The sequence below is a fragment of the Rhizobium sp. WYCCWR 11146 genome, assembly GCF_013591995.1.
GTDB lineage: Bacteria > Pseudomonadota > Alphaproteobacteria > Rhizobiales > Rhizobiaceae > Rhizobium > Rhizobium indicum.
Genome location: NZ_JACCEY010000009.1, coordinates 289,564 through 346,846, shown reverse-complemented (window position 1 = coordinate 346,846; position 57,283 = coordinate 289,564). Strand labels below are relative to the sequence as shown.

The following is a 57,283-nucleotide window of genomic DNA, read 5'->3' as shown; positions in this document are numbered from 1 at the left end:
GGCGCGGCGAAAGCCGCGCCGTTTTCCTTGCAGGTCACAGCTTCCTCATCAAAGCGCGTCGCTGCCCACAGCGCCGCGCAGTCTTTACAGCCTGCTCCGTCTTGGAGCTGCGCGCCGATTCCATTGCCGCCTCGAAAAAGCTAAGCTGCGAAAGCATGCCGGGAGACCAACCGCGATCCCGGCCACTCAGCGACGAGGCAGGGCACGACCATGGCCGATTACCATCTGGAAGCAAGCTGGAGCCCGATCGAGGGCAATTTCGGGCGCCTCACCTTCACGCTTTTCAACCTTTCGACCGAACCGCTGTCCGGCTTCTCGCTCGCCTATACATCAGAGACGCGGATTGCCGACAAACATGTCTGCGACGGCGGCAGCCTCAAGCGGCGGGTCGCGCATTTCCATGAATTCCTGCCGCCCGAGGGGCTGAGCGTGCCGCCCGGCGGGCGCTGGCGGTTCACGGTCGAGGGGCTGACCAGGGCGCCGAAACATATGACATCAGGCGTCAAGTCGGCCTATCTGACACTTGGCGACGGGCGCCACGTTCCGGTTGGTTTCGGCGATCTGATGCTCGAAGGCCGGGATGGTGGCGTGGCGCCGCCCATTCTGCCGCCGGGCCGGGCCGAGGAACCCTATTCGCTGCTGCCCTGGCCGCTGGCGCTCGGGCTGAAGGCTGGAGAGCTGCCGGTCGTCCTTTATCCGGCCGCGCGGACGCGGGCCGATGCGGTCAAGGCACTCTCGCTGGTTCTCGCGCTTTACCAGCGGCTCTATCCGGCCGACAACGTGCCGTTTTCCCTCAGTGCCGTCGAAGGCGGGCGGGCCATTCGTTTCGTCACCGAATCGTCGATCGCTGCCTTCGCTTACGAATTGCGTTTTACCGCGCATGAGATCGTGCTTTCGAGTGCGGATGATGCCGGGCGGCATTACGGGCTGATCAGCCTGGCGCAATTGCTGCACGGCGCCCGCGCCGATCGCGAGCACTTCAAATTCCCCAGTTTCGGCACGATCGCCGACCAGCCGCGTTATGACTGGCGCGGCTGCCATCTCGATGTGTCCAGGCAGTTCTATCCGGTGGCGGACGTCGCGCGGCTGATCGATATTCTCGCCTGGAACAAGCTCAACATCTTCCACTGGCATCTGACCGATGACGAAGCGTGGCGGCTGGAGATCAAAGCCTACCCCGCGCTGACGGAGATCGGCGCCCGGCGCGGCCCGGACGAAGTGCTCGTGCCGCAGCTCGGCGACGGGGCGCAAACGCGCGCCGGCCATTACACACAGGAGGGCGCTAGGCGGATCGTTGCGCATGCAGCCTCGCTGCATATCGAGGTGGTGCCGGAAATCGATATTCCAGGCCACAGCATGGCGACGCTGTTCTCACTGCCCGAGCTCGTCGACGGGCAGGAGGCGCCGGACAGTTACCGCTCGGTGCAGGGTTATCCGAACAACGCTCTCAATCCGGCTGTAGAATTCACCTACGAATTTCTCGGCAAGGTGTTCGACGAAATGGTGACGCTGTTTCCCGGCGAATATCTCCATATCGGCGGCGACGAAGTGGCGCATGGCGCCTGGCTTTCCTCGCCGCTTTGCAAGGTGCTGATGGAGCGGGAGAAACTTGCCGGCACCGCCGAGCTGCAATCCTATTTCCTGAAACGTATCAAAGCCATGCTGTCGGAGCGCGGCAAGAAACTCGTCGGCTGGAACGAGGTCTCGCATGGCGGCGGGGTCGATCGTGACGGCACGCTGCTGATGGCCTGGGAAAAGTCCGAGGTCGGCATCGAGCTCGCACAGCAAGGTTACGACGTGGTGATGACACCGGGGCAAGCCTATTATCTCGACATGGCGCAGGCAGAGGCCTGGGCCGAGCCCGGCGCCAGCTGGGCGGGCTACGCACCGCCGGAACATACCTATGCTTACGAGGCTGAGGGCGAGCTGCCGGAGGCGCTGCAGGAGAAGATGCGCGGCATCCAGGCCTGCATCTGGACCGAGAACTTCCTCTCGCGCGCCTATTTCAACCGGCTGGTTTTTCCGCGGCTCCCGGCAATCGCCGAGGCTGCCTGGACGCCTTCGGCGCGCAAGGACTGGGATCGATTCGCAGCGGTCGTTCGGATGTGGCCGATGCTTTAAGGAATCGCAATTCCGGACGGAAAATCGCTTCGCACTTTTCGTGGAACTGCTTCAGGCCGCCTCGGCCTTCAGTCCCAAAAGTGCCGCGCCGATCAGGCCGGGTTCGATGCGGCATTCGCTGCGCACCACCAGCGGGCGCTCGAACTTGCGCAGGATGCGGACGCGCACGGCGTGGTCGAGCTCGGCAAGCAGCGGCTCGACATTGGAAAGCCCGCCACCGACCGGTACGATGGTCGCGCCGGTGATGTTGATCGTCAGTGCTAAGGGCGAGGCGACGAGATCGACATAGACGTCGATCGTCCGTGTCGCCTTCTCCTCTCCATGGCGCCACTGAGCGATGATCTCCTCGCTGGCAAGGTCGAGATCGTGCAGCGTCTTATGCAGGCGCTCCAGGCCGCGGGCGCCGCCGACAGTGTCGACGCAACCCTTCTGGCCGCAGCCGCAGGTATAGGCGGGAATGGCGACGGGCGGATTGCCGGCTGCGGATGCGATGATCGGCCCGTGACCCCATTCGCCGGCAAAGCCGCCGGCCTCGTTGACGAGGCGTCCGTCGGCAACCAGGCCGCCGCCGACGCCGGTACCGAGGATGGCGCCGAAGACGATGCGGTGGCCGCGGCCGGCGCCGAGACCGGCTTCGGCCATCGCGAAACAGTCGGCGTCGTTGGCGATCAGCACCGGCAGGCCGAGCTCGGCTTCGAGGTCGGCTGCGAGCGTGCGGCCGTGGATGCAGGGAATGTTGGCGCAGATCAGGCGCTGTGTATCGGGATCGACGACGCCGGCGATGGAAAGGACGATGCGGCTCGGCTGCTCACCGGTTTCGGCGATGATGCCGCGCAGGGTCTCGACGAAAGCGGCAAAATCATCCCTGGGCGTCGGGCGGCGGCCGAGGGGAACGATGTCTGTCTCGGAGCGTGCGATGCCGCCCTTGATGGCGGAGCCGCCGATGTCGAATGAAATGATCATTGCCACTCTGCCGTTTCTCTGGTCTCCCAGCGTCTGCTTGCATTGTTGGCGGGGAATTTCAAGCGCTCATTCGGCGGTGGTGCCGCCGGCTTTAGGGTCGTGCCGTGTGGCATCCCCTCTGTTCTGCTTGATATCTCTGCCACCGGCGGGAGATGGGACAGGCGGGACGGGTTTCCGTCTTCCATCCGTGATGGCACGTTAGAGAAGTCCGGTGAGCCCACGCCCATCGGCTCCGATCGCAGCCGCAATTTCTAACCCCGCAAGTCATTCAATTGGCATATTGCATCGCCAAAATCCGGCCCTACACTTTCATCAACTGCCGGACCCACGACCATCGATACGAGAGAAAACAGTACCATCCGAAGAGCACGTCCCAAAGGCCGCCGCCTCTCATCCATTTTGCGGCAGATGGCCGCCGATCAGAGCCGCGAACGGATCTCGATCGGCGATCTGTTCAACACGATGGGCGACAGGGCGATCAGCGCGTTGATGCTGATCTTCGCGCTGCCGAACGCCTTTCCCACTCCGCCGGGCACCTCGGCCGTGCTCGGTGCGCCATTGGTCTTCCTGGCAGCACAGCTGACCTTCGGGCTGAAGCCCTGGCTACCGAAGGTGATTGCCAACCGTTCGATGCGCCGGGAGGATTTCGAGACCATTGTCGGCCGCATCCATCGCTGGCTCGCCTGGGCCGAGCGCATGTTGAAGCCGAGGCTTGCGATCTTCGCCGAACCGCCGGCGGAATATCTTGCCGGGGCGGCATGCCTGCTGCTGTCGATCGTACTGCTGCTGCCGGTCCCGCTCGGCAATATCCTGCCGGCCGTCACGATCTCCGTCTTCGCGTTCGGGATCTTGGGCCGTGACGGGCTCTTCGCGCTCATCGGCTTCGTGATGACGGCCGTGTCGCTCGTCGTCGCCGGCGGGGTGATTTACGGTCTCGTGAAGGCGGCGATCTATCTCGTCGTGCAATGGTTTGCCTAAACGGAGTTTGCTTGAGTGATGGCGGTTATTTGGCCGACCTCTTTGCAACAGGCTCGACATTTGCCGGAATTTTGTTTTGATCTGGCGCGATACAGACTCAAATCATGTTCGGCGGCGGCACGCCGGCTCATTTTGCGCGGTAGGCGATAGATGGTGAAAAGATCCGAGACCCCTGCACGGCTCGACGACGCGGCGCGTGCCGGCTGGCTCTATTACGTCGCCGGGCGTACGCAGGATGAAATCGCCGCTGCGATGGGCATCTCGCGGCAATCGGCGCAGCGGCTGGTGTCGCTGGCGGTCGCCGAGCGCCTGATCAAGGTGCGGCTCGATCATCCGATCGCCGCCTGCCTGGAGCTCGGCAGTCAGCTGCGGCGGAAATTCGGGCTGAAACATGTGGAGGTGGTGCCGAGCGATCCCGCGTCGTCGTCGACGACGGTCGGTATCGCCGAGGCGGCTGCGGCCGAGATCGAGCGGTGGCTGAAACGGCCAGAGCCGATCGTCCTCGCCATTGGGACCGGCCGCACGCTGAAGGCGGCCGTCGACCAGCTTCCGGCGATCGAATGTCCCAATCACCGCATCGTTTCGTTGACCGGCAATATCGCCCCGGACGGATCGGCGGCCTACTACAACGTCATCTTCAGCATGGCCGATGCCGTGAAGGCGCGACACTATCCGATGCCGTTGCCGGTGCTCGTCACCTCGGCGGAGGAGCGGGAGCTGCTGCATGGCCAACAGCTGGTGCGCTCGACGCTGAATATGAGCGCGCAAGCCGATGTCACCTTCGTCGGCATCGGCGAGCTCGGCATCGATGGGCCGCTCTGCGTCGACGGTTTTCTGGAGAAGGACGAGATGATGGAGCTGATGCGCGGGGGGGCCGTCGGCGAGATCTGCGGCTGGATCTTCGATGTCGACGGCAGGTTGATCGACAACCCGATCAACGAGCGCGTTGCATCGGCGCCGATCCCGTCCCGCGACGCATCGATGGTCATTGGGCTCGCCAAGGGCAAGCGCAAGTTCAAGGCGATCAGGGCTGCCGTTGTCGGCCATCAAATCAATGCTTTGATCACCGATGAAGAGACTGCTGAGTTTTTGCTCAGGAATTGAGCAAAAAATATCCTAGTTAAATCAATTGGATGAATACCCTCTTCGGCATCGCAGCAACGATTGCCGATTGACATTCGTTATCGTTTGTTGAGTAATTGCCCATGAGCGAAGCGAATGCTCACACCCCATCTTCTGGGAGGAAGATTATGACATTGAAAACTTTTATGCTGGGCGCCTGCTCAGCACTGGCGTTTGCCGGCATGGCTTCGGCCGAGACGCTGACAATCGCAACCGTGAACAACGGCGACATGATCCTGATGCAGAAGCTGACGGATGATTTCAAGGCGAAGAATCCCGGCATCGACCTTGAATGGGTAACCCTCGAAGAGAACGTGCTGCGCCAGAAGGTCACGACCGACATCGCGACCAAGGGCGGCCAGTACGATGTTCTGACGATCGGCACCTATGAAGTTCCGATCTGGGCAAAGCAGGGCTGGCTGGTGCCGCTCGACAATCTCGGCGCCAATTACGACGTCGACGACCTGCTGCCGGCGATCCGCAGCGGCCTGACCATGGACGGCAAGCTCTATGCGGCGCCGTTTTACGGCGAAAGCTCGATGGTCATGTACCGCAAGGACCTGTTCGACGCTGCCGGCCTGAAGATGCCGGACGCCCCGACCTGGGACTTCATTGCCGACGCTGCCCGCAAGATCACCAACAAGGACAAGGAAGTCTACGGCATCTGCCTGCGCGGCAAGGCCGGCTGGGGCGAGAACATGGCCTTCCTGACGGCGATGTCCAACTCCTTCGGCGCCCGCTGGTTCGATGAAAACTGGAAGCCGCAGTTCGACCAGCCCGAATGGAAGGACACGCTCGACTTCTACGTCAAGCTGATGAAGGATGCCGGCCCTCCGGGCGCTTCCTCCAACGGCTTCAACGAGAACCTGGCGCTCTTCCAGACCGGCAAGTGCGGCATGTGGATCGATGCCACCGTTGCCGCATCCTTCGTCAGCAATCCGAAGGACTCGACCGTCGCCGACAAGGTCGGCTTCGCGCTCGCTCCCGACAAGGGTCTCGGCAAACGCGGCAACTGGCTGTGGGCCTGGAGCCTCGCCATCCCAGCAGGTTCGCAGAAGGCCGAAGCGGCCGAGAAGTTCGTCGCCTGGGCCACGAGCAAGGACTACACCAAGCTTGTCGCCGAGAAGGAAGGCTGGCTGAACGCACCTCCGGGCACCCGCACCTCGCTCTATGCGAATGCGGAATACCAGAAGGCGGCTCCCTTCGCCAAAATGACGATCGACTCGATCAACGCGGCCGATCCAAGCAAGCCGACCGTCAAGCCGGTTCCCTATGTCGGCGTCCAGTTCGTGGCGATCCCGGAATTCCAGGGCATCGGCACGGCGGTGGGCCAGCAGTTCTCCGCAGCTCTTGCCGGCCAGCTCTCGGTCGACCAGGCCCTGCAGGCAGCACAGCAGTTGGCCACCCGCGAAATGACCAAGGCCGGCTACATTAAGTAAAACCTCCTGAGCAAGAGGCGGATCCTTGACAATCCGCCCCTCTGGGCCGCCGATTGCCCGAACTGCATCGGCGGCCGCTTTTTTCCAGACAAAGCTGCCTTGCGGCCGCTCCCCGCTTCAGTCCAGATCGGTGATTGCCATGGCAACGTTACATACCCGCTCCTCCGCGCGCCTGATGATTGCGCCCTCCGTGCTGCTCCTCTTTGCATGGATGATCGTCCCGCTGGCGATGACCATCTACTTCTCGCTGCTGAACTACAATCTGCTCAACCCCGGCATGGAAAGCTTCGTCGGTTTTCTGAACTATCAGTACTTCCTGACGGATCCGGCCTTCTTCGCGGCGCTGATCAACACGCTGCTGCTTGTCGCCGGCGTGTTGTTGATCACCGTCATCGGCGGCATCGCCTTTGCGCTGCTGCTCGACCAGCCGATGTACGGCCAGGGCATCGTGCGCATCCTGGTGATTGCGCCGTTCTTCGTCATGCCGACGGTGGCCGCACTGGTCTGGAAGAACATGTTCATGAACCCGGTCAACGGGTTGTTTGCCCATCTTGCCAAGGCGCTCGGCCTGCAGCCGATCGACTGGCTGGCGAATGCGCCGCTGTTTTCCGTCATTCTGATCGTCGCCTGGCAATGGCTGCCGTTTGCCACCCTCATCATGCTGACGGCGCTGCAGTCGCTCGACGAGGAGCAGAAGGAAGCCTCCGAAATGGACGGCGCCGGGCCGATCTCGAAGTTCATCTACATCATCCTGCCGCATATGGCGCGCGCCATCACCGTGGTGATCCTGATCCAGACGATCTTCCTGCTTTCGGTCTTTGCCGAAATCCTCGTCACCACCAATGGCGGGCCGGGCACCGACAGTACCAACCTCACCTATCTCGTCTACGTGCAGGCGCTTCTCCAGTTCGATATTGGCGGCGCATCGGCCGGCGGCATCGTGGCTGTTATCCTCGCCAATATCGTCGCGATCTTCCTCGTCCGCCTCGTCGGCAAGAATCTGGAGGCTTGAGATGGCCAGAAAAGTCACAACGCAGCGCAAGCTCATCGTCACCGCGATCGCCTGGACGCTCGGTATCCTGATCTTCTTCCCGATTCTCTGGACGTTTCTCACCAGCTTCAAGTCGGAGGCCGATGCCATTGCCTCGCCGCCGCAGTTCCTGTTCTTCCACTGGACGACGGAGAACTACGCCGAGGTGCAGAGCCGGTCGAACTATCTCGGCCACTTCATGAACTCGGTAATCATCTCCTTCGGCTCGACGCTGATCGGCCTGATCATTGCCATTCCGGCCGCCTGGGCCATGGCGTTTTCGCCGACCAAGCGGACCAAGGACGTGCTGATGTGGATGCTGTCGACCAAGATGATGCCGCCGGTCGGCGCACTGATCCCGATCTATCTGATGTTCCGCAATTTTGGCCTGCTCGACACGCGCACCGGCCTGGTGATCGTGTTGACGCTGATCAACCTGCCGATCATCGTCTGGATGCTCTACACCTACTTCAAGGAAATCCCCGGCGAGATCCTCGAGGCGGCGCGCATGGATGGGGCGTCGCTGATGAAGGAGATCGTCTACGTGCTGACGCCGATGGCGGTGCCCGGCATTGCCTCGACGCTGCTCTTGAACATCATCCTTGCCTGGAACGAGGCGTTCTGGACGCTTAACCTCACCGCCTCGAAGGCGGCGCCGCTGACGGCCTTCATCGCCTCCTATTCCAGCCCCGAGGGTCTGTTTTACGCCAAGCTCTCGGCGGCATCGACGATGGCCATCGCGCCGATCCTGATCCTTGGCTGGTTCAGCCAGAAACAACTCGTCCGCGGCCTGACCTTCGGCGCTGTGAAATAACATAAAAGGGAGAGAAACATGGGCAGCATTACCCTTCAGAAGGTTTCCAAGGTCTTCGGCGAAGCCAAGGTCATCCCTTCGATCGATCTCGACATCAAGGACGGCGAGTTCGTCGTCTTCGTCGGCCCGTCGGGCTGCGGCAAGTCCACGCTGCTTAGGCTGATCGCCGGGCTCGAGGACGTCTCCGGCGGCAAGATCGTCATCGACGGCAGGGACGCCACCGAAAAGGCGCCGTCCGAGCGCGGCCTTGCCATGGTGTTCCAGTCCTATGCGCTTTATCCGCATATGAGCGTGCGCAACAACATCGCCTTCCCGCTGAAGATGGCCGGCATCGACAAGGCGGAGATCGATCGCAAGGTGAGCGATGCCGCCCGGGTGCTTAATCTCACCGACTATCTCGAGCGCAAGCCGCGCCAGCTGTCCGGTGGCCAGCGCCAGCGCGTGGCGATCGGCCGCGCCATCGTGCGTCAGCCTTCGGCCTTCCTGTTCGACGAACCGCTGTCTAACCTCGATGCGGCGCTACGCGTCAACATGCGCCTCGAAATCAGCGAGTTGCACCAGCAGCTGAAGACGACGATGGTCTACGTCACCCACGACCAGGTCGAGGCGATGACCATGGCCGACAAGATCGTCGTCCTGAACAGGGGCAATATCGAGCAGGTCGGATCGCCGCTCGAACTCTACAGTCGCCCCCGCAACCTGTTCGTCGCCGGCTTCATCGGATCGCCGAAAATGAACTTCATCACCGGCCAAAACGCCGCCGCGCTCAACGCTCATACCATCGGCGTCCGGCCCGAACATGTGCTGCTGTCGATGGAAAGCGGCGACTGGAAGGGCAGGGTCGTGGTCGCCGAACATCTCGGTTCCGACACCTTCCTGCATATCGATGCCGATGGCATCGGCATGCTGACGGCGCGCGGCAGCGGCGATTTCGCCGCCAAAGCGGGCGATACGGTCTTCCTGACGCCGGACCGTTCGCGTATTCATAAATTCAACGAAGGCGGTCTTGCCATCTGAGGCAGGCGGCCGGGCCGGGGGCAGGCATGCGAGCCGGACGATGGCGCCCGGCCGTCTCGGCAAGAAGACCTTCAAGAGGACTGAAACATGACGTGCAAACTATCGCTGGCAACGCTATCGGATGTGGCGCGCACTGCTGCCATCCCTGGATATGACAGGGCGTCGCTGAAAGCCGGCATCGTGCACTTCGGCGTCGGCAATTTTCACCGGGCCCATCAGGCGATCTATCTCGACGATCTCTTCAACGCGGGCACGGATCACGACTGGGCGATCGTCGGCGCTGGCGTGCTGCCGTCGGATGCCGCTATGCGCGAAAAGCTTGCGGCGCAGGATTTCCTGACGACGGTGGTCGAACAGGACAACAACAAGACGGCGGCGCGCGTCACTGCACCGATGATCGACATCCTGCCGGTCGGCGATGCCGCTGCGATCATCGGCAGGCTTGCCGATCCCGAAATCCGCATCGTTTCGATGACGATCACCGAGGGCGGTTATTTCATCGATGCATCAGGCACGTTCAATCCGGCCCATCCGGCGATCGCCGCAGACGGCGAGAACCCCGATGCGCCGAAGACGGTGTTCGGCCTGATCGTTGCCGGCCTGAAGGCGCGCAAGGACAAAGGCATCGGACCCTTCACCGTCATGTCCTGCGACAACATTCCCCATAATGGCATCGTCACCGCCAATGCCGTCGTGGGCACGGCGGCACTTTCGGATCCTGCCTTTGCCGACTGGATCCGCGCGAATGTCGCCTTCCCGAACGCCATGGTCGACCGAATCACGCCGGCGACCAGCCAGCGCGAGATCGATTTCCTCAGGGACAATTTCCAGATCGAGGACAGTTGGCCGGTCTATTGCGAGGAATTCAAGCAATGGGTGCTCGAGGATAAGTTCACCGCCGGCCGGCCGGCGCTGGAAAAGGTCGGCGTGACCTTCGTTGCCGATGTCACGCCTTACGAGCATATGAAGATCCGCATCCTCAACGGCGGGCATGCCGCGATCGCCTATCCGGCGGCGCTGATGGACATTCATTTCGTGCATGATTCCATGGAAGACCCGCTGATCCGCGCCTTCCTCGCCAAGCTCGAGAAAGACGAGATCATTCCGATCGTACCGCCGGTACCGAACACGTCGCTGACGGATTATTTCGCGCTGATCGAACATCGCCTGCTCAATCCGAAGATTGCCGACACCATTCCGCGGCTGGCGCAGGACGGCTCGAACCGTCAACCGAAATTCATCCTGCCGTCGACGCTCGACAATCTGAGTCAGGGCAGGGATGTCGTCGGTCTGGCGCTGGTTTCAGCACTCTGGTGCCGTTATTTCGCCGGCAAGACCGACAGCGGCAAGGATATCGTCTTCAACGACGCGAGCGCAGAGCGCCTGCATGCGGCAGCGCTGAAAGCCAAGGACGATCCGTCGGCCTTCCTCGCCTTCGACGATATTTTCGGCGAAGTGGCGAAATCCGAACTTTTCCGCAAGCGTTTTGCCCATGCTCTCAAAACCCTGTGGGAAAAGGGCACGCGGGAGACGCTGCAGCTCTATCTCGACGGCAAGCTCGCAGTGTAAGAAATTCGGTGGCGGTCTCTACTGCCGCCATTCATCCGGCCTTGCGAGTGAAGCGGGACGGTAACGCGTTCGAATTGAACTCAGGTTGGGTCTTGCATGGCTGATGCTGAAACACGGCTGGTGATCTTCGATTGCGATGGCGTACTCGTCGACAGCGAGCCGATCTCGATCAGCGTGCTCGTCGGGGCGATGAACGATCTCGGCGTCTCGATCACCGAGGACCAGGCCTATGAGCGTTTTCTCGGCCGCAGCCTGTCGACCCTCATCGATACGCTGGAAACCGAATTCAACGTCCATGCCGACGAGGAATTCCTCGAGCGTATCCGCATCGAACTCTACGCCCGTTTCCGCACGGAACTGAAGCCGCTCGACGGTATCGCCGCGGCGATCGACGGGCTAGGCGTTCGCTGTTGCGTTGCCTCCTCCAGCCAGATGGAACGAATCCGGTTGTCGCTATCGGTGACTGGGCTTCTCGACAGGCTGCCCGACATCTTCAGCGCAACGATGGTCAAGCGCGGCAAGCCGGCGCCCGATCTCTTCCTGCATGCGGCGCGTGAAATGCAGGTTGAGCCGGCTCATTGCCTTGTCGTCGAAGACAGCCCGGCCGGCATTGCCGCCGCCAAGGCGGCAGGTATGACGGTCTTTGCCTTTACCGGCGGATCACACGCCAATTTCACCGGATATCGTGCCGAACTCGACCGCCTTTCGCCTGATGTGGTGTTTGACGCCATGCCGGATTTGATACACCTTGTCCGCAACCATAAGCTGGACGGGACCAAGACTTGATGCGTGATCATGTGGTTGCGGTGGATATCGGCACGGGCAGCGCGCGCGCCGGCGTCTTCGATGCACGCGGCCGTCTGCTCGCCAAGGCCGAGCATCCGATCGTGATGAACCGGTCGCGCGAAAACCATGCCGAGCATGATTCCGAAGACATCTGGTCGGCCGCCTGCACGTCAGTGCGCAGGGCGATGGAGCAATCCGGCATCGCCGCCGCCTCGGTCGGAGCGATCGGCTTCGACGCCACCTGTTCGCTCGTCGTCCGTGACCTCGAGGGTCGGCAGCTCAGCGTTTCCACAGGCGGCGAGAGGCGTTTCGACACGATCGTCTGGCTCGATCACCGGGCGCTGAAGGAAGCCGATTTCTGCACGGCGACGGAGCACAGGGTGCTCGAACATTCCGGCCACGTGATGTCGCCGGAAATGGAAATGCCGAAGCTGATGTGGCTGAAGAAGAAGCTGCCCGCCACATGGGAAAAGGCCGGCTACTTCTTCGATCTCGCCGATTTCATGACGTGGAAATCGACCGGATCGGCCGCCCGTTCGCGCTGCACGCTGACGGCGAAATGGAACTATCTCGCCCATCTCGAAAAGGGCTGGCAGCAGGATTTCCTGGAACGAATCGGCCTTGAGGACCTTCAGGCGCGCGGCCACCTGCCGGATGAGACCACGCCTGTCGGAGACAGCGTCGGTCGGCTGACTGAGGAAGCGGCGGAAGCGCTGGGGCTGACTGTGGACTGCCGTGTCGCCGCCGGGATGATCGACGCCTATGCCGGCGCACTCGGCGCGCTCGGCGGCTATGCCGCTGATCCTGTCAAACGCGAGCACCAACTGGCGCTGATTGCCGGCACATCGAGCTGCATCGTTACCTTCTCGCGGGAGCGCAAGCCAAGCCATGGCATGTGGGGTCCCTATTACGAGGCTGTCTTCCCGCAATCCTGGCTGGTGGAGGCCGGGCAATCGGCGACCGGCGCGCTACTCGACCACATCGTGCGCATGCATGCGGCCGGCGGCGAGCCGACGGCGGCGCTGCATCAGAGGATCGTCGCGCGTATCGCCGAATTGCGGGCCGAGGAGGGCGATGCCTTCGGTGCGCGGATCTTCGTGCTGCCGGATTTCCATGGCAACCGTTCGCCGCTCGCCGATCCGCATGCGGTCGGCGTCGTCAGCGGACTGACGCTCGATACGTCCTTCGACGGGCTCTGCGCGCTTTATTGGCGCTCTGCGGTGGGGATTGCGCTCGGCATCCGCCATATTCTGGAAATGATGAAGGAATACGGCTACATGACCGATACGCTCCATATCGCCGGCGGACACGTGAAAAACCCGGTGCTGATGGAGCTTTATAGCGATGCGACCGGCTGCAAGGTCGTGGTGCCAAAGATGAACGAAGCGGTGCTGCTCGGCACGGCGATCGCGGCCTCCGTCGCCTGCGGCCTGTACAAGGATCTGGCGGCGGCCGGCGAGGCGATGTATCCGGGCGCCGACGAACGGCTTCCCGACAAGGCGAAGCAGGCGCTCTACGACCGCGACTACCGCCGTCTTCTCGCCATGCACCGGCACCGCGCCGAATTGGAAACGATGCAATAGAGCAGCGCGTGTCTTTCAGACGCGCTAAAGGAACTCTATCACTCTGAACCTGCGCATAGTCCCTTTAAATTAGTGGTTCGCCGTCTCGCCGAGCACGGTCGCGAACTCCATCATGCGGCGGCGGCGAAGTGCCGCCTCCTCTCCGACTTGGAGGATGACGGATTCCGACAGGCAGTCGAGCAGCGCGATCAGCGGCGGAAGATTGTCGAGATCGGGGGCACGAGCGGGCGGCAGAGGCAGCATGACGTTCGACTGGTCCGCCATCCAGTCCGCTTGCTGCGGCGAAATGAGCACGACCTTATAGCCGTAGCGCCGCGCCGTTCTGGCAAGCAGCCGCGCCTTGGCGAAGCGGCGACAATCGATGATGACGAGCAGTGCGTCGTCGACCGCCAGCCGGGCGAAGAGTTCCGCAAAACGATTGTCGGCGGCGTCGAGCGTGCGCACGCCGTCGCGGGCTTGTGTCAGCCGCTGGCAGAAATGATTGGCCAGGCTTGCGAGCCGCGCATGCGTGGCGATCGACACTTCGCGGGCAGTGCTGATCAAGCCGACGGCTTCCGACCAGTGCGGCTGCGCCGTCAGATGATAGATATGATGGAGGGCCTGGATCTGTTCGGCAACCAGCACGGCCAGCGGTTTGCCCTCCGCGGCGTCGGCATGCAGCTCGCTCATGGCGCTCTGTAATTGCGCCGGCGATGTCGTCACGGTCTCGCGAATCTCCACCTTGACGCTGTCCAATCCCTGATAACCGAGCGAGCGCAGGAAGCGCCCGACGGTCATCGGCGAGAGATCCAGCCTGTCGGCAACGGACGCAGCCGTCTCGAACGGCAGGTCGTTCAGATGTTCGGTGAAATATTTCGCGATACGGCGCTCGGCCGGTGTGCCGGTTTTTGCGTATTGCCTGAGTTTTTGCACAAAGTCTTCCACGGCAGCCTCCCCATCTTCCTCAGAGGCGTTCCGTGGATGCGCTGTTGCGACCCCTTGTCTTTGCAACTATTTCGGAAGCTGCTTCTCAGGCCCGTGCGTATTTCATGTATGTCACAATATTATATTAGTATTTAGTTTTCGACAAGTTTTCTATTACTGAATGCAATTTTATTCTCTCTTGTCGGTGGCCCGCATCTTCCCTACATCTTCGGCGCAACCGGAGACGCCTGAGACATGATTCTTGACGCCGCTCGACTTTCGCTCGCCAATCTGTTCGCAACGGAAACACGCTCTGTCTTCTGGAAGGTGCTCGGCCTGACGGTTCTCGTGCTTGTCGGCCTCTGGTTCGCGCTGCGCGGGGCCTTCATGGCCTTTCTCTTTCCCTGGCTCACGAGCTTCTTTCCCGATATGCCGGATTGGGCGGGGTGGTTCGCTCTCATCTTCGCAATTTTTGCCGGTATCGGCCTTGCTCTCATGCTGGCGTTGCTGCTGTCGCCGGTGACGGCGCTGATTGCCGGTCTGTTTCTCGACGACGTCGCCGAGGTCATCGAAAAGCGCGACTATCCCAAGGACACGCCGGGCACCGCCATGCCGCTCGGTCCGGCGATGGCAAGCTCGATCAAGTTCCTCGGCGTGGTGATCCTCGGCAATATCGTGGCATTGCTGCTGCTGTTCATACCCGGCGTCAATCTGGTCGCGTTCTTTCTGGTGAACGGCTATCTGCTCGGACGGGAATTCTTCGAATTCGCCGCCATGCGCTTCCGTTCGCCGGATGAGGCGCGGCTCTTCCGCGCCAAGCATGCCTCCACCGTCTTTCTCGGCGGGCTGATGATCGCCCTTTTCCTGGCGATCCCGATCGTCAATCTTCTGACGCCGCTTTTTGCCGCCGGCATGATGGTGCATCTGCACAAGCTGGTTTCCGCACGAGACACCGGGTTGCGAGCCTGAGGCTCAAGCGGGCAGGGCGGAGGCGTCGTACATCGCCGCGAATTCGGCGCTCGGCGGGATCGGCTTGATGATGTCGATCAGCACGCCGTTCGGATCGGCGGTGATGAAATGCCGCTGGCCGAAATCCTCGTCGCGGATTTCTCTGAGAATTGGCAGGCCGGCGTTCCGGCAGGCTGTATAGATCGCATCGACATCGGCGACCTCGAAATTGAGGAGCAGGCCGGACACCCTGCCGCGGGCTATGGCCGGGATGGTCTCGTGGCTGCCGTCAAGGATGGCAAGCGCGATATGCTCCTCCTCTGCCGATTGCAGGTGAACATACCAGTCGCTTTCGAACAGAGCTTTGAAGCCGAAATGCGTGCAATAGAAGCTGGCGGTGCCGGCAACGTCGTCGGTCATGATGACAGGGTAATAGCTCGTCGATTTCATCTCGTTTTCCTCCTTTTTTGTTTACATACAATGTGTATGTTTTTGACTATTTATATACATTCTGTTTGTATGTAAATAGGCGTGCATGAGCCGCAGCAATCGCGAAAGAACGGAGCAGACGAGGCAGGCACTGATCGATGCCGGTCGACGTCTCTTCGTCGAGAAAGGTTATGCCGAAACCGCGACGCCGGAGATCGTCACGGCGGCGGGAGTGACGCGGGGCGCGCTCTACCACCATTTTGAAGACAAGAAGGCGCTTTTTCGGGCGGTTATCGAATGCGAGGCGCGCGCGGTGGCCGCGGCGATCGAGGCGCGCTCGGCGTCCTACGGCGCGCCGCGTGCCATGCTGATCGCCGGTGCCTCGGCCTATTTCGATGCGATGATGGCGCAAGGGCGCACGCGGCTGCTGTTGATCGAGGCACCTGCCGTTCTCGGCCCGCTGGCGAGTGCGACAATCGATGCAGAGAATGCGGAAGCGACGCTGCGGGCAGGGCTTGCAGCGATGCTTCCAGAGGCCGGCGCTATGCTCGAACCGCTGACGTCGCTGCTATCGGCGGCCTTCGATCGCGCGGCGATCGCGATCGAAGTGGGCGCTGAAAGGCGGCATTACGAGCAGGCGATCGCTGTCCTACTCGACGGCCTCGCCGATCACCTGCGGCGGTAGCTCGACCAGCGGCGCCGGCACATCCCAACTCTTCTCCGGCGATTTGCAGAGATCGGCGATGATACAGCGCTCGCATTCGGGCCGGCGCGCCTTGCAGGTGTAGCGACCGTGCAGGATCAGCCAGTGATGGGCGTGATAGAGGTAATGGTTCGGGATCACCTTCATCAGCCGCGCCTCGACCTCGTCGGGCGTCTTGCCGGGGGCAAGCCTGATGCGATTGGCGATGCGGAAGATGTGCGTGTCGACGGCCATCGTCGCCTGGCCGAAAGCCATGGAAAGCACGACATTGGCGGTCTTGCGGCCGACGCCCGGCAACCTCACCAGTTCGTCGCGGGTCTCCGGCACCTTGGCGCCGAATTGGTCGACCAGCATCTGCGAGAGCGCGATGACGTTTTTCGCCTTGTTGCGGTAGAGGCCGATCGTCCTGATGTGGTCGCGCAGCCGCTCTTCACCGAGATCGAGCATCTTTTCCGGCGTATCGGCAATCTTGAAGAGCGCGCGCGTCGCCTTGTTGACGCCAACATCGGTTGCTTGCGCCGAAAGCGCGACGGCGACGACGAGCGTGAAGGGGTTGGTGTGCTCGAGCTCGCCTCTCGGTTCCGGCCGCTGCACCGAGAAGCGGCGGAAGATCTCCTCGCGCTCGGCCAGCGAATAGGCCGTGCGCACCGCGGCCGCCGGCTTGCGGCGGGCGATCACATTCGCGTCCTGCGGCGTCTTGGTAACGGATTTGAGTTTCGGATTCGCCATGGAAACTCTATAATCAGCAGCCATGACGGAAAGCAACGCCGACAGCTTCAATGAGCAGCCTGTTTTCGCTGCCGAGCTCTTTCCCCACCGGTCGCTCGGCCGCCGGGGCTTCAAGGTGCTGCTTGCCCTATCCGGCGCCGTCTGCTTGCTTTACGGCACGTTCTTCATCGCGACGGGGGCCTGGCCGATCGGCTTGTTCTTCGGAGTGGATTTTCTGCTTCTCTACGGCGCCTTCTGGCTGAATTACCGCTCCGGGAAAGCGCGCGAACAGGTGACGGTATCGCGTACGGACGTGTCGGTGCGCAAGTTTGCGCCATCGGGACGGATGGTGGAGCATCATTTCAATCCGTTCTGGACGCGCTTCCTCGTTCGCCGGCACCACGAGATCGGCATCCTTTCCATGCATATCTTCGGCGAAGGCCGGCGCACGGATATCGGCTCCTTCCTCAATCCCGATGATCGCGAAAGCTTCGCCAAGGCCTTCAAGGGAGCGCTGGCGACGGTCAAGCAGCGGATCTGAGCTAGAGCGGTTCAGCTTTTCACGGAAGCGCAGAACCGCTCTAGCTTTTGTTTTTACGCAATTCCGGACGGAAAACCGCTTCGCACTTTTCCTGGCATTGCTCTATCCAGCGGCTACGCAAGAATCGGGTGGTTTGCTCACGCCCTATTGACTATCTCCTTGTTACAAGGAGAAAGACGATGAATATGATTGCCAACCTGCAGACAGACATCACGCCTGACGGCCCTGATTATGACATTGTCCGTCGGGTGATCGAACTCATCACCGAGGATTACCGCGACCAGCCTTCACTGGAGGCGATCGCGGCGCGGCTCAACCAGTCGCCGACCCAGCTGCAGAAGACCTTCACCCGCTGGGCCGGGCTGTCGCCCAAAGGCTTCCTGCAGGCGGTGACGCTCGACCACGCCAAGCGGCTGCTGCGCAAGGAAGACATGCCGCTGCTCGAGACCTCGATTGAGGTCGGCCTCTCCGGGCCGAGCCGCCTGCACGATCTTTTCGTCACCCATGAGGCGATGTCGCCCGGCGAATGGAAGGCCAAGGGCGGTGGTCTCATCATCCGCTACGGCTTCCACATCTGCCCCTTCGGCGTGGCGCTGATCATGGTGACCGACCGCGGCCTTGCCGGCCTTGCCTTCAGCGATTCCGGCGACGAGCGGGCCTGCCTCGAGGATATGACCTGCCGCTGGCCGAACGCCGAATATGTCGAAGACCTGCAGGCGACGGTTCCCTATGCCGCCCGCATCTTCGAGCCCGGCAAATGGTCCTCCGATCAACCGCTGCGTGTCGTGCTGATCGGCACGGATTTCCAGGTGCGCGTCTGGCAGAGCCTGCTGAAAATCCCGTTCGGCAAGGCCGTCACCTATTCCGATATCGCCAACGATATCGGTCGGCCGACGGCGCAGCGCGCCGTGGGTGCGGCGGTCGGGGCAAACCCGATCTCCTTCGTGGTGCCTTGCCACCGGGCGCTTGGCAAGAACGGCGCGCTGACGGGCTACCATTGGGGCCTCACTCGCAAACGGGCGATGCTCGGCTGGGAATCGGCGCACGCCTGAATGAGGTTTCCTGGGCGGAGCGGCGGGTCGTTCGCCGCTTATCGCTCTGCCACTTCTCCCTGCTGTGGAGAAATGACAGACGGTGACGTCTCGGCCAGTTCCAATAACGCCCGTGCCGCACTTTCATCGGTGATCAGCGTGTTGCAGCCGATGCGCTTGATCGTCGCACGGATCGCCACGGCCCGATGGGCGCCACCGGAGGAGAGCACGATATGCTTCGCCTCTTTCAGCGTATCGAGATCGACGGACATCACGCGCCGATTGATCGAGTGGTCGACCGAATTGCCGTCCTTGTCGAGGAAGTTGAACATCGTGTCGCAGACGCAGCCGGCATCGATCAGTTCCTGCAGCTCGGCCTTTGAGATCCAGCCCTCCGACAGCGAGGTCGAATGCGGACCGATATCGCCGCAGCTGACGATCGCCAGATCGAGGTTTTCGGCGAGACGATAAATCGTGTCCAGCCCGCATTTCTCGATCAGATTGCGCTTGGTCTCGATGGAATCGACGAGGAGCGGCGCCAGGAACATGTAGCATTCGGCGCCGAGCTGGTTTGCCAGCCGCCATGTGTAATCGATCGGGTTCGTCTGATGCACGGCGACGATGCCGCCCAAGAGCGAGACGACTTTGCAATTGGCGCGGCGCGGCGGCCGGAAGCTCGACAGCGAAGCGGTCATGGTGCGGCCCCAGCCGACGCCGATGGTATAGTCGTCGGGGATGGCTTCCGAGAGGAACTGGCCGAGCGCCAGGCCGACATTTTTAGCCAGCGAATTGACGTCACCATTGACCGGCGCAGGGACGACGATCGCCTCGTCGAGGCCATAGGCAAGCTCCAGCTTCACCGAAAGTTCAACGCAGTCGCCGATCGAATCGTTGATCCAGATCTGGACTTCGCTGCGTTTCATCGCCTCGTCGAGCAGGCGGATCACCGTGGTGCGGCTGATGCCGAGCTGTTCGGCGACGTCCTTCTGGGTCAGACCCTCGTTGTAATAGAGCCATGCCGCCCTGAGCCGCAGCGAGGATGCCTCCGAATAGGCCGTGTGCGTGCCGCGTTTGAGCTTGACCACATCTCCTCCGCACGATTTCCTGCCCTAGATCCCTGATGGGATGAAAGGCCTTAGCGACGCTTTTGTTGCCGGGGATAATGACGGGTGTGACACTTATGTCAATTGAAATGCACAAATGTCCTTGACTTTTCGCAAGGCGAATGGCGATAGTCCGGGTGACACACGTCGTTCTTGTCCGTCCGAGGAGGACATAGTGCGGGCATGCCGAAAGTCACGACCGGCCTTCCAGCCGCAGGCGGCATCGCTTGCGTGCGAGCAGCCGTTCGTTCGCGGCCGGAACACGGCCACTGTCCTTCACGTTTATGAATCATCCGTGACGGATGCGCGCATTTTCGCCTGCAGCATGCAAACAACCTGTCGGTAGATCACCTTTGCCCGGCGGAACTCGCGCCGGTCGCAGCCCAAGTTCAACAAGGATTATTGACCATGACATCCAAGCTTGACCAACTTCGCGAGATTACCACCGTGGTCGCCGATACCGGCGACATCGAAGCCGTCGCCCGCCTGAAGCCGGTCGATTGCACGACGAACCCGAGCATCGTGCTCAAGGCTCTCGGCACGCCGATGTTTGCCGACGCCATCAAGGAAGCCGTCGCCTGGGGCAAGAAGCAGGGCGGTAATCCGGAAACCGTTTCTTCCGCCGTCGCCGATCGTCTGGCCATCTCCGTCGGTGCAGCCCTGGTGAAGCTCGTTCCGGGCCGCGTCTCGACCGAAGTCGACGCCGATCTTTCCTTCGATACCGAGGCTTCGCTTGCCAAGGCGCGCGCCATCATCGCCGCCTACAAGGATCGCGGCATCGGCCAGGACCGCATCCTCATCAAGCTCGCTTCCACCTGGGAAGGCATCCGCGCCGCGGAAGTGCTGCAGAAGGAAGGCATCGACTGCAACCTGACGCTTCTTTTCAGCAAGGCCCAGGCGATCGCCTGCGCCGACGCCAAGGTGTTCCTGATCTCGCCCTTCGTCGGCCGCATCCTCGACTGGTACAAGAAGTCGACCGGCAAGGAGTTCACCCCTGAGGAAGATCCGGGCGTCATCTCCGTCCGTGAAATCTACAACTACTACAAGACGAACGACATCAAGACGATCGTCATGGGCGCCTCCTTCCGCAGCGCCGGCGAAATCGAAGCCCTTGCCGGCTGCGACCGCCTGACCATCAGCCCGAACCTGCTCGACGAACTCGCCAAGGATAACGGCAAGCTGGAGCGCAAGCTCTCGCCGGAGAGCCGCAAGCCGGATCCGAAGGTCTCCGTCGACGAGAAGACCTTCCGCTGGATGATGAACGAAGACGCGATGGCAACGGAAAAACTCGCCGAAGGCATCCGCGCCTTCGCCAAGGATCTCGGAACGTTGCGCACCATGGTGCAGAAGGAACTGCAGCTCGCCGCCGCCTGATAAGGCTCGGCATACAATTAGAGCCTTTCCGGGTTAGATTGCAGCATTCTGTTGGCTCAAACGGAGTCGGATGGTCGACCGGCCGGCGCGTGTCGTAGCCCGGCTCTACGGCCAAGCCGGCCGGTCGATCAGCCGGCCCGTTTCAGCCAACCCGAAGGGCCGGGCATCTTTCCGCCAGGATCAAAGGCGATCGGCTCGGACTTATCTTGGGGTATGCCCTTCGCCAATCGCCTTTGCCCTGACGAAAACCTGCTCCGGCAGAATGCTGCAATCTAACCCGGAAAGGCTCTAAAGGCGCGGCTGCCGGCTGGCAGGCGCGCCTTTTTCATGCTGTTATCCAGGGCATATGCTGTCGGAGACCGATATGGCGGATGAGGAACGGGCAAATTCGCTTGCGGCATTTGCCTACAAGCATGCGAGCTTCATCATCGCCGTTGTCGCCGGACTGGTGGTCTTCTTGGCGCTCACCTCGCGCGAAGTCAGCGCCGGCAATATCCTGTTCGGCTGGAATGTCAGCGCCGGCGTTTTTGTCGCGCTCAGTTGGCGCAAGATGCTGCGGGCGACGGTTGAAAGCATCCGGAAACGCTCGGCGGATCTCGACTTCTCCGACACCGTCCTGCTGGCTCTGTCGATCGGTGCCGCACTTGCCAGCATTGCCGGGATCGGCCTCGAGCTTCATTCGATCAAGGAGGCGGCACCTGATGTCGCGCTGGCGCGGGCAGGTGTTGCGGTTCTGACGATCCTGATCTCCTGGATCTTCCTGCATACGCTCTTCACCATCCACTATGCCCATTATTTCTATGGCGGGGCGGACGAGGAGGGTGGCCTCAAGTTTCCCGACGAGATCGAAGAACCCGGCTACTGGGATTTCCTCTATTTCTCCTTCACCATCGGTGTTGCCGCACAGACGGCGGATGTCGCGGTCAGTTCGACCAGCATGCGCAAGCTGACGCTGCTGCATGCCGTGCTGTCGTTTCTGTTCAATACGACGATCCTGGCGCTTGCGATCAATGTCGGGGCGAGCCTGCTATAATGCATCTTGCCGAAGCGGGCTAACCACCTGCTCTTCAAACCGGAGGATATGATGGAAAGCGCCTCAAACCGGCCCCGATTGGCCGATCTCATTCTTCTCATCGGCAGGCTTCTGCTGTCGCTGATCTTCCTGCACGAAGCTTGGTCGCTCGCTGCAGATATCACGGCGACTTTCGACATTTTCGCAAAACTGGGGCTGTCGGCGCCGCTGGCGCTTGCCACCATTGCCCTTCAGATCGGCGCCGGCCTTTCGGTTGCGACAGGCTTTCTCAGCCGGCTTGGTGCATTGGCGCTGGCGCTCTTCTGCCTGGCGACCGCCTTGCTCTTTCACACGAATTTAGCGAGCCAGAACGAACTGCTGCATTTCGAGAAGGACCTGGCGATTGCCGGCGGCATGTTCGTGCTGGCGGTTTCGGGTGCGGGATCGATATCGATCGACAAGCTGCTGAGAAAGCGAACGAGCAAAATGCCTCCCTGGCTCAGGGCGGTGTTGTCGTGAATGCCCCCGAAATTCGAAGGTCTTCGGCGCTGAATTTGATGAATTTCGCGGACGCTCCGTGGCGCAATAAAACCGAATAAAACCGAACAAACAGAAGCGTCGATGCGGGCTACACTTTTGGCGACAGGTCAGGAGTGTGCCAGTGATGTCTTCCGCGCAAAGCAATCAGCAAAAGCCAATTCTCGTCTTTCTCGGAGAAGACGCTGCCTGCGATATCGTCTCGAAATTGAATGAGAACGGATATGTCGCGGCGGCTGTGTCCTCGGTGCCGGAACTTTTCGACGCCTTGCGTTCGGACCGATATTTTCTGGCCGTAACGATGCGATCGGATATCGACATGGTCCGAAACATCAAGCCGATACTGGTCATCAATCTGGAGGTGTTCTTCCATACTGTCCAGTCGGCCACGAAGTCCGTCCGCTCCTCGAAGGAGTTCGACAGCGACGCATTTCTGAGAAGGATCGCGGCCCTCACGGAGTCAAGGACAGGCAGGATTAGTGCAGTCCGAAAAGATCCGGCCGCAAACGAGACAGTGATTGCAAGCACGGCGAAGGCATCCCGGTGGCGGGCCGCCACATCTCTTCTGTTAAGTCGCCGCGCCGCGCCTGGCGCAGAACGGGCCGATTAGACGTGGGCGCATTCTCATCCCCGACGGACCGGTCTTCACCCGGCTCAGATCCCCATGACCGCGCCCCGTCTCTCCGGCTGTCCACGCTGCGCAACGTTCTGGACGGATCCTATGGGCATCTTTCTGCCGGGTTTCTTCAGCTTGAAACCGTCGTTCCGAAACCAGAACTTCTTACTTGGTGCGGGTGTCTTTTGATCTTTCAGTTGCTCGGGGCAGCGTCAGCAAGCGGATATATCATCACGGCGTTATTCTTGCTCGTGGCGCTCGGTCGGTTCACCAGAAACATCCTCGATAGACTGACCGCACGGCTGCCGAAGCGCTCGGCATTGAAGCATTACACGACTGCGATCGTCTCTCTGGTGTTCTTTTGCCTGCTCGTCGTTCGGATGTGTTTCATCGCCACCGTCATCATCGACAGCGCCATCCAAGGTGACCATGTGGAAGTCAGCGGTGACCTCGAAAGGCAGTTTTGACGGCGGACTCCGTGTCTGAAATCCCGCAACATATCTCAACATTATCGAATATAGCATTGCACGATACTTGATATCCTGAAGGCGGAGCCGTGTCGGTGCGGCGACAGATCGTGTGGTGGTGACAGGGGCCGAGGCCGCCTGACCGAGACACGGTGAAACGTGGTAATTTCGCGCCGAGAGACATCTTCCCGCTAGAGAACGAATGACGATGGCATATGAAATGGCAGTTCCGAATCAGGCTCATCTCCTCATCGTCGAAGACGATCCCGCCATCGCGGATATGCTGGTGGATCTTGTCCGAAGCAGCGGCTTCGAGGCCTCGTCGGTGGAAAGCGGCGCGGCTATGGATCGAATGATGGCGCGACAGCAATTCGATCTCATCGTCCTCGATGCGATGTTGCAGGGCGAGGACGGTTTTAGCATCTGCAGGCGGCTTCGTGCGTCGTGCTCGGTGCCAATCCTGATGCTGACGGCGCTCCAGGAGGATATCGACCGCATTCTCGGCCTGGAGCTCGGAGCCGATGACTATGTCACGAAACCATTCAACTCCCGCGAGCTGCTAGCCCGGATCAAGAGTATTCTCCGCAGAGCTTCATATGCGCATCATCAGGAGGAAGCACTTGGACCCATGTTGTTTTCGGGATGGCGCATCGATCCAAAAAGCCGCCAGCTCCACGACGCGGATGGAGCGCAGGTTTCCATGACAACCGCGGAGTTCGATATCCTCCTGGCCTTCTGCTGCAATCCCAACAAGGTTTTGACGCGCGAACAGCTCTTGTCGATGACACATGCCGGATCGGCGGGGCCGGTCGAGCGCAGCATCGACGCCCACATCAGCCGGGTTAGGCAAAAGATCGAACCAAATCTGAAAGATCCGACCTTCATAAAGACGGTGCGGCTGGGCGGTTATCTCTTCGCATCCAAGGTAGAGCGTCTCTCTTGAGAAATTTTCGGCAAGCTTCGATCCAAAACCAGATCCTCATATTGGCGACCTTCCTTGTCGTGCTCGTTTCCGTGGTGGCGACCGCCATGGAGCCCTATATCTACGGCCGTCATGATCGCGGGTTTCAAAACGGCCTGTTTGCTGCCAGAGCGGCGATGGTCGCGGAGCAATTTGCCCAGGCAGGTTCAGCGCAAGACGAAGTCACCGTTCTCAAGAGAGCAGCGGCACTCGGTGTTGGGGTCGAGAAATTGTCGCTGGAGCAGCCGTTTGCCGGCAAACAGCAGATGGTATCTCCCAGCGAATTGGTGGCGCGTATCAACACAATGCTCGCCGACAATATTTTTGCGGCATTTCATCGCTTCGTCATCGGTCAATCGCACCCGGATGTCCTGACTGTCAGAATTGACGACAAGCGTGCCCTCGTCTTTCAACTGCCGGTTTTTCCAAGCTATGTCTGGTTTGTTCCGGCAGCCGCGAGCGGGTTTTTGAAAATCGTCATCCCATTGGTGCTGCTTGCATATTTCAGCAGCTGGCTTATCACCGAACCTCTGAGGCACTTTGCCGTCGCTGCAAAGCGAGCGAGCATGGAAGGCAGTTGGGAAAAGCCTTTCGAACCGGACGGCGCAGCCGAGATTCGAAGTCTGGCGGAATCGCTGAACGTCATGAGCGATCGAATTCAGAGCATGGCGGAGGATCGAACAAGAATGCTGAGTGGCGTGGGTCATGATCTCAGGACGCCGCTGACGAGATTGCGGATGCGTGCCGAGCGTTCCGGCGAGCCCGAGCTTCGCAGCCTGATGCTGGCCGATATCGCCACCTTGAGTTTCATGATCGACGAGTGCCTGGCCTTTTTCAAAGACGCATCCACTGCGGAGACGGATCGAAAGGTCGATATCTCAAGCCTGCTGCAGACGATTGCGACAGACTTCTCCGACATGGGCGTCGATGCGAGTTTCACCGGTCCGCGGCGACTGGCCTTTGTCTGCAAACCTCAGGCCCTGACGCGGGCAATTACCAATCTGGTCGACAATGCGTCTCGTTATGCAAAGCAAGTCGAAATCGATCTGCAAGAGAGCGACGACGGCGGGATCAAAATATCGGTGGGCGACAACGGCCCTGGTTTGACCGACGAGGCCAAGGCGAAAGTTCTGGAGCCGTTCTTCAAGGTGGACAAATCCCGCCAAATCGGTGCCAAAGGCGGTTCCGGGCTTGGGCTTGGTCTTCCGATCGCTAAAGGAATTGTCACCAAAGCGCACAACGGACAATTGACGTTACTGGACAGGAAGCCAACCGGCTTGGTCGTCGTAATCGATCTTCCCGCGCCTCACGGGATCCAGCCCGGAGGCTCGCCGTCAATCCCTTCGTCACATTGACTTACTGCCCGTCGTGGCGTCGTCACGCATCGCGCTGCCTTCGCAGCAAAAGATGGTTCGCGAACATTTCCGCATATCATAGCAAACACAGCAACATTCGAATTCCATAAAACCGGTGCCAGCAGATCCTATGCCATTCGGCATTTCCAAAGCTGGAGCCAAGTCCTTGATAAAAAATTTGAAAATCGGCGCCGCACTGATGCTCGCCTGTTCGAGCCTTGCCGCATGCACGACCCCTGACCCCACGGTTTATTCCGGACTTGCTTCGGCATCGCAGCTCCAGCCGAACACTGAGGATAGAACCGGCCGCGTGCCGTATCGCTATCAGACGAAAGTCAACTGGAGCCAGTACAACCGGATCATTGTCGATCCCGTTACCGTCTATAACGGTCCTGACAGTCAGTTTGGCAAGGTCTCCGAAAAAGACAAAGCATTTCTTGCCAATTACATGCAGGGTCAATTCACGGAAAAATTGAAGACGCGCTTTGCTGTCGTCAGCACAACCGCTCCGGCAACTCTCAGATTGCATCTGACGCTGACGGGCGCCAAGGCAACGACTGCGGTCCTCGGAACGGTCACGCGCATCGACGTCGCAGGCGGATTGTACAACACCGTCCAGGCCGCTCGCGGCAGAGAAGGTTCGATGACCGGTTCGGTGAATTATGCCGTGGAGATCTATGATGCTGCGAGCAATCGTCTCCTGTCTTCCTATGTCACCAAGCAATATCCCAATGCGATGAATATCGGCGCCAGCTTCACGGCGATGGATGCCTCCATGGTGGGCGTCCGTAAAGGTGCCGATGCTCTGCTAGCCGAGTTGAAATAGGCGATAGGAGCAAAGGGGCTGTGGCGACCACAGACGGAGAGGGTCGCAAGCGCAAGGCACAGCGGCCCCCGCGACCGCTCACAGGATCGCCTGGCCGGCCATCAGCGCAAGGACAAGGAAGATCAGGAAGATCACCAGCGCGATGCCGAAGAGAACGCGTGCAATCGTCGCAGTCGCTGCGGAGACGCCTGAGAAACCGAAGAAGCCGGCGATGATTGAAATCACGAAAAATATCAGAGCCCATTTCAGCATGACATCATCCTTTGCGTTTGCTTGGGAAAGACGCGGTAACCGGGAAAATGTTCCAGGTCGTTTGAATGGAATGGCGATCCGTGTGGAGCACCCTCCCGGTCCTACTGATGGGCATTGCGTTGAATTTCCTAGCCTTGCCTTTCCCGACGATCAGCCGTGATTGATCATCACGTGGCGTACGGCGGTGTAGTCCTCCAGCGCGTAGACCGACATGTCCTTGCCGTAGCCCGACTGTTTGAGGCCGCCATGCGGCATCTCGTTGACCAGCATGAAATGTGTGTTGATCCAGGTGCAGCCATATTGCAGGCGGGCGGCTGTCTTCATGCCGCGGCCGATATCTTTGGTCCAGACAGAGGAGGCCAGGCCGTAGTCGCTATCGTTTGCCCAGGCAACGGCTTCGTCGGCATCGGTAAAGCGGGTGACCGAGACGACCGGGCCGAAGACCTCGCGGCGGACGATCTCGTCGTCTTGCAGGGCGCCCGCGATGACAGTCGGCGTGAAGAAGAAGCCCTTGTCGCCGGAGACCTCGCCGCCGGCGGTGATCTCCATGTGCTTGTGTTCGGAAGCGCGGGCGACGAAGCTTTCGACGCGGTCGCGCTGGCGCTTGGAGATCAACGGGCCGATCTCGTTTTCGGTATCGTCGGCCTGGTTGAAGCGGATGCTCGAGACGGCCGAGGAGAGATCGGCGACGAAATTGTCGTAGACCCTGGCATCGGCATAGATGCGGCAGGCGGCCGTGCAGTCCTGGCCGGCATTGTAATAGCCGAAGGTGCGGATGCCTGCGACGACCGCATCAATATAGGCATCATCGAAGACGATGACCGGGGCCTTGCCGCCGAGTTCCAAGTGGGTGCGCTTGACCGTCTTGGCAGCGGCCTGCAGCACCTTCTTGCCGGTGGCGATATCGCCGGTGATCGAGACCATCCCGACCTTGGCATTGTTGATCAGGGCGTTGCCGACACTTTCACCACGGCCGAGGATGACGTTGACGACGCCTTCGGGGAGGATTTCGGAGAGCAGCTTCGCCATCTTCAGCGACGTCAGCGGCGTCTGCTCCGAAGGCTTGAAGACGACGGTATTGCCGCCGGCGATCGCCGGCGCCAGCTTCCAGGCCATCATCATCAGCGGATAGTTCCACGGTGCGATCGAGCCGATAATGCCGATCGGATCGCGGCGGATCATCGAGGTGTGGCCGGGCAGATATTCGCCTGCCGCCGGTGCGTGCAGGTTGCGCACGGCGCCGGCGAAGAAGCGATAACAATCGACGATCGCCGGGATCTCGTCGTTCAGCACGGCATTGATCGGCTTGCCGCAGTTCAAAGCCTCCAGTGTGGCAAAGCCGGCGGCATCCTTCTCGATCGCATCGGCGATCTTCAATAGGTAGCCGGAACGTTCGCCCGGCGTCGTCTGCGACCAGCTTGTGAAGGCTTTTTCGGCGGCATCGACGGCGGCGTCGACCTGGGAGAGCGAGGCTTCGGCAAGGTCGATCACCGTCTCGCCCGTCTTCGGGTTCAAGATGTGCTCTTCCGTCTCCGTGCCTTTTTCGAAGCGGGAACCGATCAGCATTTGGATATCCATGATGTTCTCCCTGTTATTTGCCGGCGCCGGCGATCTGGTCGCCATCGCGGGTGAGGTAATAGGCTGCCAGGATCGGCAGGAAGGTGACGAGCACGACGACCATGGCGACCACATTGGTGACGGGGCGCTGGCGCGGGCGGATGAGTTCTTCGAGCATCCAGATCGGCAAGGTCGATTGCTGGCCGCCGGTGAAGGTGGTGACGATGACCTCGTCGAAGGACAGCGCGAAGGCAAGCATGCCGCCGGCAAGAAGGGCGGTGCCGATATTCGGCAGGATGACATGGCGGAAGGTCTGGAAGCCGTCGGCGCCGAGATCCATCGAGGCCTCGATCAGCGAGCCGGAGGTGCGGCGGAAGCGGGCGACCGCATTGTTGTAGACGACGACCACGCAGAAAGTGGCGTGGCCGAGCACGATCGTCCAAACCGAAAACGGGATGTCGAACAGGCTGAAGGCGGAGCGGAGCGCAATGCCGGTAATGATGCCGGGAAGGGCGATCGGCAGGATGACCAGCAGCGAGATCGCCTCGCGGCCGAAGAACTTCGTCTGGCTGACGGCCGCCGCACAGAGCGTGCCGAGGACCAGCGCGATCGCCGTGGCGATGACGGCGACCTGTACGGAAAGGCTGAGCGCGGACCAGATGTCCGGCCGGTTCCAGGCGACGGCAAACCATTGCAGGGTCAGCCCGGGCGGCGGCCATTGATAGCTCTTCTCCTCCGTCGTAAAGGCGTAGACGAAGATCAGCAGGATCGGCAGGTGCAGGAAGAGCAGTCCGGCGGCTGCGGCGATCTTCAGGGGCAGTGGCGATCTCTTGAGGTCAGAGCGCATCGAAAGCCCCCAATTTCCTGGCGAGCGACAGATAAAGCGCCATGATGACGATCGGCACGACGGAGAAGGCGGCGGCGAGCGGCACATTGCCTGCCGTTCCCTGCTGGGCATAGACCGCCTGGCCGATGAAGAGCCTGGACGAGCCGATGATCTGCGGGATGATGTAATCACCCAATGTCAGCGAGAAGGTGAAGATCGAACCAGCGACGATGCCGGGAAGCGCTAAGGGCAGGAGCACGGTGCGGAAGGTCTGGCGCGGTGTGGCGCCGAGATCAGCCGAGGCCTCGATCAGGTTGCCGGGCACGCGCTCGAGGGCCGCCTGCGTCGGCAGGATCATATAGGGAAGCCAGATATAGACGAAGACGATGAAGGTGCCGAGGTAGCTGACCGAGAGTGAGTTTCCGCCGATGACGGGCAGGTTCAGCATGGCGTCGAGCAGCCAGGAGAGATGGAGCTTTTCGAAGATCCAGGTGAGGATGCCTTCCTTGGCGAGGATCAGCTTCCAGGCGTAGATCTTGACGAGATAGCTCGACCAGAGCGGCAGCATTACGCCGAGATAGAAGAGCGCCTTCCATTTGCCTTGCGCATAGCGCGCCGCATAATAGGCGATCGGAAAGCCGATCAGGGCGGCAGCGAGGGTCACCAGCGCCGACATCACGAGGGTACGGATGATGATGTCGAAATTAGCCGGATTCAGCAGCTGCGCATAGGTCGAGAGGGTGAATTCGGTATTCACCAGCCCGGAGAAATCGTCGATCGAGAAGAAGCTCTGCAGAAGCAGGGCGATCAGTGAACCGATATAGATGATGCCGAGCCAGAGCAGCGGCGGCGTCAGCATCAGGAAGAGCGGCAGCTTCGGGTGCCGCCAGAAGGCATCCGACAGTTGGCCGAAGAAACCGCCACGCCCCGGAAGGATCGATGTCTTGCCGCCTGACATGGTGAGCGCCGTCATGCCGCATCATCCATGTAGTGGATATCGGCCGGCTGCCAGGCGAGGCGGATGCGGGCGCCGAGATCCGGCACAGGCGCGCCTGCCGGCAGCATGACATGCAGCCGGCTGCCCTTGAGGTCGACGCTGAGACGGGTGGCCGCGCCGAGGAAGCTTGCATTTTCGACTTTCGCCTCGACGCCGTCGCTTGCCAGCCGGATCGCCTCGGGGCGCAGGCTCGCCCAGCGTTTCTCGCCGCCGAGCAAGGCCATCAGCTCAGGCGCGATGACGTTCGACGAGCCGACGAAATCGGCGACGAAGCGGGTCTTCGGGCAGCGGTAGATATCCTGCGGCGTGCCTTGCTGGACGATGTTGCCATCGTTGAAGACGGCGACGCGGTCCGCCATGGACAGCGCCTCGCCCTGATCGTGGGTAACGAAGACAAAGGTGATGCCGAGCGCGCGCTGCAGGCTCTTCAATTCTTCCTGCATCTGCTCGCGCAGCTTCAGGTCGAGCGCGCCGAGCGGCTCATCGAGCAGCAGCACTTTCGGTTTGTTGACGAGCGCGCGGGCGAGCGCCACGCGCTGCCGCTGGCCGCCAGACAGCTGGCCGGGGCGGCGGGCGCCGTAGCCCGGCAGCTTGACGAGCTCGAGGGCATCGCCTGCCGCCTTCATCCGCTCCGCCTTGCCGACGCCCTTGACCATCAGCCCATAGGCAACATTGTCGAGGATATTCAGATGCGGAAAGAGCGCGTAGTCCTGGAACACGGTGTTGACGTTGCGGCGATAGGGCGGAACGCCGTCAGCCGTCTCGCCGAAGATCTGGATATGGCCCGCGGTCGGCTGTTCGAAGCCGGCGATCAATCGCAGGCACGTCGTCTTGCCGGAGCCGGATGGCCCGAGCATGGCAAAGAATTCGCCGGGCGCGATCTCGAGATCGACGCCGTCGACGGCGCGAACCTGGCCGAAATGGCGCGACACCTGCTGGAAACGGACGGCTGACGTCATTGGGGGGCTCCGGCTTCTTTGCTTTTCGAGAGGCTGCGGTCTTGGGTTTATGCGACCCCGCCCCAAACCCCTCCCCACGAGGGGGAGGGGCTTAACCTGCCGTACCCATTTGCAAATACCTTGGTGTTTCGGCAGGATTCGACAGTGCCATTCAAGGCCCTCCCTTGTGGGAACGCGTTGGGGAGGGACTTTACCCAAGTGGACCGGCCCGGTTCACCGTCCGCCGATCACGCCAATATAATCCGACACCCAGCGATGGTACGGCACGCACTCGCTCTGTGTCGTGCATTTGGCGACCGGGGTCTTCCAGAACTTGATCTTGTCGAAGTGATCGAAGCCGTTGGTGGCGCAGCCGCTATCGCCCATCAGCTCGTTGCCCTTGCAGGCGGCGGGAACCGAGGGCACGGCGCCGAACCAGGCGGCAGCATCACCCTGGACCTTGGCCTTCAGCGAATGTTCCATCCACATATAGGCGCAGTTCGGATGTTCGCTGTCGACGTGCAGCATGGTGGTGTCCGCCCAGCCGGTGACGCCTTCATCCGGGAAGGTGGAGGCGATCTTCTGCTTGTCGGCCTGCAGCAGATTCACCTGGAAAGGCCAGGAGCCGGAGGCGACGACGCCTTCGTTCTTGAAGTCGTCGATCTGGATCATTGCATCGTGCCAGTAGCGGGAGACGAGCTTGCGCTGGCCGCGCAACAGGTCGAGGGCGGCCTTGTACTGGTCCTCGTTCAGCTCGTAGGGATCCTTGATGCCGAGATCCGGCTTGTGGGCCATCAGATACATGGCGGCATCGGCGATGTAGATCGCGCCGTCATAGGCCTGGACGCGGCCCTTGTTCGACTTGCCGTCGGGCAGCGTCTGCTCCTCGAAGACGACGTTCCAGCTGGTCGGCGCCTTGTCCTTGAAGGCATCGGTATTGTACATCAGCACGTTCGGCCCCCAGAGATAGGGCACGCCGTAATGCACGCCGCCGACCGTATACCACGGGCCGTTTTGCAGGCGCTCGTCGACGGTCTTGAAGCTCGGGATCAGATCGGTGTTGATCGGCTGGACACGCTTGCCGGCGATGAGGCGGAGCGAGGCGTCGCCCGATGCCGTGACGAGATCGAAGCCACCCTCGTTCATCAGCGACACCATTTCATCCGAGGTGGCGGCGGTCTTGACGGAAACCTTGCAGCCGCTCTCCTTTTCGAAATCGGTGACCCAGTCGTAGTTCTTGTCGGTTTCGCCGCGTTCGATATAGCCGGCCCAGGCGACGATGCTGACCGCACCTTCGCCTTTGCCCAAGGCCTTCAGCGGTTCAGCGGCGATTCCCTGCGTTGCGAAGCTCAGGCAGGCGAGCGCTGCCGTGCAGGATTTCAACAGATTCGTCATCATCCGTCTCCCGGTTTGCCACTTCTGTGGCGGTTTGTTCCCGGATGAAAAGGTGACGCGAAAAAGCCGCTTTCGCAAATTCATTTATCAGAAAGACGGTATCGGAAATTCCGATATCAGCGGATACGCCCGGATCTTAAGCTCTCGGCGATACCGACGAAATCGCGCGCCGCCTGCGGCAGGCTGGAGCCCTTGCGCCAGACCATGCCGACCTGGACGACGGGCAGCGACCCCGAGACGTCGCGGCTCTCGATGCGGTCGCCTTCCAGCGACCATGGTCGGTAGACGAGATCGGGAAGCAGGGCTACGCCGGCGCCTGTTGCCACCAGGCTGCGCACCGCCTCCACCGAGCGGGTGCGGAAGGCGACATGCGGGCGGGCGCCGAGCGCTGAGAGCAGCTTGCCGGTATTCTCCTCGATTTCGTCGACCGTCAGCATGATCAGCGGTTCGCGGGCGATGTCGGCGACCGAGATGATGTCGGCCGACACCAGCGGATGGCCCATCGGCAGCCACAGTCGATAGGGCGAGGTTTCGAGGATTTCCGCCTGCAGCGCCATGCGGTCGCGCAGGTTTGATATCACCATGACGGCAACATCAAGTTCGCCGCCGACCAGGAGATGTTCGAGGTAACCGCCATTGTCCTCGATGGCGCTGACCTCGATGCCCGGACAGGCGCGCCGGTATCGCGCCAGGAGATCGGAGAGCACATAGCCGGCGACAAGCGAGGTGACGCCGATGTTCAATGTGCCGGAGAGGGCGCTTTGTTGGCCGGAAAAGCTGGTCCGTGCATCGGAGACGGAGGCCAGGATCTTCGTCGCATGACGTAAGAACTGGTGGCCGTTATGGGTGATTGTCAGGCCGCGCGGATGGCGCTCGAAGAGCGCGACGCCGAGGTCGGTTTCGAGCTCCTTCAGCGCTTCCGTCACCGAGGATTGCGAGATCGAAAGGTTCTGTGCGGCTCGCGTCACCGAACCCTGTTCGGCGACGGCGACAAAATATTGAACCTGGCGAAGCGTGAAGGCCATGGGGTTTTAGAGCATGGCGGAACGGGCCGTGGCAAGCGGTCGGAAAAAGCGGACCTTTTTTGGTATTTTCCTAAAATGGAGCGGGCTTCGCATGCCCACTTAAACTTTCGGAAACGTCATTTCCTTAGCTTTCTCAGCACTTGTCCTGCGTTGGAGTTTCAGATGGCGGAGCAGTTGGCGTGAAGGCCTTACTGCGCATATTCCGGCCTTCCCGGAAATTGGCAATCATCATTGGCGGAGTCGCTCTTCTCATGGGCGTGTCCGGCGGTGCCGCGGTCTATGTCGGCAAGGACAGGCTGATCGGTGCAACTGGTGGTGGCTACGGGCTCGAATGCAGTGACGTCAACCTGGTGACGATCCGCAAGCAGGATCATGTCTGGGTGCGCAAATATATCAAGACCGAACCGACCGACGGGATGACACGGGTCAAGACCGCGCTTCGTGTCGCTCAGGCGGTTTATGCCGCGCAGAAGCCGGATCTGGTGCAGGTGGTGGTGCTCGACGAAAACGGACCGACGATGCGCGCCGATATTCGCGGCCGGGCGATCGGCGCCGATGTCGTCTATATCCCGCATCCCGACAAGACCGTTCCGGGCCTCGACGACAAGTCCTATACAGCGCGCTACTACGACGGCAAGGCCAGCGAAAACGGGCTGTTCTTCGGCGAACGGATAGAGATGCCGTCCGACGAGATCGCCATGATCAGCGCCGCTTTCAAGGATCCCGAGGATTGCGTCGACCCGGTCGCGGTTGCTTCCACAAAGGGTGAGGGCAAGGTAGCAGCCGGCGGACACGGCGCAGCGCCGCAGACCAAGGAACCGTCTGCTCAGGAGCAGGCTGCCAAGGATGCAGCCGCTCCCGCAGAAGAACCACCGGCCAAGAGCGGGCACTAAACCCCAAAAAATCAGGCGGCAGGCCTGATATTTTCCCTTATCAGCGAGGCGTCGCGCGCCGGCGGCTGGCCGAAGAAGCGTGCATATTCCCTGGTGAATTGCGAAGCGCTTTCGTAGCCCACGGAATAGGCGACCGAGGAGGCGTTTCCGGATTGGGAAATCAGAAGCTGGCGGGCCTGCAGCAGGCGGATACGCTTCTGGAACTGGATCGGGCTCATCGCCGTCACAGCCTTGAAATGGCGATGAAAAGCCGAGACGCTCATGGAAGTGAGGGCGGCGAGTTTTTCGACCTCGACCGCTTCGGCATAGTGCTCGCGAACCCAGCGGATGGCGAGCCGTATCCGCGACAGGGCGCTATCGGGTGCTGCGATATCGCGCAGCATCCGGCCCTGCGGTCCCTGCAGCACGCGATAGAGGATTTCGCGTTCGTAGGCCGGGGCAAGGGCAGGGATATCCTGCGGGCGCTCCATGAGTTGCAGCATCCGCAGCCAGGCACCCAGAAGTTCCGGCGTCATGCGACAGACGGAATAGCCGCCGCTTTGTCCCTCCTGGTAGGATTGCGGCGGAAGATCCAGGAGAAGCGCTGCGACCCTTGCCGGATCGAGCGATAGGCTGACGCCGATATAGGGCCGGTCGGGGCCTGCCTGCTGCACCATGCCCGTCGCCGGCACATCGATCGATATCACGAAGTAGCTCGCTGGATCGTAATAATAGTCCTGCCCGGCGATCGTCAGCGTCTTGCTGCCATCAAGAATGAGGTTGACCATTGGCTCATAAACGGCGCCGAGCTTGTGTTCGGGGATCTCCCCCTTGACCATCAGTATGCCGGGTATGCCGGTTTCCGTCGGGCGGTTCTCAGCATGGGCCGTCAAGCGGCGCATCTCTTCGAGCATTGTTTGCATGGCGAAATCCTGACCCAGCAAGTGACACGGCGCAAGGAAAAAGCAGGAATAGGCAAGAACGAGGCAGTTTCCGGCGGAGTGCAGGCCGGTTGTTTCCCATAGCTTCCGACCACCGAAGCAAAGGAGACAGAAATGAAAATCGCAATCATTACCGGCGGCAGCCGTGGCATTGGTCAATCGGCAGCGCAGGAATGCGCAAGGCGCGGCATGGGTGTCATCCTCACCTATAACAGCCACAAACCAGGTGCGGATGAAGCCATCGCCGCGATCAAGGCAGAAGGCGGTCAGGCCGTTGCGCTTGCCCTCGATGTTGGTGATGCCGACAGCTTTCCGGCCTTCGTGGCGGAGGTAAAAAGGCTGCTTTCCACTTATTGGGGCCGGGATACGTTCGATTGCCTCGTCAACAATGCCGGTTTCGGCATGTTCAATCTCATGGAAACGGTGACGACGGACCAGTTCGACGCTCTGATGAATGTCCACCTGAAAGGGCCGTTCTTCCTGACGCAGGCCTTGCTGCCGCTAATGGTCGATGGCGGCGTGATCCTCAATGTAACGAGCGCTTCCGTTCGCGTCGCAACAGCAGGTGTTGCGCCCTATGCAGCCCTCAAGTCCGGACTTGAGACGTTGACCCGCTATCAGGCGAAGGAGTTCGGCGATCGCAGGATCCGCGCCAATGCTATCTCGCCCGGTCCTATCCGCACCAATCTTGCCGACGCTGCGCTGGACAAAAACCCGGAGTTCGCCGCGTTGCTTGCCTCACAGACGGCTCTCGGCCGTATCGGCGAAGCCGAGGATGTCGGCCGCGTCATCGCCATGCTCGCGTCCGACGACGGCGCATGGATCAATGCGCAGACGATCGAGGTCGCCGGCGGCTACATGATCTGAGTGTGGTGACGAGCGCGATCATGACACAAGCCAACGAAATAACGTCATTCCGGTTGAAGGGCCGGCTGACAGTGTCTTGGTCCATCGGCTCGGTTTTTCACCAATCTGCCTAAACAAAACGGAGCGTCCTTTCGGGCGCTCCGTTTTTTCACCTAAAGAATGTTGTTCTCAGTCGGCCTTGCTGCGGCGGGCCGGGAAAAGGATGACGTCGCGGATCGACGGGGCATTGGTCAGAAGCATGATGAGACGGTCGACGCCGATGCCGAGACCACCTGCCGGCGGCATGCCCTGGTCGATGGCATCGAGGAATTCCTCGTCCAGCTGCTTTTCCTTTTCGCCGCGGGCATGCGCCTGTTCGAGCTGCTCGACCATGCGGCGGCGCTGCTCTTCGGGATCGTTGAGTTCCGAGAAGGCGTTGCCGAGTTCCCAGGCGTTGCAATAGGTCTCGAAGCGCTCGACCAGGCGCGGCTCGCCCGGCACTTCCTTGGCGAAGGGCGAAATGTCCTTCGGGAAATGTGTGACATGCGACGGCTGGATCAGGGTGGATTCAACCTTTTCCTCGAAGATGAAGGCGAGGCATTCGCCCCAGGTCCAATCCTTCTCGACCGCGAAGCCGGCAGCCTTGGCGGCAGCGCGGGCCTCTTCATCGGTCTTGATGGCGAGGAAGTCGATGCCGGTCGCTTCCTTGACGGCGTCGGGCATCGGCACACGCTTGAACGGACCCTTGAAGGACATGGTCTTGTCGCCGAAGGGAAATTCCGTCGTGCCGTGAATGGAAAGCGCCAAGCTTTCGAACAGCCGCTCGACGAGGTCCATGATGTCCTCGTAGTCGGCATAGGCCCAGTAACACTCCATCATGGTGAATTCCGGATTGTGCCGGGTGGAAACCCCCTCGTTACGGAAGTTCCGGTTGATCTCGAAGACCTTGTCGGTCAGCCCCGAGACCAGCGTGCGCTTCAGGAACAGTTCCGGCGCGATGCGCAGGTACATGTCGAGCTTCAGCGTGTTGTGATGCGTCTTGAACGGCTCGGCGGTGGCGCCGCCATAGACCGAATGCAGCATCGGCGTCTCGACTTCCATGAAGCCGTCATTTTCCATGAAGCGGCGGATGCCGGAGAGGATCTTCGAGCGCTGCTGGAAGCGGAGCTTCGAATCCTCGTTGGTCATGATGTCGAGATGGCGCTTGCGATAGCGCAGCTCGATGTCGGAGAGGCCATGCCACTTTTCCGGCATCGGCAGCAGCGACTTGGTCAGCATGGTGATCGTCTGTGCGTTGATCGTCAGCTCGCCGCGCTTGGTGCGGCGCACGATACCGGTGACGCCGATGATGTCGCCGATGTCGATCATCGGCAGCAGGGCGCGGGCTTCTTCCGGGGTCGTGTCCTTGTGACTGAAAATCTGGATCTTGCCGCCGGCATCGTGGATGTCCATGAACATGCCAGAGTTGCGCGACGAGTAGACGCGGCCGGCGACAGTGACGACATCCTGCGTCTCGACGTCAGGTTCCAGATTCTCGTACTTCGCGATGAGCTCGGCATTGGTCATCGTGCGGTGGAAATGCGCCGGATAGACCTCGCCGATCTGCTCGCGCAGCAGCTTCAGCTTCTGAGCGCGCACTTCCGTCGCGTCGGAGGAAAGGGTGTTTTCAGTCTTGTTGTCAGCCATTGTCGAAATCCTCTGACTGTTCTTACTTCGAGCCGACGAGGGCGGCGACCGCCTGCGAGGCGAGCTTCAGGCGCTGACGCACGACCGACCGGCCGAGGATTGCCATGGAATCGAAGAGCGGCAGCGAGCGCGACGAGCCGGACACGGCGACGAAGAGCGGCGAGACCACGACCTTCAGCTTCTTGCCCATGCGGTCGGCGATCGCGCGCAGCTCCGCCTCGATCGTCTCGACGTTCCATTCCAGGATCTTTTCGAGATCCGGCTGAACGGTGTTGAGGATCTCCAGGATCTCTTCCGGCGGCGACTTGATCTTGGCGAAGTCGGAAGGCTGCAGGCCAAGATCGGACTTCAGCAGGAAGCCGGCAAGATCGGGCAACTCGCCGAGCTTGGAAATGCGTGTCTGCGATAGGCGCAGACCTTCCTTCAGGCGGTCGTTTTCCATCGCCCAGGTCAGCACACGCACCTGGAATTCCTCCTCGGAGAGCTTCTCGCGGATCCAGCGGCCGTTCAGCCAGTCGAGCTTTTGAATGTCGAAGATCGCACCGGCCTTGGAGAGGTTTGCCGGGTCGAACTTCTCGGAGAGCTCGTCCATCGTCAGGAGCTCTTCGCCCTCGGCGATCTGGATGAAGAACAGGCCGAGGAAGTTCATCAGGGCTTCCGGGATATAGCCGAGCGCGGAGTAATAGGAGATCGAGGTCGGGTTCTTGCGCTTCGACAGCTTCGACTTGTCGGCATTGCGCATCAGCGACAGATGCATGAAGACCGGCTGATCCCAGTCGAAATAGCGATAAAGCAGGATGTGCTTCGGCACCGAAGCCAGCCATTCCTCGCCGCGCGCCACATGGGTGATCTTCATCAGATGGTCGTCGATGACGTTGGCCATGTGATAGGTCGGCATGCCGTCGGCCTTGACGAGCACCTGCATGTCGACCGAATCCCACGGAATGGAGACATCGCCGTAGACGCCGTCCGTGAAGTCGCAGGAGCCTTCGGCCGGGATCTTCATGCGGATGACGGTCGTCTCGCCGGCGGCCATACGCGAGGTGACTTCCTCGGCCGCAAGATTCAGGCAGAGACCATCGTACTTCGGCGGCTTGCCGGCGGCGCGCTGGGTTTCGCGCATCTGCTCCAGCCGCGCGGGTGTGCAGAAACAGCGGAAGGCATGGCCCTTGTCCAGCAATTCCTGCCCGTAAGGCTGGTACATTTCCTTGCGGTCGGACTGGCGATAGGGGCCGTAGGGGCCGCCGATATCAGGGCCTTCCTTCCATTCCAGCCCGCACCATTTCAGGGCGTCCAACACCTTCGTTTCGAATTCCGGGGTCGAGCGCGTCGCATCGGTATCCTCGATGCGCAGGATGAACTCGCCGCCATGCTTCTTGGCAAAAAGGTAGTTGAAAAGAGCGATGTAAGCGGTGCCAACATGCGGCTCGCCGGTCGGCGAGGGAGCGATGCGGACGCGGACGCCGGTAGCTGTCCCGGAAACTGTCATTGTGTGTGCCCGTCAATGAATGCCGGACGGCTTTCATGGGAAAGCGACGCACGGCCGGAAGGATGCAGATAGCTTCATCGGCAAACCGGCCGGAAAAAGGGCATGCGCCCGCACTATCCGCCGATCGTCCGTTCGGCTGGCCTTAGGCCATATTCAACCGGGCGCGTCAAGAAAAACACGCCAGGAATGGCCTGATGGCAATGCGTGAGGGCGCGCCGGTTCCGCCGCGCCCTCCAGCCCAAGCCTCAATGCGCGGCGTCGCGTTTTCGCTTGCGGGCGTTGCGCGCGAACATGTTCAGCACCTCGACCAGCGCCGAGAAGGCCATGGCGGCGTAGACGTAGCCCTTCGGCACATGGAAGCCCATGCCTTCGGCGATCAGCGTCGTGCCGATCATCAGCAGGAAGGCGAGCGCCAGCATGACGATCGTCGGGTTCCTCTCGATGAAGTTGGCAAGCGGGGTCGCGGCAACAAGCATGACGGTGACGGCGGCGACGACGGCGACCACCATGATCGGCAGATGTGGCGTCATGCCGACGGCAGTGATGATGCTGTCGACGGAGAAGACGAGGTCGAGCAGCAGGATCTGGCCGATGGCCGATGCAAAGCCTGTCGTGGCCGAACTTGCGATGAAGTCCTCGCCGTGATCTTCCGGATCGACGCTGTGGTGGATTTCCTTGGTGGCCTTCCAGACGAGGAACAGACCGCCGGCAATCAGGATCAGATCCTTCCAGGAGAAGCCGTGGCCGAAAGCTTCAAACAGCGGTTCGGTCAGTTGCACGATCCAGGCGATGGTGCCGAGCAGGGCGAGACGCATGACGAGCGCAAGACCGATGCCGATCTTGCGGGCCTTCTCCCGGTGCTCGGGCGGCAGTTTGTTGGTGAGAATGGAAATGAAGATCAGGTTGTCGATCCCGAGAACGACTTCCATCACCACCAGCGTGATGAGCGCCACCCAGGCGGCCGGATCCTGAATGAGCGTCATGATTTCCTGCATCAGCATATATCCCCTTTGCGTCACATGAGTAATGACGCTCGCAATGTAATGTCGCCGGCCTTCCAGGCAAGCGCCGCAAGGGGGTATACGAAACCGATGTGACTTTTATTCCCTAGAACAGGATTTAAGGCCGGGTCGGCCTTAAATTTGAATCCTGCTCTAAATTAGAGAGTTAGAGCAGGATGTCGTCCGAAAACCGCTCGCACTTTTCGGTATCATGCTCTGATCGGCAACCAGATTTCGGTGACGCCCATGCCGGTATAGGGGTCGAAGCGCTCGTCGTAGCGTTCGAACATGTCGGGTGTCTCGCCGTGCTCCAGGCCGGAGGTCGGCCACCATGCGCCAAATATCCGGTTCATCGTCGCCGGAATGCCGGAGACATGGCCACGATGAGCAAAGACGACGTAACGCTGGCCTGGAAGCTTGAGCGTTGCAAAATCGGCCGGCAGATCGCCGGCATCGGAAATTTCGACCGCGGCCATATAGCGGAATTTCTCTGCTTCACCATCGATATGGGTGCAGATGCCGTAGGCGACGTTGCCTTTCTGCCCGGAGATATGACCGAAATGGGCATTGAATTCCTGCCAGAGGGAGGGGATGGCGGCATTGCCGCCATAGGGGTAGGTCTCCTGCAAGCCGGCAAACAGCATCGGTTGAAGGGTTTCGAAGCGGGGCGGTTCGAGGTCGTTGAGGTGGGCGGGGTCCATTCTGATCGGCTCCAGCAAGGTAAGGTTACGGGCGTGCCCCTGTCTGCGCACCGCATCCGGCGTCATGCCGAACTGGTCGCGGAAGGCACGGGTGAAGGCTTCGTGCGAGCCGTAGCCGGCGCAAAGCGCAACCTCGAGAATGGTGGATGAACCGCCGACCAACGCCGGCACGGCGCGGCTGAGGCGGCGCCCTCTTATATAGCCGCTGATCGAGTGACCGGTGACGAGCCCGAAGACGCGCGACAGATGGTAGCGCGACAATCCGGCTGCTTCCGATATCTCTTCCAGCGATATATCGCTTTCGAAATGGCTCTCGATGAACCAGATCGCCCGTCCGACGGCGCTCATCCTTATTCTCCTGGTTGCGGCTTCTTCCTTAAAGAAAAGCCGGCAACCGGATTTGATCGCTATTGCGGAATTTTGGCCGATGGAGCGCGGCGGTCAAGGATGCGGTCTGACGGTCTCGTGCCGGCGTGCGCCGTAGGCGGCCATGAAGACCCGGATGGCGCCGCGGATGACGCGCTCGATTTCGTCACGCGGCGGCGGCTCTTCCATGCTTCCGAACAGGCGGAGCTTGAAGAAACTACCGCTGGCGAGATCGAGAAATTGACCGGCGGCCAGATCGATGTCGTCGATCTCAAGTGCGCCTTCGGCGATGTGGCGTTCCAGGAAATCGCGCATGATGGTGCGCAGGTTTTCCGGGCCTTTGAAGAAGCGTTGACAGAGCACCGGCATGCGGTCGCGAACGCCGAGAACGGTGCGCATCGCGCTGATGACCTTTTCATCGGTCATATGGGTGACGAAGCTTATCCCGAATTCGTACAGGCCGGCTTCGGGGTCGTCATGTTCGGCAAGCGCCGTGCGCACGGCCGCCACGAAGGCGGCGCGCTCGGTCTCGATCATCGCCGAAAACAGTTCTTCCTTGTTGGTGAAATAGACGTAGAGCGTTCCCTTGGAGACTCCGGCCTCGCGGGTCACGTCGTTCATGCTGGCGGCGTCGAACCCCATCTTCATGAAGACGCGCTTGGCGCCGGCGAGAATCTGCTGGCGCTTGGCCGGATCTTCGCCTGCGGCAAATCGGCCTCCGGCAGCGGGAGGACTGAATACGGCGGCGTGGTCGGGTTTCAGCGTCATGTCCTCTTAACTGTGTTGACGGTTTCGCATGTTCTCTAAAAGAAATCGAACCGATTGGTTCTATACATCTTGATATGGCGATAAAACAGGTTTAAGTCAACTGAACCGAACCGTTCAGTTCGATTATTTACTCCAGATCGGTAAAGTGGCTATGTCGAGCAACCAGAAGAGCAACGTCGCGCGTATCGTCAGCGAAAACGCCGGGACCGAAGAGGTCAAGGCCGAGGTCGCGGCTGTAGAAGCTCCGACGGCGGAAGCCCGCGAAGTTCCCTCTGCTCCTGCACAGTCGGCACCGGCTTCGGTCGCCGCACCCGCGGCTGCGAAGAAGCGCCGCAGCCCGGTGCTGCCGATCGTCGTGCTTGCCCTTCTCGCGGGCGGCGGCTGGTATGGTTACGAATGGTGGACGAACGGCCGCTTCATGGTGTCGACAGACGACGCCTATATCGAAGGCGATATCGCAACGATTTCGCCGAAGGTCACGGGCTACGTCGCGAAGGTGAACGTTGTCGCCAACCAGGAAGTCAAAGCGGGCGACGTGCTTGCCACGCTTGATAACGGCGATTATCAGAACGCCCTCGACTTGGCCCAGGCCCAGATCGTCACCGAACAGCTTTCGCTGCAGCGTATCGACGCGCAGATCGAAGGTGCGAATGCGAGCCTCGTGCAGGCGCAGGCGCAGAAGGTGGCACTCGAAGCGGCCGTTCGGGGTGCCGAGATCACCCAGAAGCGCCAGACCGACCTTCAGGCGAAGTCGGTCGGCACCGCCGCCGATCTCGACAACGCCAATATCGCCCTCGACCAGGCCAAGGCCAATCTTGCCGGCGGCGACGCCAACATCACCGCCGCACAGGCCAACATCACCATTCTCCGGGCCCAGCGCAAGGAAGCCGAAGGCTCGGTCCGTTCGCTTGAGATCTCGCGCGACAAGGCCGTCCGTGACCTCTCCTTCACCGTGCTCAAGGCGCCTTATGACGGCATTGTCGGCAACCGCTCCGTCCAGGAAGGCGACCTCGTTTCTCCCGGCCAGCGCCTGATGGCGCTCGTTCCGGTGCGCCAGCTCTATATCGACGCCAATTTCAAGGAAACGCAGATCCAGCATCTGGTGCCGGGCTCGAAGGTCAACGTCCAAGTCGATGCCTATAGCGATCATCCGATCGTCGGCACCGTCGAATCGATCTCGCCGGCTTCCGGCTCGGTCTTTTCGCTGCTGCCACCGGAAAACGCCACCGGCAACTTCACCAAGGTGATCCAGCGCGTGCCGGTGCGCATCGCGCTGCCGCAGGATGCGCTCGACAGCGGCCGTCTGCGCGCGGGCCTGAGCGTCGTCGTCGACGTCGACACCCGTACGGCGCCGAGCAAGTAAGCCTTCAGGAAAGGCAGAGGTGATCTGATGGCCGGGAGCGCGACAGCAACGGCGGGAACGATGCCGACGGCACCCGCCCATGCCGACGAGCGCATGGATCCGAAGAAGCTCATCGCCTTCTTCGCGATGGTGCTCGGCATGTTCATGTCGATCCTCGACATCCAGATCGTCTCGGCCTCGCTTGCGGAGATCCAGGCCGGCCTCTCGGCCGGCAGCGACGAGATCGGCTGGGTGCAGACGTCCTATCTGATCGCAGAAGTGATCATGATCCCGCTTTCGGGTACGCTGGCGCGCATCATCTCGACGCGCTATCTTTTCGCGATCTCGGCCGCCGGCTTCACCATGGCGAGCGCGCTTGCCGCGACGGCGACGAATATCGACCAGATGATCGTCTACCGGGTCATCCAGGGCTTCATCGGCGGCGGCATGATCCCGTCGGTGTTTGCGGCAGCCTTCACCATCTTCCCGCCGTCGAAGCGCAGCATCGTCTCGCCGATCATCGGCTTGATTGCGACGCTGGCGCCGACCATCGGCCCGACCGTCGGCGGTTATCTCAGCCATGCCTTTTCCTGGCACTGGCTGTTCCTCGTCAACATCGTGCCCGGCATCATCGTCACGATCGTCACCTGGAACTTCATCGATTTCGACAAGCCGGAACTGTCGCTCTTCAAGAAGTTCGACTGGTGGGGTCTGATCTCGATGGGTGTCTTCCTTGGCGCGCTGGAATATGTGCTCGAAGAGGGCAATTCGAACGACTGGTTCAACGACAGTTTCATCACCATCGCAGCGGTTGCCTCCGGCGTTGCAGCCATCGTCTTCTTCTATCGCGCCTTCACGGTGGATTTCCCCGTTGTCGACCTCAAGGCCTTTTCGAACCGGAATTTCTCCTTCGGCTCGGTGTTTTCCTTCGTCATGGGCATCGGCCTCTATGGTCTCACCTATATCTATCCGGTCTATCTCGGGCGCATCCGCGGTTATGATTCACTGATGATCGGCGAGACGATGTTCGTCTCCGGGCTTGCGATGTTCTTCACCGCGCCGATCGCCGGCCGGCTGTCGACCAAGATGGATCTGCGCCTGATGATGGTGATCGGCTTCGTCAGCTTCGCCGCCGGCACCTTCATCATGATGCATCTGACGGCGGATTGGGATTTCTACGAACTGTTCATCCCGCAGATCCTGCGCGGCTTCGGGCTGATGATGTGCATGGTGCCGATCAACAACATCGCGCTCGGCACGATGCCGCCCTCGCGCATCCGCGGCGCGTCGGGCCTGTTCAATCTGACCAGAAATCTCGGCGGCGCCGTCGGCCTTGCCGTCATCAATACCGTGCTGACCAACCGGCAGGACGTGCACTACGAGCGGTTGCGGGAGAATATGGACTGGGGCAATCCGGCAGCGATCGACCAGATGAACAACATGGCCGCCAACTTCAACACCTATGGCATGGATGGCGCCTCGGTTGCCATCAAGCAGATGGTCGGCCTTGCCACCAAACAGGCGATCATTCTTTCCTTCAGTGACGTGTTCCTGATCCTGACCGCACTCTTCCTTGCCATGATCCTCGGTGTCGCCATGATCAAGAAACCCGCGCCGCAAGGCGGGGGAGGCGGTGGCGGCCACTGACCTCCGGCCTGCCGCCCCTTGAAAAGGCCCTCTTCGGAGGGCCTTTTTGTTTGCCGTTTCCAGGCCGCTATGTCATCAGGTCGATCATCGCCACCGGATCGGTCCGAAGCGAACATGCCGGGAAAACGATGCGGAAACCCGCCCGTTCGATTTTTTGATTTACGTACATCAAAATTGGCGCTAATGGTCTCGTCAGGAGGAATGATGAGGCCAACCGTTCACGATATCGCCGCCGCCGCCGGTGTCAGTCTGGCGACTGTCGACCGGGTTCTCAACCAACGTCCCGGTGTGCGCCACGTCACGCGGGAAAAGGTCGAGACCGCGATCCGCGAGCTCGGTTATGTCAGAGACGTCGCCGCCGCCAATCTTGCCAAGGGGCGCACCTATCCGCTGGTCTTCATCCTTCCGGCAAGCGATAATTCCTTCATGCACGGGCTCAATGCCGAGATCCGCCAGGCAGTCCTCCGATCGTCGGCCGAGCGCACCGATATCCGCACCATCGAGGTGCCGGCCTTCGATCCGGCCGCCCTCGTCTCCGTGCTCGAAGAGCTTTCCCGGGAAAAGCCCTGCGGCATTGCGCTGGTTGCGACCGATGCGCCCGAAGTACGCGCCGCCGTCGACAGGCTGGTGCGCGAGCGCTTTCCCGTCGTCACCCTGGTTTCCGATCTCACCGGGTCGCTGCGCCATCACTATGCCGGCGTCGACAATATCGCCGCCGGCCGCACAGCCGCCCGCCTGCTCGGACGATTCCTCGGGCCGCGAAAGGGCGAAATAGCCGTGCTCGCCGGTTCCATGCTGGTGCGCGACCATCGCGAGCGGCTGGAGGGCTTCACCGCTGTCATGGCCGAGGAATTTCCGGATCTTACGATCCTGCCGGTTCTCGAAGGCCGCGACGACCCGGAGGTCGCCCACAGGCTCGTTGCCGACGCGCTCGGGAATGCCGGCATCATCGGCGTCTACAGCCTCGGCGCCGGCAATCGCGGCCTGATCCGGGCGCTAAAGGAGAAGGCCGTCGACCGCGTGCTGACCGTGATTGCCCACGAACTGACCGCTCATACGCGCGCAGCACTCATCGACAATACGATCGATGCGATCCTCAACCAGGATGCCGGCCATGAGGTGCGCAGTGCGATCCGCGTGCTGAAGGCCAAGGCGGACGGGCTTGCCGTCATCGAAGCGCAGGAGCGCATCCGCCTCGACATATTCCTGAAAGACAATCTGCCGTAACGGCAAAGGGAGAAATACCACATGTATCTGGGTCTCGATCTCGGAACCTCCGGCGTCAAGGCGATGCTGATCGACGGTGATCAGAAGATCGTCGGCTCGGCCAACGGTTCGCTCGACGTCTCGCGTCCGCATTCCGGCTGGTCGGAGCAGGAGCCGGCCCACTGGGTGCGCGCCACGGAGGAGGCTGTCGCCGGCCTCAAGGCAAAACATCCGAAGGAGTTGGCGGCGGTCAAGGGCATCGGCCTTTCCGGCCAGATGCATGGCGCAACGCTTATCGATGCGACCGACAAGGTGCTGCGCCCGTGCGTCCTCTGGAATGACACGCGCAGCTACGTCGAGGCAGCTGCACTCGATGCCGATCCGCGCTTTCGTGCACTCACCGGCAACATTGTCTTCCCCGGCTTTACGGCGCCGAAGCTCGCTTGGATCGAGAAGCATGAGCCCGATGTCTTCGCCAAGATCGCCAAGGTTCTCCTGCCGAAGGACTATCTGCGTCTCTGGCTGACCGGCGACTATATCTCGGAAATGTCGGATTCGGCCGGCACCTCCTGGCTCGACACCGGCAAACGTGTCTGGTCCTCCGAACTGCTGGCCGCCACCAACCTTTCCGAGGAGCAGATGCCGGCGCTCGTCGAAGGCACCGAACAGGCCGGTAAGCTGCGGTCCGAACTGGCGGCGCAATGGGGTATATCAGGTGATGTCGTCGTGGCCGGCGGTGCCGGCGACAATGCGGCCTCGGCCTGCGGCATGGGCACGGTCAGCGATGGTGCTGCCTTCGTCTCGCTCGGCACCTCGGGCGTGCTTTTTGCCGCCAACGGTTCCTATTTGCCGAAGCCGGAAAGCGCCGTGCATGCCTTCTGCCACGCGCTGCCGAACACCTGGCACCAGATGGGTGTCATTCTGTCGGCCACCGACGCGCTCAACTGGCATTCCGGGGTGACCGGCAAGTCGGCCGCCGATCTCACCGGCGAACTCGGCGAGACGCTGAAGGCGCCCACCGGTGTCACCTTCCTGCCCTATCTCTCCGGGGAGCGCACGCCGCACAATGATGCTGTCATCCGCGGCGCCTTCATCGGCCTCGAACATGAAAGCAGCCGTGTCGTTCTTACCCAGGCGGTGCTCGAAGGTGTCGCCTTCGCCATTCGCGACAATCTCGAAGCGCTGCGTTCGGCCGGCACCGGCATATCCCGCGTCACGGCAATCGGCGGCGGTTCGCGCTCGCGTTACTGGCTGGCGTCGATCGCGACCGCCCTCGGCGTTCCGGTCGATCTGCCGGCCGACGGCGATTTCGGCGCGGCCTTCGGCGCTGCCCGCCTCGGCCTGATCGCGGCAACGGGCGCGGATCCGATTGCGGTTTGCACGCCGCCGGTGACGGCTGGAACGATCGAGCCGGTGTCGGCACTGAGCGGCGCTTATGAGGACGCCTACAAGCGCTACCGGGCGCTCTATCCGGCGATCAAGTCGCTGGCGTAGGCCAACAATTCAGAACTTCGAAAAGATACGAACCCAAGGAGAACCAACATGAGCACCGGATTTTTCGGCGATATCCAGAAAGTAAAATACGAAGGCCCCGACAGCACCAATCCGCTGGCCTTCCGCCATTACCAGCCGGACGAGATCGTCATGGGCAAGCGCATGGAAGACCATCTGCGCTTTGCCGTGGCCTATTGGCACACCTTCACCTGGCCGGGCGGCGATCCCTTCGGCGGTCAGACTTTCCTGCGTCCCTGGTTCGAAGACACGATGAAGGCCGCCAAGCTCAAGGCTGACGTCGCCTTCGAATTCTTCTCGCTGCTCGGCTCGCCCTATTACTGCTTCCACGATGCCGACGTGCGTCCGGAAGGCAAGAACTTTGCCGAAAACACAAAAAACCTCAACGAGATCGTCGATTATTTCGCCGAGAAGCAGGCCGCAACCGGCACCAAGCTGCTCTGGGGCACAGCGAACCTCTTCTCCCACCGCCGCTATATGTCGGGTGCAGCCACCAATCCGGATCCGGATGTCTTTGCTTTCGCTGCTGCGACGGTCAAGACCTGCATCGACGCCACGCAGAAGCTCGGCGGCGAGAACTACGTGCTTTGGGGCGGCCGCGAAGGTTACGAGACGTTGCTCAACACCGATATCGGCCGCGAGCTCGACCAGCTCGGACGCTTCCTCAACCTCGTTGTCGAATACAAGCATAAGATCGGCTACAAGGGCACGATCCTGATCGAGCCGAAGCCGCAGGAGCCGACCAAGCACCAGTATGATTACGACGTCGCGACCGTCTATGGTTTCCTCAAGAAGCACGGCCTTGAAAACGAGGTGAAGCTCAATATCGAGCAGGGCCACGCGATCCTTGCCGGCCACTCCTTCGAGCACGAGCTGGCGCTTGCCAATGCGCTCGGCATCTTCGGCTCGATCGACATGAACCGCAACGACTACCAGTCCGGCTGGGATACCGACCAGTTCCCGAACAATGTTCCCGAAATGGCGCTCGCCTACTACCATGTTCTGGCTGGTGGCGGCTTCAAGACCGGTGGCACCAACTTCGACTCGAAGCTGCGCCGCCAGTCTCTCGACCCGGCGGATCTGCTGATCGGTCATATCGGCGGCATGGATTGCTGCGCTCGCGGCCTGAAGGCCGCCGCCAAGATGATCGAGGACAAGGCTCTGTCGCAGCCGCTCGCCGATCGTTATGCCGGCTGGGATTCGGCTGAAAGTCAGAAGCTCTTCCGCGGCGAATATTCGCTGGACGAGATCGCCCATTGGGTCGAGAGCAAGGACGTCAACCCGCAGCCAAGATCGGGCAAGCAGGAACTGCTGGAGAACGTCGTCAACCGTTACGTCTGACGATCAGCGCCGGCGGCCATTGGTCGCCGGCACAACCCTCTCCAGGCGGCGACGGCGCAAAACCTTCAGCCTCAATTGGTTTACCGTTTCGACCAGTTGCGCGACGGTGCCGAGACGGAGTTTCGAACCACCAGATCCGGCCGCAGCAGGATTTCCGTTTCGGTCGGCCGGCCATCGGACAGAAGTTCCAGCAGCAGCGCCATTGCCTGCTTGCCGATCGCCGTTCTCGGCTGGCGGATCGTGGTCAGCGGTGGGGATATGAAGACGGCCTGCGGTACATCGTCGAAACCGGTCACCGAGAAATCCCGCGGAATGTCGTAGCCTCGCGCGCCGAGCCCGACCATGACGCCGATCGCCGTCTGGTCGTTGACGCACATGAAGGCGGTTGGAAGCGTGTCGCGCATGAAAAGCTGTTCGACCGCATGCCGCCCGCTTTCGATCGTCCCGTCGCCTTCCAGCACGATCCTGTTGTCGGGCGGGATGCCGGCGGCATCGAGACCGGCATCGTAACCCATACGGCGCCTGGTATAGGCAAGCCGGGTGCGCGAATCGCCGATGAAGGCGATCTTGCGATGCCCTTCGGCCAGCAGCAGGTCTACCGCTTTGCGAGCGCCCTCGGTATCGTCGACGCCGACATAGGGAATGCCGCCGTTGAAGACGGGCTCGAAAACGCCGACGCTCGGCGGCAGCCGCGCGGTCATCGTCTGATGCCCGAAGGGCAGGATGCCGGTGAAGAGGATCAGCCCGGCAGCCTGGTTGGAATTTAGGAATTTCAGATATTCGAGACCGCGCTGGGCGTCGTTCTGCGTGTGGCCGATCAGGATGCCGTAGCCGTGCGCGCGCGCTTCGTTCTCCAGCCCGACGAGAATGTTGGAGAAATTGGGATCGCCGATATCGGGCGCCACGACGAGGATCATGTTGGAACGGCCGAGCCTCAGGCTGCGCGCCATGGCGTTGGTCGTATAGCCGGTGATGGCGATCGCCTGGTTGACCTTGAGGCGCGTGGAGTTGGCGACCTTTTCCGGCATGTGGATTGCCCGGGAAACCGTCGCGATGGAGACCTCGGCGATCCGGGCGACGTCTTCGATGGTTGCGGGCGTGGAATTCGACACTGAGCTCTGCCTTGGGCTGTCTTCGCCGCGACACTACACAGACTTGTCGAGAGGTCAAAGGCGGGCTTCAACTGATCTGTGTAAATCAACGATGTAAACCTTTACACGATGTATGTAAAGGTTTACATAAGGCGCCAGAGCGGACCGGGAGCCGCTTTGGGGAGGACCAGATGACCGTGGAGACCGCCGACACCGCACCCGTGGTGCTGTCCGCCAGGCGCATATGCAAATCCTTCAGTGGAGTGCAGGTCCTCTTCAGCGTGAACTTCGATCTCCGCGCCGGCGAAATCCATGCACTCATGGGTGAAAACGGCGCCGGCAAGTCCACGCTTGTCAAGGTTTTGTCCGGTTTCGAACAGCCGAGTTCCGGCGAAATCCTGCTCGACGGCAAGCCTGTCGTCCTGCCGCCCAACGGCGCCGCCGAGGCACTCGGCATCGTCATCATTCACCAGGAATTCAACCTCGCCGACCATCTGACCGTGACGGAGAGCCTCTTCCTTGGGCGCGAAGTCACGCGCTTCGGCGTGCTTGACCGCAAATATATGCGGTCGGAGACCCGCAAGGTTCTCGACGTGCTCGGTTCGCATGTCGATGAGAATGCGCTGATCAGCACGCTTTCCATCGCCGACAAGCAGATGGTCGAAATCGCCAAGGCAATCAGCCGCGACGCGCGGGTGGTATTCATGGACGAGCCGACCGCCGTGCTGTCGCGGGAAGAGACCAGTATGCTGTTCAAGCAGGTTCGCAAGCTGCGCGATCAGGGTACCAGCTTCGTCTTCGTGTCCCACAAGCTCGACGAGGTGATGGAGTTGACCGACCGCGTCACCGTGCTGCGGGATGGCCAGTGGATCAAGACATCGCCGACATCCATTCTGGACGGGGAATCGATCGCGCAGTTGATGGTTGGCCGCGAACTTTCCAGCCTCTATCCCGCCAAGGTCGAGCCTGATGTCGACGAGGAAATCGTCCTCAGCGTCGCCTCGGTGTCGACGGGCTATGTGAAGGATGCGAGCTTCGAGGTGCGCAAGGGCGAGATCATCGGTTTTTCAGGCATGATCGGCTCCGGTCGCACCGAGCTGATGGAAGCGATCGCCGGGTTGCGGACCCGTCTCGAGGGCGAGGTGATCATCAAGGGGGAAACGGTTCCCTCCGGCGACGTGCATGCCGCCAATCGCTGCGGGCTCGCCTATATGACCAAGGACCGCAAGTCGAAAGGCCTGCTGCTGCGCTCCGGCATGGTGACCAATCTGACACTGCAATCGCTCGGAAGGCATGCTCGTCACGGCTATCTCAGCCCGGGCAGTGAAGCGGCCGCAATGGCAAAGGCCAAGCGCCGCTTCGACATCAGGGTTCGTGACGGCAATATCGTCGCCGGCCGCATGTCGGGCGGGAACCAGCAGAAGCTGCTGCTTGCCAAGGTCATGGAGACCGAGCCTGACATCATCATCATCGACGAGCCGACGCGCGGCATCGATGTCGGCACCAAGCAGCAGATCTATCATTTCATCTCGGCACTCGCCCGGGACGGCCGGTCGATCATCGTCGTGTCGTCGGAGATGCCGGAGGTCATCGGCCTCTGCACCAGAGTGGCGGTGATGCGCGAAGGCCGTATCGTCGGCGTGCTCGAGGGAGACGAGATTACCGAGCAGGAGATCATGCGTTACGCCGCCGGGCTCAAGAAGAAGGCGGCCGCCTGAGGGCTGAAGCAGGCTTCGCCGATCAGGACGACACATTAGATGCCCAGAAAATATGGGGCGGGAGGTTGGTTTTGGAAATGAGCGTCAACGAGGAGACCAGGGAAATCCGGCGCCGATCCTGGCGGGATGTCGACCTGCGTGCAGTCGCGCCTTTTGTCGCCCTGGCACTGCTGCTGATCGTCGGAGCCCTGGTCAATCCTAATTTCATCGGCATCACCAACCTTGCCAATGTCGCGACACGCAGCGCCTTCATCGCCATCATCGCGGTCGGTGCGACCTTCGTGATATCTGCAGGCGATCTCGACCTGTCGGTCGGCTCGATGGTGGCCTTCGTCGCCAGCCTGATGATCCTGCTGATGAATTCGGGCGCCATCGAAAACCCGGCCCTGATGCTGACGGTCGCGGCCGTCTTCACCATTGTCGCAGGTGCGCTTTGCGGCCTGGCGAACGGCCTGATCACGACGGTGGGCAGGATCGAGCCCTTCATCGCGACGCTCGGCACAATGGGCATCTATCGCGGCCTGACGACATGGCTGTCGCAGGGCGGCGCGATCACGCTTCGCTCCGCCGATATCCAGACGCTCTATCGTCCGGCTTATTTCGGCAATATCGCCGGCGTGCCGGTGCCGATCGTGGTGATTTTGGCGGTGACGGCGGTTGCGGCCTTCATCCTCTATCGCACCCGCTACGGGCGCCATGTCGTCGCGGTCGGATCGAACAGCGATGTCGCCCGCTATTCGGGCATCGCGGTCAACCGCGTCAGGACGATTGCCTTCGTCATCCAGGGACTGTGCGTCGCCATTGCCGTGTTGCTCTACGTTCCCCGTCTCGGCTCGACGTCGGCGACGACAGGCATCCTGTGGGAACTGCAGGCGATTACGGCCGTCGTCGTCGGTGGTACGGCGCTGAAGGGCGGCGCGGGCAGGGTGTGGGGCACGATCTGCGGCGCCTTCATTCTCGAACTCGTCGGCAACATCATGCTGCTTTCGAATTTCATCAGCGAGTATCTGATCGGCGCCATCCAGGGTGCGATCATCATCATCGCCATGTTCGTCCAGCGCTCGCTGGTGCGTAAATCATAAATTGGCAAATCATGAATTGACCGGGCTTGCAATTGGCCGGGGCTATAATTGATCGGGCTTACAGGGCGTCCGGTCCCGTATGGAAAAGTCCCTGAAGTTATTGGGAGGAAATAGCATGCGTAAATTGATGTTGGGCCTGGCGGTTGCGGCGGTGACGTTCGCCGGCGCCGCTCACGCCCAGGACAAGAAATTCACGATCGGCGTATCCATTCCGGCCGCCGACCACGGTTGGACGTCGGGCGTGGTGTTCCATGCCGAACGTGTCGCCAAGCTGCTGATGGCCGAACATCCCGGTCTCAATGTCATCGTCAAGACCTCGCCGGACGCCGCCAGCCAGGCCAATGCCGTGCAGGATCTCGATACGCAGGGCATCGACGCCCTCGTCATCCTGCCGTCGGATCCGGATCCGCTCGTCAACGCCATCAAGGAAGTCAAGGCCAAGGGCAAGTTCGTCGCTCTTGTCGACCGTGCGCCGAGCAACAACGACAATTCCGTGCGCGACCTCTATGTCGCCGGCAACAACCCGGCTCTCGGCGAAGTCGCCGGCAAGTACATCAAGGACACCACGCCGGACGCCGAAGTGGTGATCATCCGCGGTCTGCCGATCCCGATCGACCAGCAGCGCCAGGACGGCTTCGACAAGGGCATTGCCGGCTCGAACGTCAAGGTTCTCGACCGCCAGTACGGCAACTGGAACCGCGACGATGCCTTCAAGGTCATGCAGGACTACCTGACCAAGTACCAGAAGATCGACGTCGTATGGTGCCAGGATGACGACATGGCCGTCGGCGTTCTGCAGGCGATCGAGCAGGCCAAGCGCACCGACATCAAATATGTCGTCGCCGGCGCCGGCTCCAAGGACATGGTCAAGAAGGTCATGGACGGCGACAAGCTGATCCCGGTCGACGTTCTCTATCCGCCGGCAATGGTCGGCACGGCGATGGAGCTGACGGCGGCGGCACTTTACGATCAGGTCCCGGTTCATGGTAGCTACATTCTCGATGCGACGCTCGTCACCAAGGAGAATGCCAAGGAGTTCTATTTCCCGGATTCGCCGTTCTGATCCATCGACTTGAGACATGCGCCCATTCGAAAGGATGGGCGCATTTTTTGTGCTTCCATACAGTGGTGGCCGAAAATGCTGCACGTACCTCTTGCCCGCCAAAGCCCATCGTGTTTAGCTCGCAGCCATATCGCATCTGGCCTCGCGCCAAATCACGAGCCAAGGGCGAGGAGGCGCCTTGCTCCCGCCAAATAGCGTGCTACAACATATCAGAAACGTTTACGGTCGATATTCAGGGAGGAATCTGACATGAAAACGATCAAAGGCCCCGGCCTTTTCCTTGGCCAGTTTGCGGGCGATACTGCTCCTTTCAACTCTTGGGACGCGATCACCAAATGGGCGGCCGACATCGGCTACAAGGGCGTCCAGGTGCCGACCTGGGCCAGCCAGTTGATCGATCTGAAGAAAGCTGCCACGTCCAAGGACTATTGCGACGAATTCGCCGGCAAGGCTCGCGAAAACGGCATCGAGATCACCGAACTCTCCACTCACTTGCAAGGCCAGCTCGTCGCCGTGCATCCGGCCTATGACGAAGCTTTCGACGGGTTCGCGGCACCGGAGGTGCGTGGTAACCCGAAGGCGCGTCAGGAATGGGCGGTCGAGCAGGTCAAGATGGCGCTGACGGCATCCAAGAACCTCGGGCTTACGGCGCATGCGACCTTCTCCGGCGCGCTTGCCTGGCCCTTCATCTATCCCTGGCCGCAGCGTCCTGCCGGCCTGGTCGAGACTGCCTTCGACGAACTCGCTCGCCGCTGGACGCCGATCCTCAACCATGCGGACGAGAACGGCATCGACGTTTGCTACGAGATCCACCCGGGCGAGGACCTGCATGACGGCATCACCTTCGAGATGTTCCTGGAGCGGGTGAAGAACCATCCGCGCGCCAACATGCTCTACGATCCCTCGCACTACGTCCTGCAGTGCCTCGATTATCTCGACAACATCGACATCTACAAGGACCGCATCAAGATGTTCCACGTCAAGGATGCGGAGTTCAATCCGACCGGGCGCCAGGGCGTCTACGGCGGCTATCAGGGCTGGGTGGAACGCGCCGGCCGGTTCCGTTCGCTCGGCGACGGCCAAGTCGATTTCGGCGCGGTGTTCTCGAAGATGACGGCGAATAATTTCGACGGCTGGGCCGTGGTCGAATGGGAATGCGCGCTGAAGCATCCGGAAGACGGCGCCCGCGAAGGCGCCGAATTCGTCGCCGCCCATATCATCCGCGTCACGGAAAAGGCCTTCGACGATTTTGCCGGCAGCGGCACGGATCAGGCGGCGAACCGGCGGATGCTGGGGCTTTCTTAACAGCACACACCGGTTGGTGGCTCTTGCCCCTCACCCTAACCCTCTCCCCGTAAAAGACGGGGAGAGGGGACGTGCCTTGCGAGAGCGAGCGGGGAACGGAGAGGGTGCGACACGGTCCCTTCGCCCCGTTTACGGGGAGAAGGTGGCGGCAGCCGGATGAGGGGCGCATCCGCACCAAGTTTAATTTCAGGAGGAATCAATGGCAATCGAAGCATCATCCGAACAGACACGCGAGCCGCGCATCCGGCTCGGCATGGTGGGCGGCGGCGCGGGCGCGTTTATCGGCGCGGTGCACCGTATCGCGGCACGCATCGACGATCAGTACGATCTCATCGCCGGCGCGCTGTCGGCTTCGGCCGACAAGGCGATCGCATCCGGCCGCGACCTCGGCCTCGATCCGTCGCGGACCTATTCCAGCTATCGCGAGATGGCGATCCGCGAGGCGAAGCTGAAGAACGGCATCGAGGCGGTGGCGATCGTCACGCCGAACCATGTGCATTACGATGCGGCCAAGGAATTCCTCAAGCGCGGCATCCATGTCATCTGCGACAAGCCGCTGACATCCAACCTTGCCGATGCGAAGAAGCTGAAGAAGGTCGCCGACGAGAGCGGGGCGCTCTTCGTGCTGACGCATAATTACACCGGCTATCCGATGGTGCGCCAGGCGCGCGAGATGATCGCGAATGGCGAACTCGGCGACATCCGCGTCGTCCAGGCCGAATATCCGCAGGACTGGTTGACGGAAGCGGTTGAACAAACCGGCCAGAAGCAGGCCGCCTGGCGCACCGATCCGGCGCAGTCCGGCGTCGGCGGCTCGACCGGCGATATCGGCACGCATGCCTATAATCTCGCCGCCTTCATCACCGGCCTGGAGCTCGACAGCCTCGCCGCCGATCTCGACAGTTTCGTTCCGGGCCGCCGGCTGGACGATAATGCGCATGTCATGCTGCGCTTCAAGGCGAAGGGCTCTGAGAAGCCGGCCAAGGGCATGCTCTGGTGCAGCCAGGTGGCGCCCGGCCATGAAAATGGCCTGATGGTGCGCGTCTACGGTACCAAGGGCGGGCTGGAATGGACCCAGAAGGACCCAAACTACTTGTGGTACACGCCGTTCGGCGAGTCGAAGCGGCTGATCACCCGGGGCGGCGCCGGTTCAGGCGCTGCTGCCGGTCGTGTCACGCGCGTGCCATCAGGGCATCCGGAAGGTTATCTCGAAGCCTTTGCGACGATCTATACCGAAGCCGCGCATGCGATCAACGCCCGCAAGAAGGGCAAGGCCGTCGACAAGGCAGTGGTCTACCCCACCGTCGATGACGGCGTGAAGGGTGTGGCCTTCGTCGAAGCCTGCGTCGCGTCTTCGAAGAAGAATGGCGCCTGGGTCAA

At 61.1% G+C, this 57,283-nt stretch carries 53 protein-coding genes; 34 read left to right on the top strand and 19 right to left on the bottom strand.

Annotated elements, in window-relative coordinates:
- Window positions 1–210 precede the first annotated feature (210 nt).
- A complete protein-coding gene (locus tag HX899_RS05950) occupies window positions 211–2,121 on the top strand; it encodes a beta-N-acetylhexosaminidase (RefSeq protein ID WP_138333184.1) in 1,911 nt (636 codons plus the stop codon).
- A 51-nt stretch (window positions 2,122–2,172) separates the two neighbouring features.
- On the opposite strand, the gene HX899_RS05945 is transcribed toward HX899_RS05950, so the two are convergent.
- Window positions 2,173–3,084, bottom strand: coding sequence for an ROK family protein (locus tag HX899_RS05945; RefSeq protein WP_138333186.1), 912 nt, complete (start codon window positions 3,082–3,084; stop codon window positions 2,173–2,175).
- Window positions 3,085–3,483: 399 nt separating this feature from the next.
- On the opposite strand from HX899_RS05945, the gene HX899_RS05940 reads away from it, so the two are divergent.
- From HX899_RS05940 to HX899_RS05900, 9 genes are all read left to right on the top strand, one after another.
- Complete coding sequence (locus HX899_RS05940; protein WP_081374213.1) at window positions 3,484–4,062, top strand: exopolysaccharide biosynthesis protein; 579 nt, start codon at window positions 3,484–3,486, stop codon at window positions 4,060–4,062.
- Between the two features lie 150 nt (window positions 4,063–4,212).
- Complete coding sequence (locus HX899_RS05935) at window positions 4,213–5,166, top strand: sugar-binding transcriptional regulator (protein WP_003543131.1); 954 nt, start codon at window positions 4,213–4,215, stop codon at window positions 5,164–5,166.
- Window positions 5,167–5,312: 146 nt separating this feature from the next.
- A complete protein-coding gene (locus HX899_RS05930) occupies window positions 5,313–6,623 on the top strand; it encodes a sugar ABC transporter substrate-binding protein (RefSeq protein ID WP_138333190.1) in 1,311 nt (436 codons plus the stop codon).
- Window positions 6,624–6,762: 139 nt separating this feature from the next.
- A complete protein-coding gene (locus HX899_RS05925) occupies window positions 6,763–7,635 on the top strand; it encodes a carbohydrate ABC transporter permease (RefSeq protein ID WP_138333192.1) in 873 nt (290 codons plus the stop codon).
- Between the two features lies 1 nt (window position 7,636).
- The gene (locus HX899_RS05920) at window positions 7,637–8,467 is read left to right on the top strand and encodes a carbohydrate ABC transporter permease (protein ID WP_003543125.1); all 831 of its coding nucleotides are present in this window, start codon (window positions 7,637–7,639) and stop codon (window positions 8,465–8,467) included.
- A gap of 18 nt (window positions 8,468–8,485) precedes the next feature.
- Window positions 8,486–9,484 carry an ABC transporter ATP-binding protein gene (locus tag HX899_RS05915; RefSeq protein ID WP_064650896.1) on the top strand — a complete coding sequence of 333 codons (999 nt, stop codon included), beginning with the start codon at window positions 8,486–8,488 and terminating at the stop codon, window positions 9,482–9,484.
- Window positions 9,485–9,571: 87 nt separating this feature from the next.
- The gene (locus HX899_RS05910; RefSeq protein ID WP_138333194.1) at window positions 9,572–11,053 is read left to right on the top strand and encodes a mannitol dehydrogenase family protein; all 1,482 of its coding nucleotides are present in this window, start codon (window positions 9,572–9,574) and stop codon (window positions 11,051–11,053) included.
- A gap of 96 nt (window positions 11,054–11,149) precedes the next feature.
- Window positions 11,150–11,839 carry an HAD family phosphatase gene (locus HX899_RS05905; RefSeq protein WP_138333196.1) on the top strand — a complete coding sequence of 230 codons (690 nt, stop codon included), beginning with the start codon at window positions 11,150–11,152 and terminating at the stop codon, window positions 11,837–11,839.
- A complete protein-coding gene (locus HX899_RS05900) occupies window positions 11,839–13,422 on the top strand; it encodes an FGGY-family carbohydrate kinase (protein ID WP_181291832.1) in 1,584 nt (527 codons plus the stop codon). Before HX899_RS05905 ends, HX899_RS05900 begins: the two co-directional genes overlap by 1 nt.
- 69 nt (window positions 13,423–13,491) lie before the next feature.
- Here the strand turns inward: HX899_RS05900 and HX899_RS05895 are convergent, their stop codons facing one another.
- A complete protein-coding gene (locus HX899_RS05895) occupies window positions 13,492–14,346 on the bottom strand; it encodes a MurR/RpiR family transcriptional regulator (protein WP_003543085.1) in 855 nt (284 codons plus the stop codon).
- Window positions 14,347–14,580: 234 nt separating this feature from the next.
- Between HX899_RS05895 and HX899_RS05890 the strand changes: the two genes are divergently transcribed.
- Complete coding sequence (locus HX899_RS05890; protein WP_138390622.1) at window positions 14,581–15,294, top strand: sulfate transporter family protein; 714 nt, start codon at window positions 14,581–14,583, stop codon at window positions 15,292–15,294.
- Window positions 15,295–15,297: 3 nt separating this feature from the next.
- On the opposite strand, the gene HX899_RS05885 is transcribed toward HX899_RS05890, so the two are convergent.
- Entirely contained in the window at window positions 15,298–15,723 is a 426-nt protein-coding gene (locus HX899_RS05885; protein WP_138333201.1) for a VOC family protein, read from the bottom strand.
- Between the two features lie 85 nt (window positions 15,724–15,808).
- On the opposite strand from HX899_RS05885, the gene HX899_RS05880 reads away from it, so the two are divergent.
- On the top strand, window positions 15,809–16,387 hold the full coding sequence (locus tag HX899_RS05880) for a TetR family transcriptional regulator (RefSeq protein ID WP_181291831.1): 579 nt from the start codon (window positions 15,809–15,811) through the stop codon (window positions 16,385–16,387).
- Here HX899_RS05880 and nth read toward each other — a convergent pair.
- The gene (gene nth, locus HX899_RS05875; protein WP_181291830.1) at window positions 16,352–17,158 is read right to left on the bottom strand and encodes an endonuclease III; all 807 of its coding nucleotides are present in this window, start codon (window positions 17,156–17,158) and stop codon (window positions 16,352–16,354) included. The two genes, HX899_RS05880 and nth, sit on opposite strands and share 36 nt — an antisense overlap.
- Between nth and HX899_RS05870 the strand changes: the two genes are divergently transcribed.
- Together HX899_RS05870 and HX899_RS05865 are read left to right on the top strand one after the other, a co-directional pair.
- Window positions 17,157–17,654 carry a DUF2244 domain-containing protein gene (locus HX899_RS05870; RefSeq protein ID WP_181291829.1) on the top strand — a complete coding sequence of 166 codons (498 nt, stop codon included), beginning with the start codon at window positions 17,157–17,159 and terminating at the stop codon, window positions 17,652–17,654. The two genes, nth and HX899_RS05870, sit on opposite strands and share 2 nt — an antisense overlap.
- A gap of 179 nt (window positions 17,655–17,833) precedes the next feature.
- Window positions 17,834–18,706, top strand: coding sequence for a bifunctional helix-turn-helix domain-containing protein/methylated-DNA--[protein]-cysteine S-methyltransferase (locus HX899_RS05865; protein WP_168310108.1), 873 nt, complete (start codon window positions 17,834–17,836; stop codon window positions 18,704–18,706).
- Window positions 18,707–18,744: 38 nt separating this feature from the next.
- Here HX899_RS05865 and HX899_RS05860 read toward each other — a convergent pair whose 3' ends face one another.
- Window positions 18,745–19,770: a sugar-binding transcriptional regulator gene (locus HX899_RS05860; RefSeq protein WP_181291828.1), complete on the bottom strand. Its 1,026-nt coding sequence runs from the start codon at window positions 19,768–19,770 to the stop codon at window positions 18,745–18,747.
- A 426-nt stretch (window positions 19,771–20,196) separates the two neighbouring features.
- On the opposite strand from HX899_RS05860, the gene tal reads away from it, so the two are divergent.
- The 8 genes from tal to HX899_RS05820 all read left to right on the top strand — a co-directional run bounded on the left by tal (window position 20,197) and on the right by HX899_RS05820 (window position 26,936).
- Window positions 20,197–21,162 carry a transaldolase gene (tal, locus tag HX899_RS05855; RefSeq protein WP_181291827.1) on the top strand — a complete coding sequence of 322 codons (966 nt, stop codon included), beginning with the start codon at window positions 20,197–20,199 and terminating at the stop codon, window positions 21,160–21,162.
- A 364-nt stretch (window positions 21,163–21,526) separates the two neighbouring features.
- Window positions 21,527–22,195, top strand: coding sequence for a DUF1345 domain-containing protein (locus tag HX899_RS05850; RefSeq protein WP_138333213.1), 669 nt, complete (start codon window positions 21,527–21,529; stop codon window positions 22,193–22,195).
- Between the two features lie 48 nt (window positions 22,196–22,243).
- Window positions 22,244–22,693, top strand: a complete 450-nt coding sequence (locus HX899_RS05845) for a DoxX family protein (RefSeq protein WP_138390644.1) — start codon at window positions 22,244–22,246, stop codon at window positions 22,691–22,693.
- A 136-nt stretch (window positions 22,694–22,829) separates the two neighbouring features.
- Window positions 22,830–23,321: a hypothetical protein gene (locus tag HX899_RS05840; protein ID WP_138390619.1), complete on the top strand. Its 492-nt coding sequence runs from the start codon at window positions 22,830–22,832 to the stop codon at window positions 23,319–23,321.
- Between the two features lie 194 nt (window positions 23,322–23,515).
- Window positions 23,516–23,794 (top strand): hypothetical protein, encoded by a 279-nt coding sequence (locus tag HX899_RS35555; RefSeq protein ID WP_138333540.1) that lies wholly within the window; start codon window positions 23,516–23,518, stop codon window positions 23,792–23,794.
- A gap of 202 nt (window positions 23,795–23,996) precedes the next feature.
- Window positions 23,997–24,737, top strand: a complete 741-nt coding sequence (locus tag HX899_RS05830; RefSeq protein ID WP_181291826.1) for a response regulator — start codon at window positions 23,997–23,999, stop codon at window positions 24,735–24,737.
- The gene (locus HX899_RS05825; RefSeq protein ID WP_138333221.1) at window positions 24,734–26,110 is read left to right on the top strand and encodes a HAMP domain-containing sensor histidine kinase; all 1,377 of its coding nucleotides are present in this window, start codon (window positions 24,734–24,736) and stop codon (window positions 26,108–26,110) included. Before HX899_RS05830 ends, HX899_RS05825 begins: the two co-directional genes overlap by 4 nt.
- 166 nt (window positions 26,111–26,276) lie before the next feature.
- On the top strand, window positions 26,277–26,936 hold the full coding sequence (locus tag HX899_RS05820; RefSeq protein WP_210259077.1) for a DUF3313 domain-containing protein: 660 nt from the start codon (window positions 26,277–26,279) through the stop codon (window positions 26,934–26,936).
- 78 nt (window positions 26,937–27,014) lie between these two features.
- On the opposite strand, the gene HX899_RS05815 is transcribed toward HX899_RS05820, so the two are convergent.
- From HX899_RS05815 to HX899_RS05785, 7 genes are all read right to left on the bottom strand, one after another.
- Window positions 27,015–27,188, bottom strand: a complete 174-nt coding sequence (locus tag HX899_RS05815) for a DUF1328 domain-containing protein (protein ID WP_003552965.1) — start codon at window positions 27,186–27,188, stop codon at window positions 27,015–27,017.
- Between the two features lie 150 nt (window positions 27,189–27,338).
- Complete coding sequence (locus tag HX899_RS05810; protein ID WP_181291825.1) at window positions 27,339–28,766, bottom strand: gamma-aminobutyraldehyde dehydrogenase; 1,428 nt, start codon at window positions 28,764–28,766, stop codon at window positions 27,339–27,341.
- A 13-nt stretch (window positions 28,767–28,779) separates the two neighbouring features.
- Window positions 28,780–29,592 (bottom strand): ABC transporter permease, encoded by an 813-nt coding sequence (locus HX899_RS05805; protein ID WP_181291824.1) that lies wholly within the window; start codon window positions 29,590–29,592, stop codon window positions 28,780–28,782.
- A complete protein-coding gene (locus HX899_RS05800) occupies window positions 29,582–30,544 on the bottom strand; it encodes an ABC transporter permease (protein WP_181291823.1) in 963 nt (320 codons plus the stop codon). Before HX899_RS05800 ends, HX899_RS05805 begins: the two co-directional genes overlap by 11 nt.
- Window positions 30,541–31,527 carry an ABC transporter ATP-binding protein gene (locus HX899_RS05795; protein ID WP_181291822.1) on the bottom strand — a complete coding sequence of 329 codons (987 nt, stop codon included), beginning with the start codon at window positions 31,525–31,527 and terminating at the stop codon, window positions 30,541–30,543. Before HX899_RS05795 ends, HX899_RS05800 begins: the two co-directional genes overlap by 4 nt.
- A 213-nt stretch (window positions 31,528–31,740) precedes the next feature.
- Window positions 31,741–32,901 (bottom strand): ABC transporter substrate-binding protein, encoded by a 1,161-nt coding sequence (locus HX899_RS05790; RefSeq protein WP_138333229.1) that lies wholly within the window; start codon window positions 32,899–32,901, stop codon window positions 31,741–31,743.
- A 116-nt stretch (window positions 32,902–33,017) separates the two neighbouring features.
- Window positions 33,018–33,926: a LysR family transcriptional regulator gene (locus HX899_RS05785; protein WP_017995223.1), complete on the bottom strand. Its 909-nt coding sequence runs from the start codon at window positions 33,924–33,926 to the stop codon at window positions 33,018–33,020.
- Window positions 33,927–34,105: 179 nt separating this feature from the next.
- On the opposite strand from HX899_RS05785, the gene HX899_RS05780 reads away from it, so the two are divergent.
- A complete protein-coding gene (locus HX899_RS05780; RefSeq protein WP_181291821.1) occupies window positions 34,106–34,819 on the top strand; it encodes a hypothetical protein in 714 nt (237 codons plus the stop codon).
- A gap of 11 nt (window positions 34,820–34,830) precedes the next feature.
- Here HX899_RS05780 and HX899_RS05775 read toward each other — a convergent pair whose 3' ends face one another.
- The gene (locus HX899_RS05775) at window positions 34,831–35,721 is read right to left on the bottom strand and encodes an AraC family transcriptional regulator (protein ID WP_180196423.1); all 891 of its coding nucleotides are present in this window, start codon (window positions 35,719–35,721) and stop codon (window positions 34,831–34,833) included.
- A 132-nt stretch (window positions 35,722–35,853) separates the two neighbouring features.
- Here HX899_RS05775 and HX899_RS05770 point away from each other — a divergent pair, with 132 nt between their 5' ends.
- Complete coding sequence (locus HX899_RS05770; RefSeq protein WP_181291820.1) at window positions 35,854–36,606, top strand: SDR family NAD(P)-dependent oxidoreductase; 753 nt, start codon at window positions 35,854–35,856, stop codon at window positions 36,604–36,606.
- 168 nt (window positions 36,607–36,774) lie between these two features.
- On the opposite strand, the gene lysS is transcribed toward HX899_RS05770, so the two are convergent.
- The 5 genes from lysS to HX899_RS05745 all read right to left on the bottom strand — a co-directional run bounded on the left by lysS (window position 36,775) and on the right by HX899_RS05745 (window position 42,596).
- Entirely contained in the window at window positions 36,775–38,271 is a 1,497-nt protein-coding gene (gene lysS / locus HX899_RS05765; protein WP_181291819.1) for a lysine--tRNA ligase, read from the bottom strand.
- A 22-nt stretch (window positions 38,272–38,293) separates the two neighbouring features.
- Window positions 38,294–39,760, bottom strand: a complete 1,467-nt coding sequence (gltX, locus tag HX899_RS05760) for a glutamate--tRNA ligase (protein ID WP_138390610.1) — start codon at window positions 39,758–39,760, stop codon at window positions 38,294–38,296.
- A gap of 245 nt (window positions 39,761–40,005) precedes the next feature.
- The gene (locus tag HX899_RS05755; RefSeq protein ID WP_018072717.1) at window positions 40,006–40,755 is read right to left on the bottom strand and encodes a TerC family protein; all 750 of its coding nucleotides are present in this window, start codon (window positions 40,753–40,755) and stop codon (window positions 40,006–40,008) included.
- Window positions 40,756–40,970: 215 nt separating this feature from the next.
- On the bottom strand, window positions 40,971–41,810 hold the full coding sequence (locus tag HX899_RS05750) for an AraC family transcriptional regulator (RefSeq protein WP_181291818.1): 840 nt from the start codon (window positions 41,808–41,810) through the stop codon (window positions 40,971–40,973).
- A 93-nt stretch (window positions 41,811–41,903) separates the two neighbouring features.
- A complete protein-coding gene (locus HX899_RS05745) occupies window positions 41,904–42,596 on the bottom strand; it encodes a TetR/AcrR family transcriptional regulator (protein WP_171600690.1) in 693 nt (230 codons plus the stop codon).
- 151 nt (window positions 42,597–42,747) lie between these two features.
- On the opposite strand from HX899_RS05745, the gene HX899_RS05740 reads away from it, so the two are divergent.
- From HX899_RS05740 to xylA, 5 genes are all read left to right on the top strand, one after another.
- A complete protein-coding gene (locus HX899_RS05740) occupies window positions 42,748–43,959 on the top strand; it encodes an HlyD family secretion protein (protein ID WP_171600689.1) in 1,212 nt (403 codons plus the stop codon).
- A gap of 27 nt (window positions 43,960–43,986) precedes the next feature.
- Window positions 43,987–45,585, top strand: a complete 1,599-nt coding sequence (locus HX899_RS05735; RefSeq protein WP_171600688.1) for a DHA2 family efflux MFS transporter permease subunit — start codon at window positions 43,987–43,989, stop codon at window positions 45,583–45,585.
- Window positions 45,586–45,789: 204 nt separating this feature from the next.
- The gene (locus tag HX899_RS05730; RefSeq protein ID WP_181291817.1) at window positions 45,790–46,812 is read left to right on the top strand and encodes a LacI family DNA-binding transcriptional regulator; all 1,023 of its coding nucleotides are present in this window, start codon (window positions 45,790–45,792) and stop codon (window positions 46,810–46,812) included.
- Window positions 46,813–46,833: 21 nt separating this feature from the next.
- Window positions 46,834–48,285, top strand: a complete 1,452-nt coding sequence (gene xylB, locus HX899_RS05725) for a xylulokinase (RefSeq protein WP_181291816.1) — start codon at window positions 46,834–46,836, stop codon at window positions 48,283–48,285.
- Between the two features lie 48 nt (window positions 48,286–48,333).
- Window positions 48,334–49,644, top strand: a complete 1,311-nt coding sequence (gene xylA, locus HX899_RS05720) for a xylose isomerase (RefSeq protein ID WP_138390603.1) — start codon at window positions 48,334–48,336, stop codon at window positions 49,642–49,644.
- Between the two features lie 80 nt (window positions 49,645–49,724).
- Here the strand turns inward: xylA and HX899_RS05715 are convergent, their stop codons facing one another.
- Window positions 49,725–50,756, bottom strand: a complete 1,032-nt coding sequence (locus tag HX899_RS05715) for a LacI family DNA-binding transcriptional regulator (protein WP_138333254.1) — start codon at window positions 50,754–50,756, stop codon at window positions 49,725–49,727.
- Between the two features lie 170 nt (window positions 50,757–50,926).
- Here HX899_RS05715 and HX899_RS05710 point away from each other — a divergent pair, with 170 nt between their 5' ends.
- The 5 genes from HX899_RS05710 to HX899_RS05690 all read left to right on the top strand — a co-directional run.
- Window positions 50,927–52,453 (top strand): sugar ABC transporter ATP-binding protein, encoded by a 1,527-nt coding sequence (locus HX899_RS05710; RefSeq protein WP_181291815.1) that lies wholly within the window; start codon window positions 50,927–50,929, stop codon window positions 52,451–52,453.
- 77 nt (window positions 52,454–52,530) lie between these two features.
- Window positions 52,531–53,535 (top strand): ABC transporter permease, encoded by a 1,005-nt coding sequence (locus HX899_RS05705; protein ID WP_138333257.1) that lies wholly within the window; start codon window positions 52,531–52,533, stop codon window positions 53,533–53,535.
- 115 nt (window positions 53,536–53,650) lie between these two features.
- Window positions 53,651–54,598, top strand: coding sequence for a substrate-binding domain-containing protein (locus tag HX899_RS05700; protein ID WP_181291814.1), 948 nt, complete (start codon window positions 53,651–53,653; stop codon window positions 54,596–54,598).
- 249 nt (window positions 54,599–54,847) lie between these two features.
- Window positions 54,848–55,903, top strand: coding sequence for a sugar phosphate isomerase/epimerase (locus tag HX899_RS05695; RefSeq protein WP_017989458.1), 1,056 nt, complete (start codon window positions 54,848–54,850; stop codon window positions 55,901–55,903).
- A 199-nt stretch (window positions 55,904–56,102) separates the two neighbouring features.
- Window positions 56,103–57,283, top strand: a 1,181-nt coding sequence (locus HX899_RS05690) for a Gfo/Idh/MocA family protein (protein WP_181291813.1), incomplete at its 3' end; no start/stop codon positions are given.

Coding starts and splice junctions, on each gene's coding strand:
- HX899_RS05750 (WP_181291818.1), bottom strand. CDS start 41,810: ATGAGCGCCGTCGGACGGGCGATCTGGTTCATCGAGAGCCATTTCGAA.
- HX899_RS05775 (WP_180196423.1), bottom strand. CDS start 35,721: ATGCAAACAATGCTCGAAGAGATGCGCCGCTTGACGGCCCATGCTGAG.
- HX899_RS05865 (WP_168310108.1), top strand. CDS start 17,834: ATGAATATGATTGCCAACCTGCAGACAGACATCACGCCTGACGGCCCT.
- HX899_RS05770 (WP_181291820.1), top strand. CDS start 35,854: ATGAAAATCGCAATCATTACCGGCGGCAGCCGTGGCATTGGTCAATCG.
- HX899_RS05950 (WP_138333184.1), top strand. CDS start 211: ATGGCCGATTACCATCTGGAAGCAAGCTGGAGCCCGATCGAGGGCAAT.
- HX899_RS05695 (WP_017989458.1), top strand. CDS start 54,848: ATGAAAACGATCAAAGGCCCCGGCCTTTTCCTTGGCCAGTTTGCGGGC.
- HX899_RS05930 (WP_138333190.1), top strand. CDS start 5,313: ATGACATTGAAAACTTTTATGCTGGGCGCCTGCTCAGCACTGGCGTTT.
- HX899_RS05745 (WP_171600690.1), bottom strand. CDS start 42,596: ATGACGCTGAAACCCGACCACGCCGCCGTATTCAGTCCTCCCGCTGCC.
- HX899_RS05735 (WP_171600688.1), top strand. CDS start 43,987: ATGGCCGGGAGCGCGACAGCAACGGCGGGAACGATGCCGACGGCACCC.
- HX899_RS05920 (WP_003543125.1), top strand. CDS start 7,637: ATGGCCAGAAAAGTCACAACGCAGCGCAAGCTCATCGTCACCGCGATC.
- nth (WP_181291830.1), bottom strand. CDS start 17,158: ATGGCTGCTGATTATAGAGTTTCCATGGCGAATCCGAAACTCAAATCC.
- HX899_RS05870 (WP_181291829.1), top strand. CDS start 17,157: ATGACGGAAAGCAACGCCGACAGCTTCAATGAGCAGCCTGTTTTCGCT.
- HX899_RS05730 (WP_181291817.1), top strand. CDS start 45,790: ATGAGGCCAACCGTTCACGATATCGCCGCCGCCGCCGGTGTCAGTCTG.
- HX899_RS05880 (WP_181291831.1), top strand. CDS start 15,809: ATGAGCCGCAGCAATCGCGAAAGAACGGAGCAGACGAGGCAGGCACTG.
- HX899_RS05915 (WP_064650896.1), top strand. CDS start 8,486: ATGGGCAGCATTACCCTTCAGAAGGTTTCCAAGGTCTTCGGCGAAGCC.
- HX899_RS05710 (WP_181291815.1), top strand. CDS start 50,927: ATGACCGTGGAGACCGCCGACACCGCACCCGTGGTGCTGTCCGCCAGG.
- HX899_RS05755 (WP_018072717.1), bottom strand. CDS start 40,755: ATGCAGGAAATCATGACGCTCATTCAGGATCCGGCCGCCTGGGTGGCG.
- HX899_RS05705 (WP_138333257.1), top strand. CDS start 52,531: ATGAGCGTCAACGAGGAGACCAGGGAAATCCGGCGCCGATCCTGGCGG.
- HX899_RS05890 (WP_138390622.1), top strand. CDS start 14,581: ATGATTCTTGACGCCGCTCGACTTTCGCTCGCCAATCTGTTCGCAACG.
- HX899_RS05800 (WP_181291823.1), bottom strand. CDS start 30,544: ATGACGGCGCTCACCATGTCAGGCGGCAAGACATCGATCCTTCCGGGG.
- HX899_RS05910 (WP_138333194.1), top strand. CDS start 9,572: ATGACGTGCAAACTATCGCTGGCAACGCTATCGGATGTGGCGCGCACT.
- HX899_RS05925 (WP_138333192.1), top strand. CDS start 6,763: ATGGCAACGTTACATACCCGCTCCTCCGCGCGCCTGATGATTGCGCCC.
- gltX (WP_138390610.1), bottom strand. CDS start 39,760: ATGACAGTTTCCGGGACAGCTACCGGCGTCCGCGTCCGCATCGCTCCC.
- HX899_RS05850 (WP_138333213.1), top strand. CDS start 21,527: ATGGCGGATGAGGAACGGGCAAATTCGCTTGCGGCATTTGCCTACAAG.
- HX899_RS05785 (WP_017995223.1), bottom strand. CDS start 33,926: ATGGCCTTCACGCTTCGCCAGGTTCAATATTTTGTCGCCGTCGCCGAA.
- HX899_RS05900 (WP_181291832.1), top strand. CDS start 11,839: ATGCGTGATCATGTGGTTGCGGTGGATATCGGCACGGGCAGCGCGCGC.
- HX899_RS05885 (WP_138333201.1), bottom strand. CDS start 15,723: ATGAAATCGACGAGCTATTACCCTGTCATCATGACCGACGACGTTGCC.
- HX899_RS05830 (WP_181291826.1), top strand. CDS start 23,997: ATGACGATGGCATATGAAATGGCAGTTCCGAATCAGGCTCATCTCCTC.
- HX899_RS05905 (WP_138333196.1), top strand. CDS start 11,150: ATGGCTGATGCTGAAACACGGCTGGTGATCTTCGATTGCGATGGCGTA.
- xylA (WP_138390603.1), top strand. CDS start 48,334: ATGAGCACCGGATTTTTCGGCGATATCCAGAAAGTAAAATACGAAGGC.
- HX899_RS05815 (WP_003552965.1), bottom strand. CDS start 27,188: ATGCTGAAATGGGCTCTGATATTTTTCGTGATTTCAATCATCGCCGGC.
- xylB (WP_181291816.1), top strand. CDS start 46,834: ATGTATCTGGGTCTCGATCTCGGAACCTCCGGCGTCAAGGCGATGCTG.
- HX899_RS05700 (WP_181291814.1), top strand. CDS start 53,651: ATGCGTAAATTGATGTTGGGCCTGGCGGTTGCGGCGGTGACGTTCGCC.
- lysS (WP_181291819.1), bottom strand. CDS start 38,271: ATGGCTGACAACAAGACTGAAAACACCCTTTCCTCCGACGCGACGGAA.
- HX899_RS05790 (WP_138333229.1), bottom strand. CDS start 32,901: ATGACGAATCTGTTGAAATCCTGCACGGCAGCGCTCGCCTGCCTGAGC.
- HX899_RS05935 (WP_003543131.1), top strand. CDS start 4,213: ATGGTGAAAAGATCCGAGACCCCTGCACGGCTCGACGACGCGGCGCGT.
- HX899_RS05740 (WP_171600689.1), top strand. CDS start 42,748: ATGTCGAGCAACCAGAAGAGCAACGTCGCGCGTATCGTCAGCGAAAAC.
- HX899_RS05805 (WP_181291824.1), bottom strand. CDS start 29,592: ATGCGCTCTGACCTCAAGAGATCGCCACTGCCCCTGAAGATCGCCGCA.
- tal (WP_181291827.1), top strand. CDS start 20,197: ATGACATCCAAGCTTGACCAACTTCGCGAGATTACCACCGTGGTCGCC.
- HX899_RS05845 (WP_138390644.1), top strand. CDS start 22,244: ATGATGGAAAGCGCCTCAAACCGGCCCCGATTGGCCGATCTCATTCTT.
- HX899_RS05810 (WP_181291825.1), bottom strand. CDS start 28,766: ATGGATATCCAAATGCTGATCGGTTCCCGCTTCGAAAAAGGCACGGAG.
- HX899_RS05945 (WP_138333186.1), bottom strand. CDS start 3,084: ATGATCATTTCATTCGACATCGGCGGCTCCGCCATCAAGGGCGGCATC.
- HX899_RS05795 (WP_181291822.1), bottom strand. CDS start 31,527: ATGACGTCAGCCGTCCGTTTCCAGCAGGTGTCGCGCCATTTCGGCCAG.